Here is a 54,161-nt window from a genome sequence, read left to right as displayed (position 1 = left end):
GGAGCGGTAGCGAGAAAGGCGTCCTGTGCGAGCAGGGCGCCTTTTCTATTTCAGCCCAGCCGACAAGCCGCCAGCCCCGCCTGCAGCACCGCGGCGTCCTGCGCCGCGGCGAAGATCAGCTCCAGCCGCGAATCCCTGCGCCACTCGCTGCTGCGCCAGGCCAGAGCCGCACCGTCCAAGGCATTGCCGCTGTACCAGCCGTCGTCCGCGCAGTGCAACACCAGCTTGGCGCGCCGCCAGGGCAGGGCGGCCAGCCACTGCGCGACCTGCTCGCGGTCGAAGCGCTGGCTCGGGTGCCAGCGCCAGCCGATGCTCCAGCCGCCGTCCTCCTCATGAATCTGACAGATCGGCTGCGCCGGATCGCTCCACAGTGCCGGCAGCTGGCCAGCACCTGTGGGTAACTTTTCCGCCGCGCTGCCTGGTTGCGCCCGTGTGTGGATGCCCGGCAGCTCGGCAAGCGCCAGGCGCCCCTGTTCGGTCCACAACAGCGGCCGCGCCGGCAGCTGGGCGGCGAGCAGGGCACGGGCGGTGGCATCCAGACTCTCGCTCTTGTTGAGCAGCAGCAGCCCGGCATCGCCCAGCGCGGTCTGCTGCGCCGGCGGCAGCGGCCGCCCGGCGGCCAGGGCGGCGGCGTCCAGCACCACCACGCTGGGCTGCACGGCGAGCACCTCGCGCCACGGCTCGTCCTGCAGCTGGCGCAGCAGCTCGGCCGGGTGGCCGAGGCCAGACGGCTCGATTAGCAGGCGGTCCGGGCGCGCCTGGCGCAGCAGGCGGCCAAGACCGACCTGGAAGGGCGCGCCGTTGACGCAGCACAGGCAGCCGCCGGCCACCTCGCCGAGGGCGATGCCGTCTTCACTGGTGGTCAGCAGCGCGGCGTCGAGGCCGATCTGGCCGAACTCGTTGATCAGGATCGCCCAGCGCTCGTCCGCCGGCTTCTGCGCCAGCAGTTCGCGGATCAGCGTGGTCTTGCCGGCGCCCAGCGGGCCGGCGATCAGGTGGGTGGGGATGTGCTTGAGCATGGACTGCCTGTGGATAAGCCTGGGGGTAAGCTGTGCCCTGCTGTGGACAACTGCGCTAAAGTGTCACGGCCACCAGCTTACCGGCAAAGCGCGATGGCCGCCCGCGCCAGACACGGCGGCGCCGGGTAAACTGCGCGCCGGCTCCCGCGCGGAGCCCCGCCCAGCCACCCGGAGCCCGACCATGCGCCAGATTCTGCCCTTCCTCCTCGCCGCCCTGCCGCTGCCGGCGCTGGCCGAAGCCTGCGTGGTGCACAGCCAGGGCCAGGGCGTGGCGGTGCAGCTCTGCCAGCAGAACGTCAGCATCCCCAAGGGGCTGTTCGAGACCGGCTTCTGCCAGCCGAAGCTCAAGGATCAGGAGATCAAGGTCGAGTTCGTCGAGCAGTGCCCGGACGGCGCCCACGGCGTCTGCGCCGGCGCCCAGGCCGGCGGCCCGGCCTATCGCCAGGACATCCACTACTACGGCGAGGCCTCCGATGCCCGCTACCTCAAGCCGTTCTGCGAGGGGCAGAGCGGCGGCAAGTGGCGCACGCCCTGACGTTCAGGCCAGCTCTTCCAGCCACGGATCGAACGGATCGGCCAGCCCCCGCCAGGCGTCCTCGCCCAGCGCCAGCTCCACCTCGTCGAGCAGGCAGGCGTCCAGCTCGGCGTGCAGGCGGGCGAAGTCGATGTGCTGGCCGATGAATACCAGCTCCTGGCGGCAGTCGCCGCTGCGCTTGCACCAGTGGCGGAGGATCTCCTCGAGACGCTCTTCGTCCTGCGGCCACTGGCTTTTCGGCACATGGCGCCACCAGCGCCCGGCGTAGCCGTAGCGCATCAGGCCGCCGGCCTGCGACCAGCTGCCGGCCTCCTGCGGGCGGCTGGCCAGCCAGAAGTAGCCCTTGGAGCGCAGCAGGCGACCGTTGTCCCACTCGCGGTGCAGGAACTCGAAGAAGCGCTGCGGATGGAACGGCTTGCGCGCCCGGTAGGCGGTGGAGGCGATGCCGTACTCCTCGGTTTCCGCCACGTGCTCGCCACGCAGCTCCCTGAGCCAGCCCGGCGCCTGGGCGGCGCGTTCGAAGTCGAAGCGGCCGGTGTCGAGGATCTTCGCCAGCTCCACCTGGCCCATGACCATCGGCAGCACCTCGGCCTGCGGGTTGAGGCGGGCGAGGATCGCCAGCAGCTCCGCGCGCTCGGCCGCAGAGATCAGGTCGATCTTGCTGACCAGCAGCACGTCGGCGAACTCGATCTGGTCGATCAACAGATCGGTGATCGAGCGCTCGTCGTCCTCGCCGAGACTCTCGCCGCGGCTGGAAAGGCTGTCGGCCTCGTGGAAGTCGCGCAGGAAGCTCACCCCGTCGACCACGGTGACCATGGTATCCAGGCGCGCCAGGTCGGCCAGGCTCTGACCCTGCTCGTCGCGGAAGGTGAAGGTCTCGGCCACCGGCAGCGGCTCGGCGATGCCGGTCGACTCGATCAGCAGGTAGTCGAAGCGCCCCTCGCCGGCCAGGCGGGCGACCTCCTCAAGCAGGTCCTCGCGCAGGGTGCAGCAGATGCAGCCGTTGCTCATCTCCACCAGCCTTTCCTCGCCGCGGTTGAGGCTGACGCCCTGCTGCACGGCGCTGGCGTCGATGTTCACCTCGCTCATGTCGTTGACGATCACCGCGACGCGCAGGCCGGCGCGGTTCTTCAGTACGTGGTTGAGCAGGGTGCTCTTGCCGGCGCCCAGGAAGCCGGACAGCACGGTGACGGGGAGACGGGAATCCATCGGTGACCTCGGATTGGCAGACGGCTACGCTTGGTTAACTTTGAGTTATAACATAACATTTTCTACCACCTGCCCATCAAGGGATTGCCGATGAACAGCCTGACCCTGCCCGATATCGCCGCGCAAACCACCACCGCCCGCCTGCCACTGGAGCGGGTCGGCATGGCCGGCATCGCCCAGCCGGTCGTCCTCCTCGGCCAGCGCCTCGCCGCCCGGGTCGCAGCCGGAGTCAGCCTCGACGACGCGGCGGCGCGCGGCATCCACATGTCGCGCCTGTACCTGGCGCTGGCCGCGCTGGAAAGCGAGGAGCTGGCCCCGGCGCTGCTGGCCCGGGTGCTCGGCGAGTTCCTCGCCAGCCACCGCGGGCTGTCGGCGCGCGCCCAGCTGGAGATCCGCGGCGAAGCGCTGCTCCGGCGTCCGGCGCTGGTCAGCCCGCTGGCCGGCTGGAAGGGTTATCCGTTCCTGGTCGATGCCCAGTTGGACGCGGACGGGCTGCGGGTGGAACTGGAGGTGGCGATCGGCTACTCGTCGACCTGCCCGTGCTCGGCGGCGCTGGCCCGCCAGCTGTTCCAGCAGCGCTTCGCCGCCGACTTCGCCGGACAGGCGCTGGAGCCCGGCGCAGTGCTGGAGTGGCTGGGCAGCAGCGCCGGCAGCCTGGCCACCCCTCACAGCCAGCGCTCGACAGCCACGCTGCGCGTCACCCTGGCCCGCGAGGCGACCACGCTACCGCTGCTGGAACTGATCGAGCGCGCCGAGACGGCGCTGGGCACCGCGCTGCAGACCGCGGTCAAGCGCGCCGACGAGCAGGCCTTCGCCCTGGCCAACGGGCAGAACCTGATGTTCTGCGAGGACGCCGCGCGGCGCCTGCATGTCGCGCTGCTGCGCCAGCCGGTGCTGGACGCCTTCAGCGTGCGGGTGGTACACGCCGAGAGCCTGCACGCCCACGACGCGGTGGCGGAGAGCCGCTGGCGCAGCGCTACAGGCGCGACGCCGACAGCTCGATGATCTCCTCGGTGATCTCGTCCTGGCGCACCCGGCGGAATTCGGCGAGCAGCTCGCCGCGGCGCTGCTCGACGTTGCCCTGCGCGGCGACCATCGCCTGCATGCGCGCCTCATTCTCGGCGGCGAAGGACAGCATCAGCGCCTCGCACAGCTCGGCGTACAGGTACTCGTCGGCCAGGCCGGCGATCAGCTGCTGCGGGGCCAGGGTGATGTGCGGTGCCTGCGCACGGCGCGACACGGCAAAGCGCGAGTAGTCGAACGGCAGCAGTGGCCGCGCCAGCACCTCGGTCCGCCCCGGCTGGGCGTGCACCAGGGTCACCCGCTGCGCCGCGCCCGTGCCGAGGCCGGCGTACAGTGCCTCGACGAGGCGCCCGGCCAGCGCTGGTACCTCGTCGAGGTGCACCGCCATCGGCGCCGTCCAGTCCGCCTGCAGGCCGCGCTCCAGGGCGCCCAGCTCGCCGCGCTCGCCGAGCAGCCACAGCTGGGCGGTGCCGCGGCAGGTCTGCGCGGCCTCCAGCACGCGCTCGTTGAACCCGCCGACGAAGCCCTGCTCGGCGCAAAACGCCAGCACCAGGCCGTGGCCATGATCGCCCATGCCGGCCGTCGGCCGTTGCGGCTCGGGCAGCAGCGCCAGCGCCTCGCCGATCGCCGTGCCCAGGGTCTCGGCGTAGGCGCGCACGCCATCAAGGTGCTGGCGGGCCTCCTGCACGCGCGCCGCGGCGATGCCGCGCATGGCGCCGACCACCACGCCGAGCTCACGGGTGGTCGCCAGGTGCTCGCCGACCTCGGCCAGGCGCCCGCTCACGGCGCGCTCCCGGCCAGCTCGCGGCACAGCGTGGCGACCTGCTCGACCAGCAGCGCCAGCGCGGCGGCGTCCAGCTCGCCGCCCTGCTGCGCCGCCTGCACCTGGGCGGCGGCATGGGCGTCCAGCCAGGCCGGCAGGCGCGTGCGCAGGCGCGCGAGCAGCGTCGGCGGGTAGGCGTCGAACACCCCGCCGCCGAGCGCCGCCAGCAGCGCCACCTGGTCAACCAGGCGCAGGGCGGCGAAGCGCGGCTGGGCGAGCAGCGCGCGGCTGCGCTCGCCGCGGGTGATCTGCCCGCGTACCCGGCTGTCGCTGAGGCCGCCGAAGCGGGTGAACATCTCCAGCTCGAGGAACTGCGAGTACTCCAGACGCAGGCGCCCGGCCACCTCGCGCAGCACCCTGGGCTGGGCCTTGCCGCCGACCCGGCTGACCGACAGGCCGACGTCCACCGCCGGCCGCTGATTGGCTGCGGCCAGGTGGCTGTCGAGGATAATCTGCCCGTCGGTGATCGAGATCAGGTTGGTAGGGATGTAGGCGGCCAGGTTGCCGGCCTCGGTCTGGGCGATCGGCAGGGCGGTCAGCGAGCCGCCGCCGAGTTCCGGCGCCAACTTGGCGGCGCGCTCCAGCAGGCGCGCGTGCAGGTAGAAGATGTCGCCGGGATAGGCCTCGCGCCCCGGCGGCTCGTGGGTCAGCAGGGCCAGCTCGCGGTGGGTGGCGGCGTGCTTGCTGAGGTCGTCGATCACCACCAGGGCGTGCTGGCCGCGGTCGCGGAAGTACTCGGCGATGCTGAAGCCGGCGAACGGCGCAGCCCACTGCAGCCCCGGCGCCGCGGCGGCTGAGGCGACCACGAACACGCAGCGCTCGGCGGCGCCATGGCTGCGCACCGCCTCGATGGCCTGCTGCACGGTAGCCGCACGCTGGCCGACGGCGACGTACACGCAGATCAGCTCGGAGTGCTTCTGGTTGATGATGGCGTCCAGCGCCAGCGAGGTCTTGCCGGTGGCGCGGTCGCCGATGATCAGCTCGCGCTGGCCGCGGCCGATGGCGAACAGCGCATCGACGATCAGCACACCGGTCTCCACCGGCTCGTTGACCGCGGCGCGCTCGATGATCGCCGGCGCCGGACGCTCGATCGGCAGACGGGTCTCGGCGAGGATCGGTTCGTCGCGGTCCAGCGGACGGCCCAGCGGATCGACCACCCGGCCGAGCAGGCCGGGGCCGACCGGCACCTGCAGCACCTCGCCGGTGCCGTGCACCTCGCTGCCGGCGGCGATGGCCGCGCTCTCGTCGAGCAGCACCACGGAGATCAGCTCGCTGTCCAGGCTGAGGGCGAAGCCGAGGCTGCCGTCGGCGAAGCGCAGCAGCTCGTCGAGGCGCACCCCGGGCAGACCGCTGACCCGGGCGATGCCGTCGGCCACCTGGACCACCCGGCCGATCTCGCCGGCCTCGGCCTGCAGTGGCGTGCGCGCCAGCGCCGCGCGACTGCGCGCCAGCCAGTCGGCGGACGGCGCGAGATCAGGCGTCGGCGTGGTCATGGCGACTCAACTCCCGCTGCAGGCGCGCCAGATCGGCACGGAAACTGTTGCGTACCACCACGCTGGAGCCCTCCAGCTCGAGGCCGGCGATCAGCGCCGGCTCGACCTCCGGGGTCAGCCGCAGCTCGTCGCCGAGGGCTCCGCGCAGGGCCGCCCGGCAACGCTGCAACTCGTCCTCGGCGAGCGCGCGCGGCGCACGCAGGATCAGCGCCTGACGGTCGTCGACGAGGGACTGGCGGGCGGCCGGGGCGAGCTGCTCGAGTCCCTCGACCAGGCCGTCGAGAAAGGCGGTGACCCGCAGGTTGTCCGGCAGGCGCGCCAGCAGGTGCGCGGCGATGTCCAGCGCCAGCGCACCGGCCTGCTCCTCGGCTTGCAGGCGGGCACTGCTGCGCTGCGCCGCCTGCGCCGCCTCGGCCTGCGCGCGCTGCTGCTCGATCTCGCGCTGCACCTCGGCAAGCAGATGCTCACGGGTGCTCGCCACCTCCTGCTCGACTGCCTTGAGCCCCGCCTCGCGCTCGGCAGCCAGTGCCTGGCGCGCCTCGACGGCCTGCTGCCGTTCGGCCTCGGCCGCCGTCCGCGTCGCGGCCGCCTCGTCGAGCAGGCGCCCGGCCTCCTGCTGGCGCGCGGCGACGATCTGCGCCACCGGCTTGAACAGAAAGTGCGACAGCAGCCAGACGAGAATGACGACGTTGATCGTCTGCAGGCCGAGGGTCCACCAGTCCAGAGTCATCGGTGGTCACTCAGTGCACGAAGGGGTTGGCGAACAGCAGCAACACCGCGACCACCAGACAGTAGATGGCCATGGTCTCGATCATCGCCAGGCCGACGAACAGGGTCCGCGACAGGCTGCCGGCAGCTTCCGGCTGGCGGGCGATGGCGTCCATCGCCGCGGCCACCGCGCGGCCTTCGGCGAGCGCCGGACCGATGGCGCCGAAGCTCACCGCCACGGCGGCGGCGATGATGCTGACGATCTGAATCAGGTTGTCCATGCGTCTACTCCTTGCTTGCGGATGGCGGGCTGGCGGGCCCCTCGACGGCGGCGCCGACGAAGACCATGGCCAGCACGCTGAAGATATAGGCCTGGATCGCCCCGGTGAGCAGGTCCAGGGCCATGAACGGGATCGGCACCAGCAGGCCGGCCAGCGACAGGGCGATGCCGAGCACGAACACGCCGCTCATGATGTTGCCGAACAGGCGCACGACCAGCGAGAAGGTACGGGTCAGCTGCTCGACGATGTTCAGCGGAATCATCACCCAGCTCGGCTCGGCGAAGGTGCGCAGGTAGCCGCGCAGACCCTGGCTGGCGATGCCGAAGCCGATGCTGGCGACCAGCACGATCAGCGCCAGCACGGCGTCGGTCTCCAGGTTGGCGGTGGGCGGTTCCAGCCCTGGGACCAGCCCCGACCAGTTGGCGGCGAGGATGAACAGGAACAGCGTGCCGAACAGTGCGCGGTAGCGCCCAGGCGCCACCTGCATGGTGGCGCGGATCTGTTCGTCGAGGGTAGCGACCAGCAGCTCCAGCAGGACTTGTCCCTTCGACGGGCGCAGGCCCAGCCGGCGGGTCAGCAGCCAGCTGCCGCCGGCCAGCGCCAGCATCAGCAGCCAGGTGACCGCCACCGCCTTGCTGATCGGCAGCGGGCCGAGGCGGAACAGGGTTTCGCTGACCAACGGCGAGGACATCATGGGCGCATCCTCCGCAGCGTCAGTTGCCGCGCCAGCAGCAGACCCAGCGCGCCGGCCAGCAGCACACCCAGGCCGAGGCGGATCAGTGCGGCGAGCAGCGCCACGCTCAGGCCCACGCGCAGCAGCTGCAGGGCCAGTGCCGGCAGCACCCGCCCGGCGCTGAACAGGCGCAGGTTCAGCGCCAGCGAGGCGAAGTGCAGGGTGCCGACCAGCAGACCGACCAGCAGGCCGGCGCCGAGCTGCGCGAACACGGGTAACAGCGGCCAGCCGATCATTGTTTGTGCATCCAGCGCCAGGCCGACCACAGGCCGAGGGCGGCGCCGAGGAACAGCAGCGCGGCGGCGAACAGCACCCCGCTGCCTAGCAGGCGGTCCAGCCAGCGACCGATGAACAGGCCGAGCAGCAGCGGCACCACGATGGCCCAGCCGAGCACGCCGATCTGGCCGATGCGCCGGCCCAGCGACGGCTCCGGATCGTCGCGGGACTGCGCCTCGCGCTGCACCGCGCGGCGCGCGGCCTCGTCCATGCGCTGGTTGGTCTTCTCGTCCGGCTTCATCAGGGCTCTCCCTCGGGATTGAACGGCGTCTCGCCCTCGGCGCGCAGGTAGCGCACCAGCTGGCGTACCGCGCGGGTGTGCAGGCGCAGGTGCTCGACCCGTGCCCGGCGCGCGCTGTCGTGCTGCGCCTCGCGGGCCTCGCGCACGCGTTCTTCCAGCTCGTCGAGACGGCTGCCGACGATGCCCTCGCGGCAGGCCACGCGCAACTCGCGCCCGGCCAGGCTGAGCACGCCGCCGCGCACCGCACAGAAGCCCAGCTCGCCGCCGGCGCGGCGCCAGCGCAGCACGCTGGGCTGCAGAACGGTGAGGTAGTCGACGTGGCCGGGCAGCAGGCCGAAGCAGCCGCTGGCGTCCTCGCCGCGCAGCGCCACCACGTCGGCGCAGTCGACCAGGATGCGCTGCGGGGTGGCGATCAGCAGGTGCAGCGACCGGCTCATGGCTTGCCCTCGCCCTGGCGCACCGCCTGCTCCTTGGCGCGCGCCTCGTCGAGGGTGCCGACCATGTACAGCGAACGCTCCTGCCAGTCGTCGCACTCGCCAGCGAGGATCGCCCGGCAGCCGGCCAGGGTGTCGGCCAGCGCCACCGAGCGACCGGGCATGCCGGTAAAGGCCTCGGTGACGGCGAACGGCTGGGTCAGGAAGCGCTGCAGGCGCCGCGCGCGGCCGACGATGCGGCGGTCCTCGATGCCCAGCTCCTCGATGCCGAGCAGGGCGATGACGTCCTGCAGGCTGCGGTAGTGCTCGATCACCCGGCGCACCTCGGTGGCCACCGCGACGTGCTCCTCGCCGACCACCAAGGCGTCGAGCAGCAGCGAGGAGGACGCGATGGGGTCGATCGCCGGATACATGCCCTGGGCGGCCATCTGCCGCGACAGCACCACCATGCTGTCGACGTGGGCGGCCAGGGCGGTCACCGCCGGGTCGGTGAAGTCGTCGGCGGGCACGTAGACCGCCTCGATGGCGGTCACCGCCACGCCGGCCACCGAGACGATGCGCTCCTGCAGTGCCGCCACCTCGTCGGCCAGGGTCGGCTGGTAGCCGACTCGCGAGGGCAGGCGGCCGAGCAGGCCAGACACCTCGGCGCCGGCCTGGACGAAGCGGAACACGTTGTCCATCAGCAGCAGCACGTTCTGCCGGCGCTCGTCGCGAAAGTATTCGGCGATGCTCAACGCGCTGAACGGCACCCGCCAGCGCGCGCCGGGCGGCTCGTTCATCTGCCCATAGACCAGCACGCTGTGCGCGAGCACCCCCGATTCGCGCATGTCCTGGAGCATCTCGTGGCCCTCGCGGGAGCGCTCGCCGACCCCGGCGAACACCGAGATGCCGCGGTAGCGCTCGACCATGGCGTGGATCAGCTCCATGACCAGCACGGTCTTGCCGACCCCGGCGCCGCCGAACATCGCCGCCTTGCCGCCCTGCACCAGCGGGGTGAGCAGGTCGATGACCTTGATCCCGGTGGAGAACAACTCGCGGGTCACGCTCTGCGCCGCCAGCGGCGGCGGGGCGCGGTGGATCGGCCGGCGCGGCACGTCGGCGGGCAGGGCGCCGCCGTTGTCGCCCGGCACGCCGCCGACGTCGACCAGGCGTCCGAGCAGCGCCTCGCCGACCGGCACCTCGAGCGGCCCGCCGAGGGCGCGCACCGCCACGCCGCGCGGCAGCCCGGCGGTGGCGGCCAGGGCGATGGCGCGCACATGCTGCTCGTCGAGATGCGCCTGCACCTCGGCCAGCAGGTTGCTGCCGTCCTCGCGCAGCACCGCCAGGGCCTCGCCGAGCGCCGGCAACCCCTGGGGGAAACTCACGTCGAGCACCGCGCCGCGCACGGCACTGACCCGCCCGTCGGCTACCGTCGCCATGCCGTTCTCCTTCGCCACGCTCATCCAGACCCGGATAGTGGCCAATCCGCACCGCACGGCGCAAGCCGCGATATCCGGCGGCAGTCCGCGGAGGGCCGGCCGAGGGTCACTCAGCCGACAGGGGCGCACAACTCCACAGCTCCAGCGCCGGCCGCTCCGACGAGGGCGGGCCGAGCCATTCGCTCAGCTCGTGGCAGGCGCCGGCAAAACACAGCTGGTAGTCGCCCGCCTCGGGCGCGCGCCCGACGCGCAGGGGTTGCAACGGCGGCAACTGGCGGCGGTAGTGCCAGCTGCCCTCGTGCAGCACGGCGTCGGCGGGGATCTCCATGCCGGCACCGTTGCCCTTGACCCGCGCCTCGCCGAGCAGCAGCCCGTCCGGCGTGACGCGGTAGTCCTCCTCCCAGCGGACCTTCTCGATGGTATGGGTCCAGGCCAGGGTGAAGGCCGGCACGGGCAGGCTCGCCCACACCGTGCCGGCCAACCCCAGACACAAGGCGATCATGCACAGACCGCCAGACGGCCGGCGCGGGCGCGCCAGAAGTGCAGCACCAACACCAGCACGCCGAGCCCCAGGCCGATCTCGTCGGTCACCGGCATGGCGAGGATCAGGCAGGCACCGGCGACGAAGGCCAGCAGGCGTTCCCACCAGGCCAGCTTGCGCTGCAGGTAGCCGATCGAGGCGACGCCCCACAGGCCGATGGCGAACAGCGCCTTGAAGGCGACGTAGGCGGTCAGCAGCAGGCTGCCGCCCTGCAGCATCAGCGCCGGGCTATAGACCGCCATGTACGGCACGACGAAGCCGGCCACCGCGATGCGTACCGCCCACAGGCTGATCTTCAGCCCCTTCTCGCCGGCGATCGGCGCCGCGGCGAAGGCCGCCAGCGCCACCGGCGGGGTCAGGTCGGCGAGGATGCCGAAGTAGAAGACGAACATGTGCGAGACGATCAGCGGCACGCCGAGGTCGAGCAGCGCGGGCGCGGCGATCGAGCTGGTGATGATGTAGTTGGGAATGGTCGGGATGCCCATGCCCAGCACCATGCAGGTGATCATGGTCAGCACCAGCGAGAGGAGCAGGTTGTCGCGGCCGATGTCGAGGATGTAGCCGGCGAAGGTGGAAGCCACCCCAGTCAGCGACACCACGCCAATGATCACCCCGACCAGCGTACAGGCGATGCCCACCGGCACCGCATGGCGCGCACCCTCGGCCAGCGCATCGACGCACACGCGCAGGGTGTCGCGGCCACCCTTGACGAACCAGCAGGCCACCACCAGCAGGCCGATGACCGCGAAGATCACCCCGATGCCAAGCTGGAAGAAGCCGGCGCAGAGCACGCCGAGGGCGACCCAGAAGGCCATGCGCAGGCCGAACGAGGAGACCTTGAGGATCAGCGCCGAGCCGAGGATGACGATGGCGGTCAGCGCCAGGCCGATGGTCCCGGAGAACATCGGCGTGCGCCCGGAGAACAGCAGGGCGATCAGCACACCCAGCGGAATCAGCAGGAACCAGCGCGCCTTGACCGCCGCCCAGGGATCCGGGCATTCCTCCTTGGGCAGACCCTTGAGGCCGGCGCGCTTGGCTTCCAGATGGACCATCCAGAACACCGAGCCGAAATACAGCAGTGCCGGGATCAGCGCCGCCTTGGCCACCTCGACGAAAGGCACGTTGATGGTCTCGGCCATGATGAAGGCCACCGCACCCATCACCGGCGGCATCAGCTGGCTGCCCATGCTGGCGGTGGCCTCGACGCCGCCGGCGAAGGCCGGCTTGTAGCCAAAGCGCTTCATCAACGGGATGGTGAACTGGCCGGTGGTGACCACGTTGGCCACCCCCGAGCCGGTGATGGTGCCCATCAGCGCCGAGGAGAACACCGAGACCTTGGCCGGGCCACCGAGCTTGTGGCCGAACAGGCCCATGGCGAAGTCGGTGAACAGCTTGATCATCCCGGCCTGCTCGAGGAAGGCACCGAACAGGATGAACAGGAAGATGTAGGTCGCCGAAACGTAGGTCGGCGTACCGTACAGACCCTCGGTGCCAAAGGTCAGTTGGTTGACCACCTGGTCGAAACCGTAGCCGCGGTGCGCCAGGTCGCCCGGCAGGTGCTCGCCGAACAGCGCGTAGGCGAGGAACAGGCCGCAGATCAGCGGCAGGGCAATACCCATCACCCGCCGCGCCGCCTCGAACACCAGGGCGATCAACAGCAGGCCGACGACCATGTCGCTGTCGGTCAGATCGCCGGAACGCTGGATCAGGTCCGCCTCGAATATCCACTGGTAGGCGAAGGTGGCCATGCCGGCCAGTCCCAGCAGCCAGGCCAGCGGCTGGAACGGCCGGCCATTGCCGCGGGCCGGATAGCAGAGAAACACCAGCAGCAACAGGAAGCCGACGTGGCCGGCGCGCAGCACCTGGCTGGAGACCAGCGGAAAGGCGGCGGTGACGATCTGGTAGGTGGAGAACAGCAGCGCCACACCGAACAGCGCCTTCGGCCACTGGCTCGGACTGGCGGAAAGGCCTTGGCTTTCGCTCATCGAAGTAATCCTCACGGCAACGGGGATGCGCTGACGGGCACGCCCGCCGGGAAGGCAGCGTGCACGACGACAGCGACTTGTGCGTTCACTCGGGACGTGCCGGGCGCCCCCGCGGGGAAGGGAGCGCCGGCAACGGGACGCTTACTTGAGGACGCCGACTTCCCGGTAGTAGCGCTCGGCGCCCGGGTGCAGCGGGATCGGCAGGTTCTGCGCGGCGGTTTCCAGCTTGATGTCCTTGGCCGCGGCGTGCGCATTGCCCAGACGCTCGAGGTTGTCGAACAGCAGCTTGGTCATCTGGTAGGCCACCTCGTCGGAGACCTTGTCGTGGCTGACCAGGATGTTGGTGATCGCCACGGTCGGCACGTCGGCGCTCTGGCCGTCATAGGTGCCGGCCGGAATCATCCCCGGCTGATAGGCGGCGTTGCCGATCTTGGTCACCACATCCTGCGGCACCGCGACATAGCTGAGCTTCATGGTCGAGGACAGGTCGCGGATCGCCGCCATGCCCAGGCCCGAGGACTGCAGGGTGGCGTCCAGCTGGCGGTTCTTCATCAGCTCAACCGACTCGGCGAAAGGCAGGAACTCGACCTTGCCCATGTCCTCGTAGGTCAGCCCGGCAGCCTTGAAGATCGCCCGAGCGTTCAGCTCGGTCCCGGACTTCGGCGCGCCCACGGAGATGCGCTTGCCCTTGAGGTCGGCCAGGGTCTTGATGCCGGAGTCCTCGCTGGCGACGATCTGGATGTAGTTGGGGTAGGTGCCAGCGATGGCGCGCAGACGCTTCAGCGGCGCCTTGAAACCGGCCTCCTCGACCCCGGCCCAGGCATCGGCCACCGAGTCGCCCAGCGCGAAGGCCAGTTCGCCGCGGCCGATCTGCAGCAGGTTGAGGTTTTCCACCGAAGCCTTGGTCGCCTGTACCGAAGTCTTCGAGCCGTCGATGCCGGTGCTGTAGACCTGCGACAGGGCCACGCCGACCGGGTAGTAGACGCCGCTGGTGCCGCCGGTGAGGACGTTGATGAAGGTCGGTGCGGCGAGGACCGCGGTGCTGGCAGTGAAAGCCGCCGCTGCAGCGAACAGGCCAAGACGTTTGCTCAGATTCATGTGCTGTATCCATCTTGTTATTGGTATGGGCAGGCAGAGATGCGCGGCCAGGCGGCCGGCACATGCCGGGATAGTGCAGTGCTGAGTATTGCAGGCAGCGTGCCAGAAGCTAGAAGCGCTCTAACATGGGGATCAGTAGGCAAGGGCACGCCGCCAATCGGCGGATTCTTGCCGATATATGGGCAGCAGACGGCAATTTCCTGCCGATCCATGACAGGCCACGAGGCCCGCGGAAACGCCTCGCACGGCGCAAGCATGGCCGGCGGACCTGGCTTGCGATAGTTTGCGCCGGATCAGCCGAACCGGGCGGAGCATCCGTCCAGCGTCTGTGGATCAAATATCGGGATGTCGACTGCGGCCTGTTCGCCAGCCTGACCGAGAGCAGCATCGACAGGATCAATGGAGCGGGGTATTTGCTCGACATGACCAAGGGGCGAGCGGACGAGCTGGCCGGGATTGCGCAGCAAGAATTCCGAGTGGGGCCTGGCTCCGGGCGTTTCGACGAGAAGCGAAGCCGGGGTTGGCTAATGGCCAGGCGCTGCCGGTGGCCAATGGCGGCTTTCGGTTGATAGCAGGTGGTTACGAATGACCGGAGTCGGCCAAGAGCGGACATACAAATAACTCAAAAAATACCTATAAATAAATCCGCCCCCTTTTTCGCTGCTGCTCTGCAGGGAGTCAGGTACGCCTGATATCAGCTCTACTGCGAGGCTTCTTGCTGGCTCAGGGCTTGCGTAATGACCCCGCCGGTCACATCCAGCACCTGATTGGCCTTGTTGTAGGCGATACTGGGTTCGTTGGTAATGATGAGGGCCAGGTCGTTTTTGACTGCGTAGGTGGCAACCGCTTGCCGTATCGTCTCATCCATGATTTTCTGAACCTTGATGTCGTGCTCCCTCCGCCGCTGCTCTAGTTCAGTGAATGTCTTCGCTTTGGCTTTCAGGTCAAGGATCAGTTGATCGGTTTCGATGCTCTTGATGCACGCATGTAACTCCGGACTGGCGACCGAGGTGATAGCTTGTGGAACGCTGCCTTCGAATCTCCTGGCACCAGCGCCATTCTGTTGGCCCATGCAGCGTTGCATGCTGCTTCGCTTGAGCTCGGAGATCTGTTCGTTGATTCGCGAGTACTCCTGCTGTTTGGCCTGATATTTGTCGTCGATATCCGCAGGATACGGATTCTGCTCCTTGACGACTTCGCGGACGGCGGCCTGGATTTTTGACGTGTTGATCAGTGCCCAATCCGGTGTGCTATCGCCCAGGAAGACATCCTTGCAACCGCCAAGGGTCAGGGTAGCAACCGCGACGATCAGTGGTCTGGTAAGTCTGATAAACATGGAAACTCCTTTTTCACATTGCCTGGAATGGGTTGATCACTACAAATGGCTGCAGGCTCTGCAATCACTCGCGGCTTTCGAAAGACATCCTGAAGTGGAGGTTGTGCCCGCGATTCTGCGTCTGCCAGGCGAAGCCAGTCATGTGCTCCCTGCGACCGTCGGGGTTCGCCTCCCTGAAGAAGGCGCTGCGGCCCTCGGCATAGTCAAAGCGTGGCTTGGCACCGGAGCCTGGTGGGCCTGAGTAGCTAGGTCCCATGTTGTGAATGGCTATTCTGGTTCCGGCAGGGTTCCCCAGCTCGGAGAGCGTGACCCAGGCAATGTATTCCTTACTGGGATCCAGCCGAATGTGCGGAATGTCGAAATCTTGCCAGCTACTCAGGGAGCTCTGACTGATGCTTGGTAACAGGCGGGGTTCCGATGCCCATATTTCCATGGGCGCCGGCCGATCCATCAGCCATTCGGAAAGTATCAGCTGGAAATTGGCCTCCGGCTCTAGGCCGTTGTGATTGTGCTGGGCCATGAGGAAGCCGACCTTGAACAGAATCGGGGTTTGCGGGTTGGGCGAGAAAATCTGGCCTGCGGCTGTTGTCCCTTCGCGCGTGGTTGTGCTGTGGATCACCCAGCTCGAAGATTCCGTGCCGCGGGGAGGCTGGATTGGCAGTGTCGATTCGATGCGCTCTACCGTTGCGACCACCTCGTCCTTCAACTTCTCTGGCTGAGACTGGTACCAATACAGACCGGCCACCAGTAACAGGCCCGGTACAAAAAATTTGTTCATGCGCATCCTGCGAGGAAACGGGACATGGGGTCTTCGAGTGGCAAGCGTCCGGCCAACCCGTCTCAAGACTGTCAATTCAATCAGAATGCACCTTGGCCAGGGTCGGCAACAACCTTCTGGCAGATGGAGGTGCCCAGAAATCTGTCCTGTTTCACAAGTAAGAAAGAGGGCAGATTTATTTTTCCATGAAGTGACCGTCCGTTTATGGCCGATACCAGCCAATCACTCATCCCCGCCCTGCAGGAACTCGCCCCGACTGATCCCATAGCGCTGCATCTTCTCGTTCAGCGTCCGCCGCGGCAGTTGCAGCAGGGTCATCGCCTCGGCGATGTTGCCGCGACACTGCTGCAGGGCATGGCGCAGGCACTGTTCCTCGAAGGCATCGAGCTGGGCGGCCAGCGACTGGCTGGGGCTGGCCACCGCCGCGCCGCGGCCGAGGCCGAGGACGTGGCGCTCGGCGGCGTTGGCCAGCTCGCGCACGTTGCCCGGCCAGTCGTGGGCGAGCAGGCGCGCCAGCTCGACCGGCGCCAGCGGGCGGGCCTCGCGGCCGTGGCGGGCGGCGGCCTCCTGGGCGAAGTGCTCGAACAGCAGGGGGATGTCCTCGCGCCGCGCGCGCAGCGGCGGGATGTGCAGCTCGGCGACATTGAGGCGGTAGAAGAGATCCTCGCGGAAGCGCCCGGCGCGCACCTCGGCGGCGAGGTCGGGCTTGACCGCGCTGATCACCCGCAGGTCGACGGCGATGCTGCGGTTGGAGCCGAGGCGCTCCAGGCTCTTCTCCTGCAGCACGCGCAGCAACTTGGCCTGCTGGGCCAGCGGCAGGCTTTCCACCTCGTCGAGGAACAGGCTGCCACCGTCGGCGTGCTCGATGCGGCCGATGCGCTTGCCCTGGGCGCCGGTGAAGGCGCCGCTCTCGTGGCCGAACAGCTCGCTCTCGAACAGCTGCTCGGGGATCGCCGCGCAGTTGAGGGCGACGAAGGCCTTGCCGGCGCGCCGACTGAAGTCGTGCAGACAGCGCGCCACACGCTCCTTGCCGCTGCCGGTCTCGCCGCGGATCAGCACATTGACCGAGGTGGTGGCCAGCTCGAGGATCTGCCGGCGCAGCTCGACCATCGCCGGCGACACGCCGAGCAGTTGCCCCTCGATGCGCCCCTGCTGGCTCACCTGGCGGCGCAGGGCGCGGTTCTCGCAGACCAGCCGGCGCTTGTCGAGCGCCCGTTGCAGGCTGCCGAGCAGGCGCTCGGGGGTGAAGGGTTTCTCGATGAAGTCGTAGGCGCCCTGCTGCAGGGCGGCCACCGCCATGGGCACGTCGCCGTGGCCGGTGACCATGATCACCGGCAGCTCGGCATCCAGCGCCTGCAGGCGTTCGAGCAGCGCCAAGCCGTCCATGCCCGGCATGCGCACGTCGCTGACCACCACCCCGGCAAAGTCCGGGGTCAGCAGCGCCAGCGCCTCCTCGGCACGCGCGCAGGTGCGCACGCTGATGTCGGAGAGTTCCAGCCACTGCTGCACCGCCTCGCGGATCGGCGCCTCGTCGTCGATGAAGATGATCTGCTGCATGTTCACTCCTGCGCTCCGGCGCGCAGTGTAACCGGCGCTGCGGCGGCCGGCAGGCGAATGCGGAACACCGCGCCGTCGCGGTCGTTGTGCACCTCGAGCAGGCCGCCCAGCTCGCGGACGATGCCGTAGGACACGGCCAGGCCAAGGCCCAGACCCTCGCCTACCGGCTTGGTGGTGAAGAACGGCTCGAAGACCCGCGGCAGATCCTCGGCGGCGATGCCGCCGCCACTGTCGCCGACCTCGAGCAACCAGTCGTCGCCCGCGCGCTGCAGATCGATGCGCAGCTCGCGCACGTCCTTGCCAAGCATGGCGTCGAGGGCGTTGTGCAGCAGGTTGACCAGCACCTGTTCGAGGCGGATGGCATCGCCCTCGACCCAGGCGTCGGCAGCGCGGCGGCGCAGCACCAGCACGTCATCCTGGCGGATGCGCGGCTCGAGCAGCAGCAGGGCGTGGTCGACCACGCTGTCCGGCTGCAGGCGCTCGCGCAGGCCACCGGGGCTGTTGCGGGCGAAGGTCTTCAGGTGTCCGGTAAGCGCGGCCATGCGGGTGAGCAGACCGTCGAGGCGCGCCAGGCAGGTCTGCACCGCCGCGCCGTCACCCTTGGCCAGCAGCAGACCGAGGCTGCCCAATTGCATGCGCATGGCGGTCAACGGCTGGTTGATCTCGTGGGCCAGCGCGGCGGACATCTGTCCCAGCGCGGCCATCTTGGCAGCCTGCACCAGTTCGTCCTGGGCCTGGCGCAGTTCGGCGGTGCGCTCGTCGACCAGGCGCTCCAGCTCGACGCGCGAACGCTGGAGCAGGCGCCGGTTCTTCTCGCGCTGGGCGAGGAACAGCAGCAGGAAGACCAGCGCCAGCCAGGCGCCGGCGGCCGCCAGACGGTAGCTGCGCGAGGTGCCGTCCGGCGCACGGGCTTCGTGCAGCAGTTGCAGGGTCCAGCCATCCTCGACCAGCGGCTGGCGCAGGCTCAGGTAGTCGTGGCGACCATCCGGGCCGGCGATGCGCAGCAGGTCGCCGCCCTCCAGCGTCTCGAGCACCTGCACGTCGAGCGGCTGCAGGGTCTGTTCGGCGTACTTGCGCGCACTGAGCAGTTCGGCGCGCAGCTGCGGGCCGAGCGGCTGCAGATAGCGAAAGCGCCAGGCCGGCCGGCTGGCGAGCTGGACGATGCCGTAGCGGTCGGTGACCAGCAGGATGCCCGGCTGGCCGGCCCAGTCGCGCTGCAGTTCCTCCATCTCCAGCTTGAGTACCACCACGCCGAGCGGACTGCCGTCGAGATCGCGCACCACCTGGGCGAGGAAGTAGCCGGGCACGCCGGTGGTCACGCCGACCGCGAAGTAGCGACCGCCGCCGGTGCGCATGGCGTCGCGAAAGTACGGGCGGAAGGCATAGTTGCGGCCGATGAAACTGGTCGGCTCGTCCCAGTTGCTCGAAGCGATGGCGGTCCCCTCGCTATCCAGCACGTAGACCATCGCCGCGCCGGCCTCGAGGCTGAGGCGCTGCAGGCGATGATTGAGCTGCTGGCGCCGCAAGAGGTCGGGGCCGGCACGCAGCACCGCCTGGACCTCGCCGTCCAGGGCGATGATCGCCGGGATGGAGCGGTAGCGCTCGACCAGGATGCGCAGCGACTGCGCATACAGCTCCAGCTGGCCACGCGCCTCGACCGTGCGCTCGGCCCATTGGCGCCGCTCGGCGGCACGGCCGGCCAGCCAGACGCTGGCCAGCAGACCGGCGAGGATCAGCAGGACGACCAGGATGACCCGGGTGCGCGCGGACTGCAGGGAGATGGGCCGCTCGGCGGTCGACGGCGACTGAAGGTTCATTGCAGGCCGGCCTCGTTGCGGAACAGTCGCGCCTCTTCGGCCAGCCAGTCGCGGAAGGCGCGCAGCGCCGCCAGCTCCAGCTTGCGCTCGGGGATGACCAGGTAATAGGCCTTGTCGCTCAGCTGCAGGGCGTGCTGCAGCGGCACGACCAGGCGGCCCTCGGCCAGCTCGCGCTGGATCATCAGCGGCGGGATCAGCGCCACGCCCATGCCGTGCATGGCGGCCTGGGCGAGCATGGAGAACAGCTCGTAGCGCGGCCCGCGCAGGTCACCCTCGACCTGCAGGCCGAGCGAGCCGAACCACTGCCGCCAGGCGTAGGGCCGGGTGCTCTGCTGCAGTAGCGGCAGAGCGGCGATCTGTCGGGCCGCGATCGGTCGGGCGTCGAGCTGGACGTGCGGGGCGATCAGCTCCGGGCTGCACACCGGCAGCGGGTTCTCGCGCATCAGGAAGCTGGCGCGGGTGCCCGGCCAGTCGGCATCGCCGAAGTACAGCGCGGCGTCGAACTCGGTGTCGGCGAACAGGAACGGGCGGGTGCGGTTGGTCAGGTTGACGGTGACCTCGGGGTGCAGGCGCTGGAAATCCTTGAGGCGCGGCAGCAGCCACTGGGTGGCGAAGGTCGGCACCACCGCCAGCTCCAGGCTGGTGCCGCCCTGCTGGCCCATCACCGCCAGGGTGTCGCGCTCCACCGCGTCGAGCTGGGCGGCGATGCGCCGGCTGTAGGACAGGCCATCCTCGGTGAGCATGACGCCGCGGCGGGTGCGGCGGAACAGCTCGATGCCGAGGAACGCCTCAAGACTGGCGATCTGCCGGCACACCGCGCTCTGGGTCAGCGCCAGCTCCTCGGCGGCCTTGGTGAAGCTCTGGTGGCGCGCTGCCGACTCGAAGGCGACCAACGCGGCGGTGCTGGGGATCTTGCGGCGCATGTGCGGCAATCTCACTGAATAAGCGGCCAATGGCAGTCTATAGCAGTTTCGGAGTGATAAATCAGCACAATGGCGTGCGAAATCCTCGTTTGCTGCCAGACTTGCTGGCACCCTAGGATCACGACATCGAACCTTCGCCAACAACAACACTTCGAGGATTTCGCCCATGGCCGGAAAAGTCAGCTTCAACTGGGAAGACCCGCTGCTGCTCGATCAGCAACTGACCGACGAAGAGCGCATGGTGCGCGACAGCGCGCAGAAGTTCGCCGCCGACAAGCTGGCGCCGCGGGTGCTGGAAGCCTTCCGTCACGAGCACACCGACCCGGCGATCTTCCGCGAAATGGGCGAAACCGGCCTGCTCGGCGCGACCATTCCCGCCGAGTACGGCGGCAGCGGCCTCAACTACGTGTGCTATGGGCTGATCGCCCGCGAGGTCGAACGCATCGACTCCGGCTACCGCTCGATGATGAGCGTGCAGTCTTCCCTGGTGATGGTGCCGATCTACGAGTTCGGCAACGAAGCCACCCGACAGAAATACCTGCCCAAGCTGGCCAGCGGCGAATGGATCGGCTGCTTCGGCCTGACCGAGCCCAACCATGGCTCCGACCCGGGCTCGATGATCACCCGCGCGCGCAAGGTCGACGGCGGCTACCGCCTGACCGGCAGCAAGATGTGGATCACCAACAGCCCGATCGCCGACGTGTTCGTGGTCTGGGCCAAGGACGACGCCGGCGAGATCCGCGGTTTCGTGCTGGAGAAGGGCTGGCAGGGCCTGAGCACTCCGGCGATCCACGGCAAGGTCGGCCTGCGCGCCTCGATCACCGGCGAAATCGTCATGGACAACGTGTTCGTTCCGGAAGAAAACGCCTTCCCCGAAGTGCGCGGTCTCAAGGGTCCGTTCACCTGCCTGAACTCGGCGCGCTACGGCATCGCTTGGGGCGCGCTGGGCGCCGCCGAAGATTGCTGGCACACCGCGCGCCAGTACGTGCTGGACCGTCAGCAGTTCGGCCGCCCGCTGGCCGCCAACCAGCTGATCCAGAAGAAGCTGGCCGACATGCAGACCGAAATCACCATGGCCCTGCAAGGCTGCCTGCGCCTGGGGCGGATGAAGGACGAAGGCACCGCGGCGGTGGAAATCACCTCGATGATGAAGCGCAACAGCTGCGGCAAGGCGCTGGACGTGGCGCGCCTGGCCCGCGACATGCTCGGCGGCAACGGCATCAGCGACGAGTTCGGCGTGGCCCGCCATCTGGTCAACCTGGAAGTCGTGAACACCTACGAGGGCACCCACGACATCCACGCGCTGATCCTCGGCCGCGCACAGACCGGCATTCAGGCGTTCTTCTGAGTCGCGAGGTGGATGGCCGGAGCGCCATCCACCCCACGCCCCTTCGCCCAGCCGTAGAGTTGGAAAGCGCACCCGCGCTTTCCTCCTTGCCTCGTCACCGGTGGAAAAGACCTGCGGTCGTTTTCCGCCCTACGAAGGAAGTTCCGCCATGTCCGGCGCCCTGTCGCATATCCGCGTCCTCGACCTGTCCCGCGTGCTGGCCGGCCCCTGGGCCGGGCAGATCCTCGCCGATCTCGGCGCCGAGGTGCTCAAGGTCGAGCGCCCAGGCGCAGGCGACGACACCCGTCACTGGGGGCCGCCGTTCCTGCGCGACGCCCAGGGCGAGAACACCGCGGAAGCGGCCTATTACCTGAGCGCCAACCGCAACAAGAAGTCGCTGACCGTCGACTTCACCCGCGAGGAGGGCCAGCGCATCATCCGCGAGCTGGCGCTGCAGTCGGACATCCTGCTGGAGAACTTCAAGGTCGGCGGCCTGGCCGCCTACGGCCTCGACTACGCCAGTCTGAAAGAGATCAACCCGCGGCTGATCTACTGCTCGATCACCGGCTTCGGCCAGGACGGCCCCTACGCCCAGCGCGCCGGCTACGACTTCATGATCCAGGGCCTCGGCGGGCTGATGAGCCTGACCGGGCGCGCCGAAGGCGAGGAGGGCGCCGGGCCGGTGAAGGTCGGCGTGGCGCTGACCGACATCCTCACCGGCCTGTACGCCAGCACCGCGGTGCTCGGCGCGCTGGCGCACCGCGAGCAGTCCGGCCACGGCCAGCACATCGACATGGCCCTGCTCGACGTGCAGGTGGCCTGCCTGGCCAACCAGGCGATGAACTACCTGACCACCGGCGTGGCACCGCGCCGCCTCGGCAACGCGCACCCGAACATCGTGCCGTACCAGGACTTTCCCACCGCCGACGGCGATTTCATTCTCACCGTCGGCAACGACGGCCAGTTCCGCAAGTTCTGCGAGGTCGCCGGGCATCCCGAATGGGCCGAGGACCCGCGCTTCGCCAGCAACCGCGAGCGGGTCGCGCATCGCGCCGAACTGATTCCGCTGATCCGTCAGGCCACCGTGTTCCGCAGCACCGCCGAGTGGATCGCCGCCCTGGAGCCGGCCGGCGTACCGTGCGGGCCGATCAACGACCTGGCCCAGGTGTTCGCCGATCCGCAGGTGATCGCCCGCGGCCTGCGCCTGGAGCTGCCGCACCCGCTGGCCGGCGTAGTACCGCAGGTGGCCAGCCCGATCCGCCTGTCGGCCACCCCGGTGGAGTACCGTAATGCGCCGCCGCTGCTCGGCGAGCACACCGACGTCGTGCTCGGCGAGCTGCTCGGCCTGGATGCCGCCGCCCTCGCCGAACTGCGCGCGCGGCAAGTGATTTGAGCGTGGTTCCCACCCTCGGGAATCTTGACCGGGCCTCGCGCCCGGTTTTTTTATGGCGACGGAAACCTCAGAGGTCGTAGACCACCGAGGTCTCCGGCAGCACCGACAGATCCAGCGGGCGCACGCTGCCCAGCCAGATCGCGCGGTCGCGGTGGTCGATCAGGTCCTCGCCGGTGATCGGATGGACGAACACGGTCAGGCCCTGACGGTTGAGCGCCAGCCACGGCAGCACGGCGGCGAACAGCTCGGCGCGCAAGGCCAGCTGGCAGCTCCAGTCCGGATGCGGGCCGACCGGCTTCTCGTGCACGCGACCCATCTTCAGGCCGGGAAAGCGCGCGGCAGCCGCCTCGCACAGGGTGCGTGCCTGCTCGAGGGTCTGCGCGTCGAAGTAGACGTGGGCGTGCCAGCCGCGGATGACGGCGGGGTTCAGCTCGTTCATGGTCGGTGCCTGCTCTGGGCTGCAAGGGCGAACCCCATGATAGCCCCGGCGACACGCAGCGCGCCCATCCCGGCGCCAATCCGCTACCCTGTGCCCATTCCAGTCTGCACGCCGCGAGGTCCCATGCCCCATCGCTACAGCCTGCTGCCGTTCCTGCGCTGGCTGCCGCAGGTCACTGCGCGCAGCCTCGGCCGCGATGCCCTGGTCGGCCTGACCGGGGCGATCCTCGCCCTGCCGCAGTCGATCGCCTACGCGCTGATCGCCGGCCTGCCGGCTGAGTACGGCCTGTACGCCGCGGTGGTGCCGGTGATCGTCGCCTGCCTGTGGGGCTCCTCCATGCACCTGATCGGCGGGCCGACCGCGGCCATCTCGGTGGTGATCTTCGCCAGTGTCAGCCCGCTGGCCGCACCGGCCAGTCCGGACTACATCGCTCTGGTGTTGCTGCTGAGCTTCCTCGCCGGGCTGTTCCAGTGGCTGCTCGGCCTGCTGCGCTTCGGCAGTCTGGTCAATTTCATCTCGCAGTCGGTGCTGCTCGGCTTCACCCTCGGCGCGGCCCTGGTCATCGCCCTCGGCCAGGTACCCAACCTGCTCGGCCTCGACCTGCCCGGCCAGGCCACCGCGCTCAAGGGGTCGCTGGCGCTGGGCGAGCATCTGAGCGAGGCGCACTGGCCGTCAGTGGCGGTGGCCGCGCTGACCCTCGGCGTGGCGCTGGGAGTGCGCCACCTGTGGCCGCGCCTGCCGGCGCTGCTGCTGGCCATCCTCGCCGGCAGCCTGCTGGTCTGGCTGCTGCCCGGCGTGTTCGCCGCGGTGCCGCAGGTCGAGGCCTTCGCCGGCAGCCTGCCGCCGATGGCCGCGCTGCGCTTCGATCTCGACAGCGTGCTGACCCTGCTGCCGGCGGCGGTGGCCCTCGGCCTGCTCGGCCTGGTCACCAGCCTGTCGATCGCCCGCGCGCTGGCCCAGCAGTCGCAGCAGATCCTCGAGGTGGATACCGAGGTGCGCGGCCAGGGCCTGGCCAACCTGGTCGGCCCGTGGTTCTCCGCCTACCTGTCGGCCGGCTCGTTCACCCGCTCGGCGCTCAACCAGCAGTCCGGCGCGCTGTCGCCGCTGGCCGGGGTGTTCTCGGCGTTGTGGGTGGCGCTGTTCACTCTGTTCGGCGCGGCGCTGCTAGCGCACGTTCCGCTGCCGGCGATGGCCGCGGTGATCCTGCTGATCTGCCGGGGACTGGTGGACGTGCCCGGCCTGCGCGCGCTGTGGCGGGTGAGCCGGGCGGAGTTCGCGGTGATGGCGCTGACCTGCGCCGCCACCCTGCTGCTGGAGCTGCAGACGGCGATCTACGCCGGGGTGCTGGCCTCGCTGCTGTTCTACCTCAAGCGTACCTCGCAGCCGCGCCTGCAGCGCTGGTACGAGGGCAGCGACGAGGTGCTGGGCATCGAGGGCTCGATCTTCTTCGGCGCCTGCGCCTATCTGCAGCGGCACATCCAGGCCAGCCAGGCACCGGCGGTGATCGTCGACGCCCACTACGTCAACTTCATCGACTACGCCGGGGTGGTGATGCTGCACCAGGAGGCACGCCGCCTGGGCCTGCAGCAGCGCAGTCTGGTGCTGCGCCGGGTGCGTCCGCGGGTGCGCGAGGAGCTGCTCAAGCTGGAAGGCGCCGAGCAGTGCCCGCTGCAGTTCAAGGACTGAGCGGGCGGGCGGCGGAGACCCTGCATGACCGGCGCACGGCCGGTCATGCAGCGGCGCTCAGCCCAGCAGGCGGCGCAGCTCGGCGAGCACCGGCGCGCTGTCCGGGCGCACGCCGCGCCAGACGAAGAACGCCTCGGCGGCCTGCTCGACCAGCATGCCCAAGCCGTCCAGGGTGCGCGCCGCGCCGTGCTCGGCCGCCCAGCGATTGAAGGCGGTCGGCTCCTTGGCGTACATCATGTCGTAGCACACCGTGTGCCCCGGCTGGATCAGGCTCGGCGAGATCGGCGGCAGCTCGCCGGCCAGGCTGGCCGAGGTGCCGTTGACGATCAGGTCGACCGGCGCGTCGATCCAGTCGAAGCCGCTGGCCAGCACCGGGCCGAGGTCGGAGAACAGCCGCGCCAGCTCTTCTGCCTTGGCCACGGTGCGGTTGGCGATCACCAGCTCGGCCGGCTTTTCCGCCAGCAGCGGCTCGAGCACGCCACGCACCGCACCGCCGGCTCCGAGCAGCAGGATACGCTTGCCGGCCAGCTCGAGGCCGGCGTTGACGGTGAGGTCGCGCACCAGCCCGGCGCCGTCGGTGTTGTCGCCGAGCAGGCGGCCATCGGCCAGCTTTTTCAGGGTGTTCACCGCCCCGGCGCGGGCGGCGCGCTGGCTGAGCTCGTCGGCGAGGCGGAAGGCCTCTTCCTTGAACGGCACGGTGACGTTGGCGCCCAGGCCCTCGGCGAAGAAGGCGCGGGCGAAACCGACGAAGTCGTCCAGCGGCGCCAGCAGCGCCTCGTAGCTGAGCTGCTCGCCGGTCTGCGCGGCGAACAGGCGGTGGATCAGCGGCGACTTGCTGTGGCCGATGGGGTTGCCGAACACGCAATAGCGGTCCATCACGCCCCTGCCTCGCCCAGCCAATCGCGATCCTGCAGGAAGTACTCGGTCAGCCGCGCCTCTTCGCTGCCAGGCTCCGGCTTCCAGTCGTAGCCCCAGCGCACGATCGGCGGCAGCGACATGAGGATCGACTCGGTGCGCCCGCCCGACTGCAGGCCGAACAGGGTGCCGCGGTCGAACACCAGGTTGAACTCGACGTAGCGGCCGCGGCGATAGGCCTGGAATTCACGCTGCTGCTCGGTGAACGGGGTGGCCTTGCGCTTGCGCACGATCGGCAGGTAGGCCTCGATGTAGGCGTCGCCCACCGCGCGGATGAAGGCGAAGCAGGTGTCGAAGTCCCACTCGTTGAGGTCGTCGAAGAACAGGCCGCCGATGCCGCGCGGCTCGCCGCGGTGCTTGAGGTGGAAGTAGCGGTCGCACCATTCCTTGTAGCGCGGGTAGACGTCGGCGCCGAACGGTTCGCAGGCCGCGCGCGCCACGCGGTGCCACTCGATGCAGTCTTCCTCGTGGGCGTAGTAGGGGGTCAGGTCGAAGCCGCCGCCGAACCACCACACCGGCTGCTCGCCTTCCTTCTCGGCGCAGAACAGCCGCACGTTGGCGTGCGAGGTCGGCACGTGGGGGTTTTCCGGGTGGATCACCAGGGACACGCCGAGGGCCTGGAAGCTGCGCCCGGCCAGCTCCGGGCGGTGGGCGCTGGCCGACGGCGGCAGGCCGTCGCCGAACACATGGGAGAAGTTGACTCCGCCCTTCTCGATCAGCGCGCCGTTCTCCAGCACGCGGGTGCGGCCACCGCCGCCGCCCGGACGCTCCCAGGCTTCCTCGCGAAAGCGTGTGCCGCCGTCCTCGGCCTCGAGGGCGGCGCAGATACGGTCTTGCAGGTCGAGCAGGTAGGCCTTCACGGCCGCGATACGGTCAGTCACAAGTCACCTCGGATCCGGGTCTGGCCGCACGGACAGGCCGGCGGCGCGCAACAGGCGGCAAGCATACCACCGCGTTTTGCACCCCGGGCTTGACGCAGGCCATGGCGCAAGCTTGGATGGGCGCCTTGCCATCTGCAACGAGGATTCCCGGCCATGGCCAAACGCATCCAGCTCAGCCGCCACGGCGGCCCCGAGGTGCTCGAGTACGTCGACTTCACTCCCGCCGCCCCCGGCCCGCGCGAGGTGCGCGTGCGCAACCAGGCCATCGGCCTGAACTTCATCGACATCTACTACCGCAACGGCCTGTATCCGCTGAGCCTGCCCTCGGGGCTGGGCAGCGAGGGCGCCGGAGTGGTCGAGGCGGTCGGCAGCGCGGTCAGCGAGTTCCAGGTCGGCGACCGGGTGGCCTACTGCACCGGACCGCAGGGCTCCTACGCCGAGCTGAGCGTGCTGCCGGCCGACGTACTGGTGCCGCTGCCCGCCGGGGTGAGCTGCGAGCAGGCCGCCGCGGCGACCCTCAAGGGCCTGACCGTGCAGTACCTGCTGCGCCAGATCGGCAAGCTGCAGGGCGGCGAAACCATCCTGTTCCACGCCGCCGCCGGCGGTGTCGGCAGCCTGGCCTGCCAGTGGGCCAGGGCGCTCGGCGTCAGGCTGATCGGCACGGTCGGCTCGGCCGAGAAGGCCGAGCGCGCGCAGGCGCTGGGCGCCTGGGCGACCATCGACTACAGCCGCGAGGACGTGCGCGCGCGGGTGCTGGAGCTGACCGATGGGGAGAAGTGCCCGGTGGTCTACGACTCGGTGGGCAAGGACACCTGGGAAATCTCCCTGGACTGCGTGGCCAGACGCGGCCTGCTGGTCAGCTTCGGCAACGCCTCCGGCCCGGTCACCGGGGTCAACCTCGGCATCCTGGCGCAGAAGGGCTCGCTGTTCGTCACCCGGCCGACCCTGGCCGGCTACGCCGACACCCCCGAGCGCCTGCGCGCCATGGCTGCGGAGCTGTATGCGCTGGTCGCCAATGGCACCCTGCAGGTGGAGATCGGCCAGCGCCACGCCCTGGCCGACGCCGGAGCGGCCCAGGCCGCCCAGGCAGGGCGGAAGACCACCGGCTCGACCATCCTGCTGCCCTGACAGCTGCGCATGGAAACCCTGAAATTCCGGGTTGCCATGGACTTCAGGACGGGCGGATCACCTGGCCGGTGCGCAGGTCGCGGATCAGGCTGGGGTTGCGCCGGCCGCCCAGCGCGCCGCCGAGCACCGCGTCGAGCTGGCCGCCGAAGTACTGCTCGACGCGCAGACGGGTACGCGCCGCCGGGCGGCCGGCGGGATTGGCCGAGGTCGACACCAGCGGCCCGGTGTGGGCGCACAGCGCGCGCACCAGCGGGTGGTCGCTGACCCGCAGAGCCACGCTGTCGTGCATCCCGCTGATCCACTCGGGCAGGCGGTCCTGATGCGGCACCAGCCAGGTGTTCGCCCCCGGCCAGCTGAGCTGCAGCTGCGCGCGCCAGGCCTGCGGCAGATCGTGGATGAGGAAGTCGAACTGGGCTATGTCGGCGGCCACCAGGATCAGGCCCTTCTCCACCGGGCGCGCCTTGAGCGCCAGCAGGCGGAACACCGCCTCGGCATCCCACGGGTCGCAGCCCAGCCCCCACACCGCCTCGGTGGGGTAGGCGATCACGCCGCCCTGGCGCACCACCTGCGCCACCTGCTGCACCTGCCACTGCCCGACCATCACCACCTCCGCGCGCTGGAAAACTGCTGCGCAGTGTATCCGCTCGGGCCAGCGATGGCAGTGCATGTCGATGGGCAGGGCTCAGCCGCAGCAGACCCAGCAGCCGTTGTCGCAGCCGATGCGCCCGTCCAGCTCCAGTTCGGTGAGCTGGGCGAGCAGTTCGGGCAAGGGCAGGCCGCTGCTCACGGCCAGAGCCTCGCTGCTCTGCGGTGCGGCACGCAGCAGGGCCAGCAACGGGTGTGGCTCCTCGCCCAGATCGATGGCCTGCTGGCGCGGCGCGGCCCTGGTCGGCACGCGCTGCCAGCCGCGCAGCGCCTCGAGAATATCCTCGACCTTCTCCACCAGCTGGGCGCCCTCGCGGATCAGCTGGTGGCAGCCGCGCGCGCCGGGATGGTGGATCGAGCCGGGAATGGCGAACACCTCGCGGCCCTGCTCGGCGGCCAGCCGCGCGGTGATCAGCGAGCCGCTGGACGGGCTGGCCTCGACCACCAGCACGCCGAGCGACAGGCCGCTGATGATGCGGTTGCGCCGCGGGAAGTTGCCGGCCTGCGGCGGTGCGTCGAGTGGCAGCTCGGAAACCAGCGCGCCGCCCTCGGCGACGATGCGCCGGGCCAGCCCGGCGTGGCGTTTCGGATACAGGCACTCGAGGCCGGTGCCGAGCACCGCCACGGTGACGCCGCCAACCTCCAGGGCGCCGAGATGGGCGGCGCCGTCGATGCCCAGCGCCAGCCCGCTGGTGACCACGAAGCCGCCGCCGGCCAGGCTGCGGGCGAAGGCCGCGGCGGTGTCCAGTCCCGGCCGGCTGGCCTGACGGCTGCCGACCATGGCCAGTTGCGGGCGCTCGAGCAGCCGGGGGTCGCCGGCGACCCACAGCAGCGGCGGCGCGTCGTTCAGCTCGGCGAGCAACGCGGGGTAGTACGGATCGTCGAAGCACAGCAGGTACTGTCCGGGCTGCTCCAGCCAGGCCAGGGCGTGTGCCGCCTGGTCGCGCACCCTGGCGCTGCGCCGTGCCAGGGCGGCAGCCTGTGGCAGGCCGAGGGACTGCCAGGCGAAAGCCGGCGCGCTGAGGGCGGCACTGGCCGAGCCGAACACCTCGAGCAGGCGGCGAAAGCGCCGCGGACCGATCTCTGGCAGGCCATGCAGGCGAAGGCGGGCTTCCAGTTCGGCCGGCGACGGGGCGGTGGGATGGGGCATGGCGATCGTCCTTGATCGGGAGAGGAGGGCGGAACGGCAGGGCCGCTGGTCGGCGCAGCTCCTTGCGCCCGGCCAGAAACACGAAGCCCCCGCAGGGCGGGGGCTTCGTTCACCGCACTTACGGGTTGCGGACCTTGTCGTTCACCGCCAGCGAGCGGCTGGCGTTGAGCACCAGGCCGTAGCTGAGCTTGTCGTAGGTGCGGAACACCATCAGCAGGCCGGAACGCTCGTCGGGGATCTTCACGCTCTCGCCGGTGATGCGGTCGCGCACGGTCTCGCCGGTTTTGTAGATGGCCAGCACGTTGCCTTCTTCGAGGCCATCGCGACGGCCCTTGTTGAGGGTGACCACGTCGAGCTGGCCGACCTGGGTCACACCGCGCGGCACGTCGAGGATCAGGCCGTCGATCTCGCTGCTCGGCGAGCTGGGCATGAAGGTGGAGCTGATCGCGCGCTCCTCGGTGGGCAGCAGGCGGTCGCCCATGCGCACTTCCTGGGTGGTGCGGCTGAGCACCAGGGTGGCGATGTCGCCTTCCTCGGCTACCACTTCGCCGCTGCCGATATCGTCGGCGTTGATGCCGAGGACTTCCCCGGTCTGCGGGTCGGTGTAGGTCTTGCCCTGACGGAACAGGCCATAGACCGGCTGGCCGTCGGCGAAGCTGCCGCGGGCATAGATGCGGTCGCCGGCACCGCTGACCACGCGCTCGGCGTTGCCGGCGACGATGTACGGTGCCTGGGAGAATTCGCTGGCGCTGTCGACGATGCGGTTGCTGAGCAGGAAGCTGTTGATCTTCTCCAGCGGGATGGCCGGGATCGCCTCGGCCATCGGCGTGCTGCGCACGTGCGGTGACAGCTTGATGGTGCCGCGCGAGGCGCCGCGGCCGAGCACCAGGCGCGGCTGGCCGTCGATGTAGACCAGGCTGAGCTCATCGCCCGGATAGATCAGGTTGGGATTCTGCACCTGCGGGTTGGCGTGCCAGATTTCCGGCCACTTCCACGGCTGGCGGAGGAACTTGCCGGAGATGTCCCACAGGGTGTCGCCGCGCACCACGGTGTAGCTCTGCGGATGGCCGTCCCGGAGCTGGACTTCGGCCTGGGCCAGGCTGCCAGCCGCCATCAGCAGCAGGGCGACTAATGATTTCCTCATGAGGTGAATCCCTTTATCATGTGCCGACACACAAAACGTGCGCTGGCCGGCGAAATACGCGGCCTCAAGCCGTTTTTCGAGCTGCCGGGCATCTTATCAGCCGGTTTTCGATTTATTCCACAAGTGCATCACAAACGCATATGGCGATCCTGAACATTCTCGAATTCCCCGATCCCCGCCTGCGCACCCACGCCAAGCCGGTGGACGTGGTGGACGACGCGCTGCGCCAGCTGATCGACGACATGTTCGAAACCATGTACGCGGCGCCCGGCATCGGCCTGGCCGCGACCCAGGTCAACGTGCACAAGCGCCTGGTGGTGATGGACCTGTCGGAGGACAAGAGCGATCCGCGGGTGTTCATCAACCCCGAGTTCGAGCCGCTCACCGAGCAGATGGACCAGTACCAGGAAGGCTGCCTGTCGGTGCCCGGCTTCTACGAGAACGTCGACCGCCCGCAGAAAGTCAGGATCAAGGCGCTGGACCGCGACGGCCAGCCCTTCGAGCTGATCGCCGAGGGCCTGCTGGCGGTGTGCATCCAGCACGAGTGCGACCACCTCAACGGCAAGCTGTTCGTCGACTACCTGTCCAGCCTCAAGCGCGACCGGATCAAGAAGAAGCTGGAAAAACAGCATCGCCTGCAACACTCCTGATTCACCAGAAGGCTTGCCCGCGGCAAGCCTTTTTTCTTGAGCGAGCCCCATGAGCCAGCCCCTGCGCATCGTCTTCGCCGGTACTCCGGAATTTGCCGCCCGCCACCTGCAGGCCCTGCTCGACAGCGGCCTCAACCCGGTGGCGGTGTACACCCAGCCCGACCGCCCGGCCGGTCGCGGCCAGAAGCTGATGGCCAGCCCGGTCAAGCAGCTCGCCGTCGCCCACGAGATTCCCGTGCTGCAGCCGGCGACCCTGCGCGATCCGGCAGCCCAGGCCGAACTGGCCGCGCTGGCGCCCGACCTGCTGGTGGTGGTGGCCTACGGCCTGATCCTGCCGCAGGTGGTGCTGGACATCCCGCGCCTGGGCTGCATCAACAGCCACGCCTCGCTGCTGCCGCGCTGGCGCGGCGCCGCGCCGATCCAGCGTGCGGTGCAGGCCGGCGATGCCGAATCCGGGGTCACCGTGATGCAGATGGAAGCAGGCCTGGACACCGGGCCGATGCTGCTCAAGGTCGTCACCCCGATTGCTGCCTCCGACACCGGCGGCAGCCTGCACGACCGCCTGGCCGAGCTGGGCGCCGCGGCGGTGGTTGCGGCCATCCCGCAACTGGCCGCCGGCGAACTCAAGGGCGAGGTGCAGGACGATGCCCTGGCCACCTACGCCCACAAGCTGAACAAGGACGAGGCGCGCCTTGACTGGAGTCGTCCGGCCGTGGAGCTTGCGCGTCTGGTGCGCGCCTTCAATCCCTGGCCGATCTGCCATACCACGCTGGCCGAAGCGCCGCTCAAGGTGCTGGCTGCCCAGCTCGTCGCAGAAGGCCAGGGCGAAGGGCAGGGCGCACCGGGTGAAATCCTCGACGCCAGCCGCGACGGCCTCGTCGTGGCCTGCGGCACCGGCGCCCTGCGCCTGACCCGCCTGCAGCTGGCTGGCGGCAAGCCGCTGAATTTTGCCGACCTGTACAACAGCCGCCGCGAGCAGTTCGCCACCGGCCAGGTGCTGGTCTGATGAGTATCAATCCGCGGCTGGCCGCCGCCCGCGCCCTCGGCGCCGTGCTCGCCGGCAAGGCCTCGCTGGGCAGCGCGCTGCCGGCGCAGCTGGACAAGGTCGAGGCCCGCGACCGCGGTCTGACCCAGGAGCTGGCCTTCGGCACCGCACGCTGGCAGCCACGCCTGGCCCTGCTGGCGGACAAGCTACTGCAGAAGCCGTTCAAGGCGGGCGATCAGGACCTCGAGGCGCTGCTGTTGATCGGCCTGTATCAGCTGCTCTACACACGCATCCCCGCCCACGCGGCGATCGGCGAAACGGTCGGCTGCGTCGACAAGCTGAAGAAGTCCTCGGCCAAGGGCCTGATCAATGCCGTGCTGCGCCGTGCCCAGCGCGAGGGCGAGGCGCTGCTCGCCGCGCTGGAGAAGGACCCCGCCGCGCGCACCGCCCACCCGCGCTGGCTGCAGAAGGCACTGAAGGCGCACTGGCCGGCGGACTGGGAAACCGTCTGCGCGGCCAACAACAGCCATCCGCCGCTGACTCTGCGGGTCAACCGCCGCCATGGCTCGCGCGACGCCTACCTCACCGAGCTGGCCGCCGCCGGCATCGAGGCGCGCGCCTGCCCGTTCAGCACGGATGGCGTGCAGCTGGCCTCCCCCTGCGACGTCACCACCCTGCCGGGCTTCGCCGCCGGGCGGGTCAGCGTGCAGGACGAGGCCGCCCAGCTGGCCGCCGACCTGCTCGAGCTCAAGCCCGGCCAGCACGTGCTGGACGCCTGCTGCGCCCCGGGCGGCAAGACCTGCCACCTGCTGGAGGCCGAGCCGACGCTGGCCGTCACCGCCGTCGACCTGGAAGAGAGCCGCCTGGTGCGCGTGCGCGAGAACCTCGCCCGTCTGCAGCTGGATGCCCACCTGATCGCCGCCGATGCACGCGCGGTCGGGCAGTGGTGGGACGGTCAAGCGTTCCAGCGCATCCTCCTCGATGCGCCTTGTTCGGCCACCGGGGTGATCCGTCGCCATCCGGACATCAAGCTGACCCGCCAGGCCGACGACATCGCCGCCCTGGCCGCCCTGCAGGGCGAGCTGCTGGATGCCCTGTGGCCGACCCTGGAAGTAGGTGGCGTGCTGCTCTACGCCACCTGCTCGAGCCTGCCGACCGAGAACACCGAGGTGATCGGTGCCTTCCTCGCCCGCACCCCCGGCGCGCGCGAGCTGGACATTCCCGGTCCGTTCGGCCTCAAGCAGCCGCACGGTCGCCAGTTGCTGGCCCAGGTCGACGGCCACGACGGCTTCTACTATGCCAAGCTGATCAAGATTGCCGCCGCGCCGCGGGGCTGACGGCGCTCGCCCAACAAGAATGCGGCGGGCCAGGACCCGCCCCACAGGAGTAGTCGGATGAAGATCATCATTCTCGGCGCGGGGCAGGTCGGCGGCAGCCTGGCCGAGCACCTGGCCAGCGAGGCCAACGACATCACCGTGGTCGACACCGACGGCGACCGCCTGCGCGACCTCGGCGACCGTCTGGACATTCGCACCATCCAGGGCAAGGGTTCCTACCCGACCGTGCTGCGCCAGGCCGGCGCCGACGACGCCGACATGCTGGTGGCGGTGACCAACAGCGACGAAACCAACATGATCGCCTGTCAGGTCGCCTACACCCTGTTCAACACGCCGACCAAGATCGCCCGCGTGCGCGAGGCGGCCTACCTGACCCGCGCCGGCCTGTTCTGCAACGAGGCGATCCCGGTCGACGTGCTGATCAGCCCGGAACAGGTGGTGACCAACTACATCAAGCGCCTGATCGAATACCCCGGCGCCCTGCAGGTGCTCGACTTCGCCGACGGCAAGGCCCAGCTGGTCGGCGTGCGCGCCTACTACGGCGGTCCCCTGGTTGGTCAGCAGCTCAGGCAGATCCGCGAGCACATGCCGACCATCGACGCCCGGGTGGCGGCCATCTACCGCCGCGACCGGGCGATCCTGCCGCAGGGCGACACGGTGATCGAGGCCGACGACGAGGTGTTCTTCATCGCCGCGCGCAGCCATATCCGTGCGGTGATGAGCGAGCTGCGCCGGGTCGAGGACAGCTACCGCCGGGTGGTGATCGCCGGCGGCGGGCATATCGGCGAACGCCTGGCCGAGGCCATCGAGACCCGCTACCAGGTGAAGATCATCGAGATGAACCCGGCGCGCTGCCGCTACCTGTCCGACACCCTGGAAAGCACCATCGTCCTGCAGGGCAGCGCCTCCGACCGCGACCTGCTGGTCGAGGAGAACATCAACGAAGCCGACATCTTCCTGGCCCTGACCAACGACGACGAGGCCAACATCATGTCCTCGCTGCTGGCCAAGCGCCTCGGCGCGCGCAAGGTGATGAGCTTGATCAGCAACCCGGCCTACGTCGACCTGATCCAGGGCGGCGAGATCGACATCGCTATCAGCCCGCAGCAAGCCACCATCGGCACCCTGCTGACCCACGTGCGCCGCGGCGACATCGTCAGCGTGCACTCGCTGCGCCGCGGCGCCGCCGAGGCGATCGAGGCCATCGCCCACGGCGACGCCAAGTCGAGCAAGGTGGTCGGTCGCCGGGTCGCCGACGTCCCGCTGCCGCCGGGGAGCACCATCGGGGCGATCATCCGCGACGAGGAAGTGCTGATCGCTCACGGCGAGACGCGCATCGAGTCGGGCGATCACATCATCCTGTTCCTGGTCGACAAGAAGCACATCCGCGACGTGGAACGCCTGTTCCAGGCGGGCCTGACCTTCTTCTGACCCCCGCCGGGCAGCGGAGCGATCGCCCCGCTGCCATGCCCACGCCCTTGCGCCGGTAACCTCCGTACATGCATTACGCCGTCATTTCCCGCATCCTCGGCATTCTGCTGATGCTGTTCAGCATCACCCACCTGCCGCCCATGCTGCTCGGCGTGCACGACGGCGACGACACCTGGCACAGCTTCGTCTGGTCGTTCGCCATCACCCTGGTGACCGGCGCACTGATCTGGCTCCCGACCCGCGAGGCGCGTGGCGAGCTGCGGGTACGCGACGGCTACCTGATCACCGCACTGTTCTGGTTCGTCCTCGGCCTGTTCGGCGCCATCCCCTTCCTGCTCAGCGAGCGGCCGGCGATGGACGCCACCGACGCGCTGTTCGAAGCCTTCTCCGGCCTGAGCACCACCGGCGCCACCGTGCTCACCGGTCTCGACGAGCTGCCACGCTCGATCCTCTACTACCGCCAGCAACTGCAGTGGCTGGGCGGCATGGGTATCGTGGTGCTGGCGGTAGCGGTGATGCCGATGCTCGGCATCGGCGGCATGCAGCTGTACCGCGCCGAGATGCCGGGACCGCTGAAGGAGAACAAGCTGTCGGCCCGCATCGCCGACACCGCCAAGACCCTCTGGCTGATCTACTGCGGTCTCACCGCGCTCTGTGCGTTGGCCTACTGGATCGCCGGCATGAGCCTGTTCGATGCCATCGGCCACAGCTTCGCCACCATCGCCATCGGCGGTTTCTCCACCCACGACGCCAGCATCGGCTACTTCGACAGCGCGCTGATCGAGGCCATCTGCATCTTCTTCATGGCCGCCTCGGGGATGAACTTCGCCCTGCACTTCCTCGCCCTGCGCAGCCGCTCGCTGAAGGCCTACCTGCGCGACGCCGAGTGCATGGCCTACCTCAAGCTGCTGGCGGCGGTATTCGTTATCACCACGCTGATCCTGCTGGTCTACAGCCACCACGAACATCCGCTCGACTCGGTGCGCTACGCCGCCTTCCAGGTGGTCTCGGTGTTCACCACCACCGGCTTCGGCGTCGACGACTTCAGCCTGTGGCCGAGCTTCCTGCCTTTCCTGCTGCTGTACACCGCCTTCATCGGCGCCTGCGCCGGCTCCACCGGCGGCGGCATGAAGGTGATGCGCGCCATGCTGGTGGTGCGTCAGGGCCAGCGCGAGATCCAGCGCCTGTTGCACCCCAACGGCGTGTTCGGGGTGAAGATGGGCCGGCGCAAGGTGCCGGATCGGGTGGTCGAATCGGTGTGGGGCTTCTGCGCCATGTACATGGTGACCTTCTTCGGCCTGATGCTGCTGCTGCTCGGTAGCGGCCTCGACCCGATCACCGCCTTCTCCAGCCTGGCCTCGTGCATGAACAACCTCGGCCCGGCGCTGGGCGACGCCACCGCGCACTATGCCAGCCTGCCGGACAGCGCCAAGCTGCTGCTCAGCGTGGCGATGATCCTCGGCCGCCTCGAGGTGTTCTCGCTGATCGTGCTGCTGTCGCCGAGCTTCTGGCGCTACTGAGGCGCACTCCGGTAGGGTGGACAAGCGCGCAGCGTTGCCCACCAGCGGCCGCTGCGGAATCGTCCTTCCACTACAAAGGAACGCCCATGACCACCGTCGCCGCACTGGAAAAACTTCTGGCCGCCGGCCACGACAACGCCCTGCTGCGCTTCGGCCTGGGCAACGCCCACCTCGACGCTGGCGACGCCGCCCAAGCGCTGCCCCACCTGCAACGCTGCGTGGAGTTCGACCCCAACTACTCGGCGGCCTGGAAGCTGCTGGGCAAGGCCCAGGCCATGCTCGGTGACAACGATGCCGCGCGCACCGCCTGGCAGCAGGGCCTTGACGCAGCCCGCCGCCACGGCGACAAGCAGGCGGAGAAGGAAATGACGGTGTTTCTCAGAAAGCTGGACAAGCCGCGTCCCTGAGCGGCTGCGCTGCGGCGTCAGTCGTCGGCGTAGGTCAGCGCCACGCCGCCGCTCTCGCAACGCACCACGCGCATCCGCACCAGCGGAGCCTCCCCCGGCAGGCCCTGGATCTGGCCGCTGACCAGCTCGCCACCCCGCAGGAGGCGGTGGGCATCCTCGATCACCACGAACACGCCGCCGTCGGAGATGTCGCGGGTGGCGGCCATCAGCCCGCCGTGCAGCGGGTGGTCGATGCGCAGGGGAACCTTGATGGGTGTGCGCACGTGCTCACGTCTGTTTTCCATGCTCGAGATAGTCCTTTTTCTGGAGAGGTGGGCAAGACAGTATTGGCTATCCCCCTGCGGGGCAAGCCCCCTCGCCACCCGCGCGCACCGAATGCTCAGTACCAGCGCTGCTCGCCTTGCGGACGCTTCTTGAAGCGCTTCATGCTCCACATGTACTGGCTCGGCCAGCGCCGCACGTAGCTCTCGAGCACCCGGCTCATCGCTGCCACGCCGACTTCCGGGTCCTTGCTGTACATCTCCTCCGGCGCCGCCTCGAGGATCACCTTGAAGCCGCTGCCGTCGTCGAGGCGGATGGCATGCAGGAACACGCCGACCGCCTTGTGCCCGGCGAGCATGCCCGGCACGAACTTGCTGGTCAGTGCCTGCACGCCGAGGAAGGGCACGAACAGACCGCTGCCCTCGCTCGGCTCCGGGTCGGCGGGGATGCCCACCGCGCCACCGCGACGCACTTCCTTGATCACGCTGAGGATGCCTTCCTTGGTCGACGGCGCTACCCGGTTGCCCATCTGCACCCGCTGCTGCTGCAGCAGCTCATCCACCGCCTTCTGCTTGGGCGGGCGGTAGAAGATGATCGGCTTGCACTGGTTGCAGTAGAAGTGGTTGAGCACCTCCCAGTTGCCCAGATGGCTGGTGATACCGACCACACCCTTGCCACTGGCCAGCGCCGCCTCGAGCACCTCGAGGCCCTCGACCTCCTTGACCAGCGCCAGCGACTTCTCAGCCGGCCATATCCACGCACAGGCGCTCTCGGTGAAGGTCTTGCCGATGTCCTTCAGGGTGCGGCCGAGCAACGCCTCGCGCTCGGCCGCGCCCAGTTCGGGAAAGCACTTGGACTGGTTGATGCGCACCACCTCGCGCGAACTGTTCGGCAGCTTCCACATCAGCCAGCCGATGGCCGCGCCGAGACCCTGCACCCACGACCAGGGCAGAGCGGCAACCAGCCGCAACGCACCCACCACCAGGGCGCCTTTGATCTTCTCCACAGGACTCTCCCGCGATTGCTCAGGGTGGGCATTGTACCTGCGCGACGTGCAGCGGGTCAGGCCGGCGGACCGGGCGCACACGCCGCATGCGTGCCCCCTGCGGCGCGCGCCGCGCTTCGGTTATACTCGGCGGCTTTACGCAAGCCTCAGAACAGGTGATTTCGTGAGCCAGACTACGCCTGCCGTGCGCACCTTCCAGGACCTGATCCTCGCCCTGCAAAGCTACTGGGCGGAGCAGGGCTGCGTGGTATTGCAGCCCTACGACATGGAAATGGGCGCCGGCACCTTCCACACCGCCACCTTCCTGCGCGCCATCGGTCCCGAGACCTGGAACGCCGCCTACGTGCAGCCCTCGCGCCGCCCGGCCGACGGCCGCTACGGCGAGAACCCCAACCGCCTGCAGCACTACTACCAGTTCCAGGTGGTGTTGAAGCCGAACCCGGACAACATCCAGGATCTGTACCTCGGCTCGCTGCGCGCCATCGGTATCGACCCGCTGGTCCACGACATCCGCTTCGTCGAGGACAACTGGGAATCGCCGACCCTCGGCGCCTGGGGCCTGGGCTGGGAAGTCTGGCTCAACGGCATGGAAGTCACCCAGTTCACCTACTTCCAGCAGGTCGGCGGCGTCGAGTGCTACCCGGTGACCGGCGAGATCACCTACGGCCTCGAGCGCCTGGCCATGTACCTGCAGGGCGTCGACTCGGTGTACGACCTGGTCTACTCCGACGGCCCGTTCGGCAAGGTCACCTACGGCGACGTGTTCCACCAGAACGAGGTGGAGCAGTCCACCTACAACTTCGAGCACGCCAACGTCGACAAGCTGTTCGAGCTGTTCGACTTCTACGAGGCCGAGGCCAACCGCCTGATGGCCCTCGAGCTGCCGCTGCCGACCTACGAGATGGTGGTCAAGGCCTCGCACACCTTCAACCTGCTCGACGCCCGCCGCGCCATCTCGGTGACCGCGCGCCAGCAGTACATCCTGCGCGTGCGCACCCTGGCCCGCGCCGTGGCGCAGAGCTACCTGCAGGCGCGCGCCAAGCTCGGCTTCCCGATGGCCACCGCCGAACTGCGTGACGAAGTACTGGCCAAGCTGAAGGAGGCCGCAGAATGAGTACCCAAGATTTCCTGGTCGAACTGGGCACCGAAGAGCTGCCACCCAAGGCGCTGAAGACCCTCGCCGAGGCGTTCCTCGCCGGCATCGAGAAGGGCCTCAAGGCCGCGGGCCTGGCTTACGAAGGCGCGCGCTACTACGCCGCGCCGCGCCGCCTGGCCGTGCTGGTTTCGGCGCTGGCCACCCAGCAGCCGGACCGCAGCGTCAACCTCGACGGCCCGCCGGTGCAGGCGGCCTTCGACAAGGACGGCCAGCCGACCCAGGCGGCGCTGGGCTTCGCCCGCAAGTGCGGCGTCGATCTCGAGCAGATCGACCGCAGCGGCGCGAAACTCAAGTTCGTGCAGAGCATCCCCGGCCAGCCGGCCGCCAGCCTGCTGCCGGGTATCGTCGAGAACTCGCTGAACGAGCTGCCGATCCCCAAGCGCATGCGCTGGGCGGCCCGTCGCGAGGAGTTCGTGCGGCCGACCCAGTGGCTGGTGATGCTGTTCGGTGAGCAGGTGATCGACTGCACCATCCTCACCCAGCAGGCCGGTCGCGTGTCCCGCGGCCACCGCTTCCACGCCAACCACGACGTGCGCATCAGCAACCCGGCCAGCTACGCCGAGGACCTGCGCAGCGCCTACGTGCTCGCCGACTTCGCCGAGCGCCGCGCGCTGATCGACGCCCGCGTCGCCGAACTGGCCAGCGAGCAGAACGGCAAGGCCATCGTGCCGCCGGCGCTGCTCGACGAGGTGACCGCGCTGGTCGAGTGGCCGGTGCCGCTGGTCTGCTCGTTCGAGGAGCGCTTCCTCGAGGTGCCGCAGGAAGCGCTGATCACCACCATGCAGGACAACCAGAAGTACTTCTGCCTGGTCGACGGCAACGGCAAGCTGCTGCCGCGCTTCATCACCGTGGCCAACATCGAGTCGAAGGACCCGGCGCAGATCGTTGCCGGCAACGAGAAGGTGGTGCGCCCGCGTCTGACCGACGCCGAGTTCTTCTTCAAGCAGGACAAGAAGCACCCGCTGGAGCAGAACAACCAGCGCCTGGCCAACGTGGTGTTCCAGGCCCAGCTGGGTAGCGTGTTCAACAAGGCCGAGCGCGTCTCCGCCCTGGCCGGCTTCATCGCCGCGCGCATCGGCGGCGATGCCGAGCGCGCTGCGCGTGCCGGCATCCTCTCCAAGTGCGACCTGGCCAGCGAGATGGTCGGCGAGTTCCCGGAGATGCAGGGCATCGCCGGCTACTACTACGCATTGCACGATGGCGAGCCGGCCGATGTCGCCCTGGCGCTCAACGAGCAGTACATGCCGCGCGGCGCCGGCGCCGAACTGCCGTCCACCCTGACCGGTGCCGCCGTGGCGGTGGCCGACAAGCTCGACACCCTGGTCGGCATCTTCGGCATCGGTATGCTGCCCACCGGCTCCAAGGACCCCTACGCGCTGCGCCGTGCGGCGCTCGGCGTGCTGCGCATCCTGATCGAGAAGCAGCTGGATCTCGACCTGGTGCAGGCGGTGGCCTTCGCCATCGAGCAGTACGGCGACAAGGTCAAGGCCGACGGCCTGGCCGTCCAGGTGCTCGACTTCATCTTCGACCGCCTGCGCGCCCGCTACGAGGACGAAGGCGTCGAGGTGGCGGTGTACCAGGCCGTGCGTGCCCTGGCGCCGACCTCGCCGCTGGACTTCGACCAGCGCGTGCAGGCCGTGCAGGCGTTCCGTCAGCTAGCCGAGGCCGCCACCCTGGCCGCCGCCAACAAGCGGGTGTCCAACATCCTCGCCAAGGCCGAAGGCGAAGTGCCGGCGCTGGTCAGCAGCACCCTGCTGGTCGAGCCGGCCGAGCAGGCGCTGGCCACCGCCGTGGCCGCCGCCGCCGAAGCGGTCGCCCCGCTGGCCGCCGCGCGCAACTACCGCGCCGCGCTGGAGCGTCTGGCCAGCCTGCGCACGCCGGTGGATGCGTTCTTCGACAGCGTGCTGGTCAATGCCGACGATGCCGCCGTGCGCGCCAACCGCTACGCGCTGCTGGCCCAGCTGCGCGGGCTGTTCCTCGGCGTGGCGGACATCTCGCTGCTCGGCTGAACGGTGGGCAAGCCGGATGGCTTGCCCACCTACGCCCCCTTTCTGCGTAGGGCGGGCAACTCGCATAGCGATTGTCCGCCGAAGCATGAACTGGCGGACACGGCTGCACGGTTGCTCTCCCACCCCGACTGTTAGGAGGCGCGCCCTCGCGGCGATACGGGCCGCAGGCCCGCAGGAGCGCAAGAGCATCGTCCCGAGGGCGGGCCTCCCACAACAGCCCGACGTTTGACCGAAATACCGTATCCACACCTGCCGCCCTACAGGGCCCGACCATGAAACTGCTGATTCTCGACCGCGACGGGGTCATCAACGAGGACTCCGACGCCTACATCAAGTCCGTCGCCGAATGGATCCCGATCCCCGGCTCGATCGAGGCCATCGCCCGCCTGAACCAGGCCGGCTGGACCGTGGCGGTGGCCACCAACCAGTCGGGCCTGGCCCGCGGCTACTACGACGAGGCCACCCTCGAGGCCATGCACACGCACCTGCGCCAGCTGGTGGCGGAGCAGGGCGGCGAGCTCGGCCTGATCGTCCACTGCCCGCACGGCCCGGACGAGGGCTGCGACTGCCGCAAGCCGCTGCCCGGCCTATTGCAGCAGATCGCCGCGCATTACCGCGTCGAGCTGGCCGGCCTCTGGTTCGTCGGCGACAGCCCCGGCGACATTGCCGCCGCCCGGGCGGTCGGCTGCCAGCCGGTGCTGGTGCTCAGCGGCAAGGGCGAGCGCACCCAGGCCACGGGCCTGCCGCAAGGCGTTCTGGTGTTCGACGATCTGGCGGCGGTAGCCGCCCACCTGCTGGCCGTGGAGGCCGACCGATGACCCTGCGTACCGCCCTGTTCTACCTGCTGCTCGGCCTGAGCACCGTCATCTGGTGCCTGCTCAGCCTGCTGATCGCCCCCTGGCTGCCGCAGAAGGCCCGCTACATCTTCATCGCCCGCACCTGGTGCCGCTTCGCCGTGTGGCTGAGCCGGGTCATGCTCGGCATCGACTACCGCCTCGAAGGGCTGGAGAACATCCCCCAGCAGCCGTGCGTGATTCTCGCCAAGCACCAGAGCGCCTGGGAAACCTTCTTCCTCACCGCGCATTTTGCGCCGCTGACCCAGGTGCTCAAGCAGGAGCTGCTGCGCATCCCGTTCTACGGCTGGGCGTTCAAGCTGCTCAAGCCGATCGGCATCGACCGCAGCAACCCCAAGCAGGCGCTCAAGCAGGTGGCCCACCTCGGCCTGGAACGCCTGCAGCAGGGCAACTGGCTGCTGATCTTCCCGGAAGGCACGCGCATTCCGGCCGGCGAGATGGGCAAGTTCTCGCGCAGCGGCGCCTCGGTGGCCGTGGCCGCAGGCGTACCGGTGCTGCCGGTGGCCCACAACGCTGGCGAGCTCTGGCCGCGTGACGGCTGGCAGCGCCATCCGGGCACGGTCAGCGTGGTGTTCGGCCCGGCCATGCACGCCGAGGGCGAAGGCCCGCGCGCGGTGGCCGAGCTCAACCAGCGCGCCGAAACCTGGATCACCGAGACCATGCAGAAAATCAACGGCACCGCGCCGGCAAACAAGGCAGACTGACGACCTGCAGCCCTTCCCGCGCCGGAAGGGGATCGCGCCACTCGGCCGGCCTCGCGCCGGCAGCAGCGCCAGCACTCATCCCGGTTCACGGAGGCAAGCGGCATGGATGTGTTTCGTTACCTGCACCTGATGGTCGAGCAGGGCGGTTCCGACCTGTTCTTCAGCGTCGGTGCACCCGCGCAGCTCAAGCGCGAGGGCCAGAGCCTGCCGGTCGGCAAGGTGCCACTGGCGCCGGGATCGGTGCAGCAGCTGGCCTACCAGATGATGAACCAGAAGCAGATCGCCGAGTTCGAGCGCGACCTGGAGATGAACCTGGCCATCGGCCTCGACGGCGCCGGGCGCTTCCGGGTCAACGTCTACTACCAGCGCGGCGACGTGGCCATGGTGGTGCGCCACATCAAGAGCAAGATCCCCGGCATCGGCGAACTCGGCCTGCCGGCCAAGCTGGAAGAGCTGGTGATGCTCGACCGCGGCCTGATCCTGGTGGTCGGCGCCGCCGGCAGCGGCAAGTCGACCACCCTGGCGTCGATGCTCGACCTGCGCAACCGCTCGCGCGGCGGCCATATCGTGTGCATCGAGGACCCGATCGAGTTCATCCACAGCCACCAGCGCGCGATCATCGACCAGCGCGAGGTGGGCCTGGATACGCGCAGCTTCGAGCAGGCGCTGCTCAACGTGCTGCGCGAGTCGCCGGACGTGATCATGATCGGCGAGATCCGCGACCTGGCCACCATGCAGCACGCCCTGCACTACAGCGAGACCGGCCACCTGTGCCTGGCCACCCTGCACGCCACCAACACCACCCAGGCCATCGAGCGCATCTGCAACTTCTTCCCCAAGGAAGCGCGAGCGCAGGTGCTCGGCGACCTGGCGCTCAACCTGCAGGGCATCGTCGGCCAGCGCCTGGTGCCGGGGCGCGAGGAAAAGCGCGTGGCCGCCGTCGAGCTGCTGCTGAAGACCCCGTACATCGCCGACCTGATCCAGCGCGACCAGCTCGACGACATCAAGACCGCCCTCGGCCGCAGCCAGGAGCTCGGCCTGCAGACCTTCGACCAGCACCTCTACAGCCTGGTCCAGGCCGGGCGCATCAGCCTCGACGAGGCCCTGCGCCACGCCGACTCGCGCACCGACCTGACCCTGCGCGCCAAGCTGGCCCGCGGCTTCCACGCTGAGGACGCCGAGCTCAAGGTGATGCGCGACTCCGAGCTGAACATCACCCTGTAACGCCGCCACCCATGCTGCCTTGCGGGCTAGCGGCCGGACCTGTCACCGGCCGGTAGTCGCGTGCGCGGAACATGAACGAAAGCACGCTGGCGCGCGCCCGCCACCCGCGGCATTTGGTTACCATGCCAGCTGCTCCTCCTTGCGCAACCAGGGTATCGCGGATGAAAGACCAGCCAGACCTCGAGTGGAAAGACCTCCCAGCGGCATCCCCCGGCGCGACCACCGACCGCTTCCTGCACCCGGACGCCGGCGGCAGCTGGGACGACCTGCCGATGCCCCAGGTGCAACTGGCCGACCTCGATCCCCAGGCGCTGGCCGACTTCCGCCAGCGCGCCGCGGCCAGCCAGCGGCTCAGCTGCGCCGCCGTGGAGGAGGGCGATGCCGCCCTGGTCGAACAGCTGCAGCTGTTCCATCTCAAGCGCGCGGCCGCGCTGCTGTTCCACGCCGAGCCGGAAAAGCTGGTCAGCGGCGCCTACATCCGCATCGGCCACTTCCGCCGCGATAACGGCCTGGTCGAGCAGCATGCCATCGGTGGCAACCTGTTCGTCCAGCTCGAGCGCAGCCTGGCGCTGCTCGAGGAGCACCTGCAGCGTGATCCAGACGGCGGCGAAGCCCGCGCACCGGCGGCCTACCCGCTGCCCATCGCGGCGCTGCGCGAGGCGCTGATCAATGCCATCGTGCACAAGGACTACGCCAGCGGCATCCCGATCCAGATCCGCCTGCACGACGACCGCATCAGCCTGTGGAATCCGGCACGCCTGCCGGAAGGCTGGAGCATCGCCAGCCTGCGCACCCGCCACCTGTCGCGCCCCGGCAACCCGGACATCGCCAACGCCTTCTACCGCGCCGGGCTGATCGAGGCCTGGGGCCTGGGCATCGACAAGCTCATCGCCGCCTGCCGCGCCCACGGCATCGTCGAACCCCTGCTGCGCCACGAGCAGGATGGCCTGTGGCTGGAGTTTGCCTTTACCCGCGCGCTGCCCCGTCACTTCGCTGCAGGCCCCGCCAGCCGTGGCGCAGGCCGCGCGACAGGTGAAGCAAAAAGTGAAGCCACAGGTGAAGCAGCAGGTCATGCTGCAGGTGAAGATGCAGGCGAAGTTGCAGGTCATGTCGCGGGCAGGAGTACAAGTCATGTTGCAGGCCATGTCACAGGTGAAGTTCGCCGTCTGGTCCAGGCCTGCGACGGCGTGATGAGCCGCAAGGCGCTGCAGGACGCGCTGGGCCTGCGCAGCGACGCCAACTTCCGCACCCTGTACCTGGTGCCGGCGCTGGAGGCCGGACTGCTCGAGATGACCATCCCCGACAAGCCCAAGAGCAGCCGCCAGCAGTACCGGTTGTCGGCGACAGGCGCCGCACTGCGCCAGCGCGCACCGGCCTGACCGGCAGGGCAGAGGGGCGACCTGTGGGTAACTCTTATCCACAAGAGACGATTGCCTGGCTGTGGCCCTTCTGTGGATAATCGACCGGCCAACTTGTCCACAGGGCCGGTTGCCGGCCCTTCCACAGGAGTTCAGGATGAACACCAACCTCAGTTTCCGTCCGGTCCGCGACGATGACCTTCCCGCCATCTGCACCTTCGCCCACACGCCCGAAGAGCTGTATTTCCTCGCCCCGCGCGCCCGCTTCCCGCTCGACGTCGATCAGCTGGCAACCAGCATCGCCCAGCGCAGCGACTCCAGCGTGGTCTGCCGCGGCGACCAGGTGCTGGCCTTCGCCAACATCTACAAGCGCGAGCAGGGCGCCTGCTACGTGGGCAACGTCGCGGTGGCACCCCAGGCGCGGCGCCAGGGCGTGGCGCGCTTTCTCATGCAGCAGATGGCGCGGCTGGCCAGCGAGCACCACGCGGCCAGCGAGATGCGGGTGTCCTGCTTCAACAGCAATGCCGCCGGCCTGCTGCTGTACTCGCGGCTCGGCTACACACCCTTCGCCCTCGAGGAGCGACTCGACCAGAGGCAGCAGCCGATCGTGCTGATCCACCTGCGCCTGCCGTTGGCCGACTGAAGCGCAGACACACGCTGCTGTCGTCAGCCAGACAAGCCCTGCCGATCCTGCGCAGTGGGGCTAGCCTTCTAGTGGTCCGCCGGGCGCTGTAACAAATGCGCCGCCGGCGCATCGGAAATACGAACCGGTCGGTATGCTCCGCAATTCCGCCCGGTCCGTTCCCATCCGCAATGGAGACTGACCACCATGAAAGCCAGCATCCCCGCCGTCTCGGCCGCCAGCCTTGCCCTCGCCCTGGGCGCCGCACTTTCTCTCGCCAGCGCCCCGCTGACTGCCCAGGCGGCGGACAACGAGAAGTGCTTCGGCGTCGCCCTCAAGGGCAAGAACGACTGCGCCGCCGGGCCGGGCACTACCTGCGCCGGTACCGCCAAGGTCGACTACCAGGGCAACGCCTGGAAGTTCGTGCCCACCGGTACCTGCGAGAAGACCGCCTCACCCACCTCGCCGACCGGCTTCGGCCAGTTGCAGGCCTTCGAGGAAACCAAGCAGGCCTCGTGAGCGACCGGCAGGAGCGCCAACCATGAGCAGACTCTTCGAGCGTGCCGTCGCTGACGGCGCTCCTGCGCCCCGCGACGGCCTGCCGGCGCGGGCCGGCCTCGGACTCAAGCCGCAGCATTTCCGGGAGATCCTCGCGACCCGTCCCGATATCGGCTTCTTCGAAGTCCATGCCGAGAACTATCTGGTCGACGGCGGCCCCTTCCACCACTTCCTGGGCCAGATCCGCGAGCGCTACCCGCTGTCCATCCATGGCGTCGGGCTGTCGATCGGCGCCGAACAAGCGCTCGACGAGCAGCACCTCGCCCGCCTGGCCGACCTGCTCGAGCGCTACCAGCCGCAGGCCTTCTCCGAGCACCTGGCCTGGTCCAGCCACGGCGACGTCTTCCTCAACGACCTGCTGCCGCTGCCCTACGACACGGCGACCCTGGCGCGGGTCTGTGCGCACGTCGACCGGGTGCAGGAGCGCCTCAAGCGCCGCATGCTGCTGGAGAATCCGGCGACCTACGTCGAGTTCGCCGCCTCGACGCTGGACGAGGCGGAATTCATTGCCGAGGTGGTCCGCCGCACCGGCTGCGGGCTGCTGCTCGACGTCAACAACGCCTACGTGTCCTGCATCAACCATGGCCGCGACCCCGCCGCCTACCTCGATGCTCTGCCGCTCGACGCGGTCGGCGAGATCCACCTGGCCGGCTTCGCCGAGGACCGCGACGGCGCCGGCGCGCGTCTGCTGATCGACAGCCACGGCGCGCCGGTCGACAACGCCGTGTGGGCGCTCTATGCGCGCACACTGCAACGCACGGGAGCGCTGCCGACCCTGCTCGAGCGCGACAACGACGTCCCGCCGCTGGCGCTGCTGCTGAGCGAGGCCGCACAGGCAGAAACGCTGCTCGCCGGCCAGTCCCGCCGGGCGCAGGAGGTACCGGCATGAGCCAGCAGGCCGAATTCGCCGCCGCGCTGCTCGATCCGACGCGGCCCTGCCCGGGCGGGCTGAAGACCTGGAACGGTTCCGACCCGGCCGCGCGCCTGGCGGTCTACCGCAACAACGTCGTCGTCTCGCTGGTCGACGCCCTGGGCGACACCTTTCCGGTGGTGCAGGCGCTGGTCGGCGAGGAATTCTTCCGCGCCATGGCGCGCCTGCATGTACGCGCCGCGCCGCCGCGCACGCGCATCCTGGCCCACTACGGGGCGGATTTTCCCGCCTTCGTCGCAGACTTCGCCCCGGCTGCCGGCCTGCCCTATCTGGCCGACGTGGCGCGCCTGGAATGGCTGCGCGTACGTGCCTGCCATGCGGCGGATGCCCCGGTTGCCGACAGTGCGGCGCTCGCCGCCCTGCTCGGCGATCCCGAGCGCCTGTCCGGGCTGCGTCTGGTCCTGCAGCCCGCACTGGCGCTGCTGCGCTCGCCCTTCGCCGTCGTCTCGCTGTGGGCGGCCCACCAGGGCGCGCTGGACATCGCCCAGATCGACCCCGGCCGCGCGGAAAACGCCCTGGTGCTGCGCCACGGACTGGAAGTCGAGGTGATCGGCCTCATGCCGGGCGAGGTGCTGTTCGTCGCCCGCCTGCAGGAGGGCGTCAGCCTCGGGCAGGCGGCAGGGGAGGCCGCGTCCCGGCATCCCGATCTGGACATTGCGGCGCCGCTGGCGCAACTGCTCCGCGCCGGGGCCATCAGCCAGTTCAGCCTCGACCACGGAGGACCCTGCGCATGAACCGCTCGCTGCCCGTGCGCCTGATCGCCGGCGCCGTCGAACGCTGCCAACGCCTGCCCTATGACCTGATCGCCCTGCTGGCCCGCTTCTCCATCGCCGCGGTGTTCTGGAGGTCCGGGCAGACCAAGGTCGAGGGTCTGGCCATCGACCTGGTGACCGGCACCTTCCAGCTCGGCCTGCCGCGGCTGGCCGCCTCGACCGTGCCGCTGTTCGCCGAGGAATACCAGGTGCCGTTGCTGCCGCCGGAGCTGGCCGCCCTGATGGCGACCGTGGCCGAACATGTGTTTCCCGTCCTGCTGCTGCTCGGCCTGGCGACGCGCTTTTCCGCCCTGGCCCTGCTCGGCATGACCGTGGTGATCCAGATCTTCGTCTATCCCGGCGCCTATCCGACCCACGGCGTATGGGCCACCTGCCTTTTGCTGCTGATCGCCCGCGGAGCGGGTGTCCTCTCGCTCGACCGGCTGATCGCGCGACGCTATGGTGGCCGCCGAGCAGCCGCCAGTTGACCACCGCGACGAACAGCCGCTGATCCAGGACAGGGTTGGCCGGCCAGCCGCGGGCGTCCGTGAAGCCGTCCGCCGACGTCCGGGCGGGCGGGCGGCACAACGGAGTGAGACAGTTCACTCCGTCAAGCCGGATGGACCTGCTAGAGTGCCCGCCCGCTTTCGACAAACGGACTTGTCCATGCGCAACCTCATCCTCCTGCTCGCCCTGTGTGGCGGCGGCTACCAGGCCTGGCAGCACTTCTCCCGCGTCCCCCAAGAGAGCAACGCGCCGCTGCACGCCGAGCCCTATCTGGCCGTCTACGGCCGCGACAGCTGCGGTTACACCCAGGCCACCCTGCGTCAGCTCCAGCAGGCCGGCATCCGCTACCAGTACCACTCGGTGGACGAGCCGGCGGTGGCCGACCTGCTGCACCGACGCATGCAGAATGCCGGCCTCGAGGTCAGGCGCTACACCCTGCCGGTGGTCGACCTCAACAACGCCATCACGGTGCATCCGGACAACGACCAGTTGCTGGCGCAGGCGCGCCAGCTGCTGCGCTAGAGCAGACAGTCCCGCTACGCATCGAGCTCGACAGCCCGCTCCGACCATCCACCCACCAAGGCAATGGAAGCCTCCAGATGAACAAGCTGTTCCACAACACCCTCTACCTCCGCCTGCAGCCTGACCAGCTGCACGCCCTGCATGTGGAGTCCGGCCGGACCTTCGCCGAAGCGCCGCTGCTGGCCCTGCGCCACGACAAGGGCAGGCGGGTGCCGCTGGCGGCCGGCAGCGAGGCCCTGGCCCTGCGCGGGCAGGAGGGGATCGAGCTGGCCAACGGCTTCGAGCATCCGCGCACCCTGCTGGCGGACTTCGGCGTGGCGGAGAAGACCCTGCAGCTGCTGCTCAGGAAGATCCTGCCAGCCTCGCTGCTGCAGCGGGCGCCGACGGTGATCCTGCATCCGCAGGCGCTGCTCGAGGGCGGCCTGACCCAGCTGGAGATCCGCGGCTTTGCCGAGCTGCTGCGCGGCGCCGGCGCGCGCCAGGTGTTCATCTGGAGCGGGGCGGAGCTGAGCCGGACCGATCTGCAGACCCAGCGCTTTCCCGCCGAACGTGGCACATTGCTCTATCCCGAACCCCACTGAGCCGGCGCAGAGCCGCAAGGATCGCGCAGATGAGCGACGAGCAGTACCGCCACGAATCCCTCAACGTGCTGCGCGAGATCCGCGACACCCAGCGCGAGATCCTCGCCCAGCTGGCCGCCCAGCGTACGCTGGCGGAGCAGCAGGTCGCCCGCTCGCGGGACAAGGTGGAGGAATCCATCGGCCTGCAGAGACTGGCCCTGCAGCGCCAGCGCACGATCACCCTGATCGCGGTACCGGGCATCCTCGTCTGCATCGTCGCCATTGGCTATCTGGTACTGCGCTACTTCTAGGGCACAGGTGTTCCACGTGGAACACTCCCGCCAGAAACACGAAAGCCCGGCAAGCCGGGCTTTCGTGTCATGCTGCGGTCGGGGCTGCTGTCGCTACTTCCTGACCTTGCTGGCCGGCTCGCCGCCGATGCCCCAGTGGTCCTTCGGCAGCTCGGTGATCAGCACCCGCACGCGGTCGAGCGGCGAGTCGAGGGTGCGCGCCAGCGCCTCGCTGACCTCGCGGATCATCGCTTCCTTCTGCTCGTCGCTGCGGCCTTCCATGATGTGGACATGGGCAATCGGCATGTGCAGGTTCCTCGCTAAAAAGGCCCCGGCCGATGGCCGGGGCAAAAGGGGTGACTCAGACGAAGCGGGCCGACACGCTGCCCAGGCCCTGGTAGCGCACGGTGACGTTGTCGCCCGGCGCCACCGACACAGCGGCGGTGATGCCACCGGTCATGATGAAGGTGCCGGCCGGGATGTGCTCGCCGCGCTCGGCCAGCAGGTTGGCCAGCATGGCCACGCTGGACAGCGGGTGACCGAGCACCGCGGCGCCGGCGCCGACTTCCACCACTTCGCCGTTCTTTTCCATCACCACGCCGAGGGTGCGCAGGTCGACGTCCTCGAGGTTGGCCATCTGGCCGCCGGTGATGTAGCGGGTCGAGGAGGCGTTGTCGGCCACCACGCTGATCAGGTCGAACTTGAAGTTCTCGTAGCGCGAGTCGATCACCTCGACGGTGGGGATCACGTAGTCGATCGCCGCGATCACGTCGCCGATGTGGCAGCCCGGGCCGTGCAGCGGGGCCTTGGTGACCACCGAGATTTCCGCCTCGATCTTCGGGTGGATCAGCTTGGAGCAGTCCACCACGCCGCCGTCCGGCACGCTGAAGTAGTCGGCGAGGAAGCCGTAGATCGGCGTCTCCACGCCCATCTGCGCCATCTTCGCCCAGGAGGTCAGGCCCATCTTCAGGCCGACGGTCTTGTTGCCGCGGGCCTCCTTGCGGCGACGGATTTCCCACTGGATGTCGTAGGCGTCGGCGAAGGTCATCGCCGGGTAGTCGTTGGTGATCTTCGGAATGTCGTGGACATTCAGCTCGGCGCCTTCGACGTGCTCGGCCAGGGCCAGCACCTGTTCGCGGGTCAGGGTACGTTTCATGCAGTCACCTTCAGGTTCTGGCGAGCCTTGGCCATGTCGAGGGCCAGGTCTTCGATCATGTCTTCCTGGCCACCGACGGTACCGCGGCGGCCAAGCTCTACGAGGATGTCACGGGCCGGAACGCCGTACTTCTTCTCGGCGCGCTGGGCGAACAGCAGGAACGAGCTGTACACGCCGGCGTAGCCTAGGGTCAGGGCATCGCGGTCGACGCGGATCGGCTGGTCCATCAGCGGCACCACCAGGTCCTCGGCGACGTCCATGATCTTGTACAGGTCGATGCCGGTCTCGGCGCCCATGCGCGCGAGCACCGCGCAGAGCACTTCCAGCGGGGTGTTGCCTGCACCGGCACCGAGGCCCGCTACCGAGCCGTCGATACGCACTGCACCGGCCTCGATGGCGGCCAGCGAGTTGGCGATGGCCATGCCCATGTTGTGGTGGCCGTGGAAGCCGACCTGGGTGGCCGGGTTCAGCTCGGCGCGCAGCAGGCCGATCTTCTCGTTGACCTCGTCGGGCAGCATGAAGCCGGCCGAGTCGGTGCAGTAGATGCAGTTGGCGCCGTAGCTTTCCATCAGGCGGGCCTGCTCCAGCACCTTCTCCGGGCTGGCCATGTGGGCCATCATCAGGAAGCCGACGGTGTCGACGCCCATCTTGGCGGCCATGCCGATGTGCTGCTCGGAGACGTCGGCCTCGGTGCAGTGGGTGGCCACGCGGATGGTCGACACGCCGCAGTCCACCGCCATGCGCAGGTGGTCGACCGTGCCGATGCCCGGCAGCAGCAGGGCGGACACCTTGGCCTGCTTGAGCTGCGGGATCACCGTGCTCAGGTACTCCTCGTCGCTGTGCGCCGGGAAGCCGTAGTTGATCGAGCGCCCGCCCAGGCCGTCGCCGTGGGTGATCTCGATCAGTGGCATGCCGGCGGCGTCCAGGCCCTTGGCCACGGCGACCATCTGCTCGAGGCTGATCTGGTGGCGCTTGGCGTGCATGCCGTCGCGCAGGCTCATGTCGTGCAGGGTGACTTGCTTGCCTTGCAGATTCATCGTGCTATTCCCCTCAGGCCAGTGCAGCTTCGCGGCTCGGCAGTTGGATGGTGCCGGCGGCGATTTCCTCGGCGAACATCTCGGCGGTGCGCAGGCCGGCGGCGGTCATGATGTCCAGGTTGCCGGCGTACTTGGGCAGGTAGTCGCCCAGCCCCTCGACCTCCATGAAGATCGACACGCGGTTGCCATCGAACACCGGACCGTTCTTCAGGCGGTAGCCCGGCACGTACTTCTGCACCTCGGCGAGCATGGCGTGCACCGACGCGGTGATGGCGTCGCGGTCTGGCTCGCTCTCGGTCAGGCAGTGGATGGTGTCGCGCATCATCAGCGGCGGCTCGGCCGGGTTGATGATGATGATCGCCTTGCCTTCCTTAGCCCCGCCGACCTTCTCGATGGCGCCGGCGGTGGTGCGGGTGAACTCGTCGATGTTCTTGCGGGTGCCCGGGCCGACCGAACGCGAGGACACGGTGGCGACGATCTCGCCGTAGGCCACCGGCTGCACGCGGGACACCGCGGCGACCATCGGGATGGTCGCCTGGCCGCCGCAGGTGACCATGTTGACGTTCATCTCCAGCTTGCCGACGTGCTCCTTGAGGTTCACCGGCGGCACGCAGAACGGGCCGATGGCGGCCGGGGTCAGGTCGATCATCAGCACGCCCAGCTCGTTGAGCTTGCGGCTGTTCTCGGCGTGGGCGTAGGCGCTGGTGGCGTCGAAGGCGACGCGGATGTCGTCGGCGATGACGTGCGGCAGCAGGCCGTCGACGCCCTCGCAGGTGGTCTTCAGGCCGAACTCGCGGGCGCGCTTGAGGCCGTCGGACTCGGGGTCGATGCCGACCATCCACACCGGCTCGATCCACTCGGAGCGCAGCATCTTCATCACGAGGTCGGTGCCGATATTGCCCGGACCAATGATCGCGGCTTTCAGTTTCTTGCTCATGTTCAGGCTCCCGATCAGACGAAGCGCACGCTGGCGCTGCCGATGCCGCCGATGTCGACGCGCATGAAGTCGCCGGCCTTGACCGGCTCCAGCGGTACCAGCGAGCCGGAGAGGATCACTTCGCCGGCCTTCAGGCCGATGCCGAAGTGGCCGAGGGTGTTGGCCAGCCAGGCCACGCAGTTGACCGGCGAGCCCAGCGCGGCGGCGCCGGCGCCGGTGCTGATCTGCTGGCCGTTCTTCTCCACCACCATGCCGCAGGTGACCAGGTCGACCTGGCGCGGGGACACGGCCTGGTCGCCGAGGATGAACAGGCCGCAGGAGGCGTTGTCGGCGACGGTATCCTGGATCTTGATCTTCCAGTCCTGGATGCGCGAGTCGACCACCTCGAAGCAGGGGATCACGCACTCGGTGGCGGCCAGCACGTCGGCGTTGGTGATGCCCGGGCCCATCA

58 protein-coding genes and 1 pseudogene are annotated in these 54,161 nt (G+C 69.1%); 27 read left to right on the top strand and 32 right to left on the bottom strand.

All coding sequences use genetic code 11. The features are described from left to right. Window positions 1–50: 50 nt before the first annotated feature. Complete coding sequence (locus BMZ19_RS15105) at window positions 51–1,019, bottom strand: CobW family GTP-binding protein (protein ID WP_090312316.1); 969 nt, start codon at window positions 1,017–1,019, stop codon at window positions 51–53. 181 nt (window positions 1,020–1,200) lie between these two features. Between BMZ19_RS15105 and BMZ19_RS15100 the strand changes: the two genes are divergently transcribed. Then, window positions 1,201–1,554 (top strand): NADH:ubiquinone oxidoreductase, encoded by a 354-nt coding sequence (locus BMZ19_RS15100; RefSeq protein WP_090312314.1) that lies wholly within the window; start codon window positions 1,201–1,203, stop codon window positions 1,552–1,554. 3 nt (window positions 1,555–1,557) lie between these two features. On the opposite strand, the gene zigA is transcribed toward BMZ19_RS15100, so the two are convergent. After that, window positions 1,558–2,763 (bottom strand): zinc metallochaperone GTPase ZigA, encoded by a 1,206-nt coding sequence (zigA, locus tag BMZ19_RS15095; protein ID WP_090312312.1) that lies wholly within the window; start codon window positions 2,761–2,763, stop codon window positions 1,558–1,560. A gap of 90 nt (window positions 2,764–2,853) precedes the next feature. On the opposite strand from zigA, the gene folE2 reads away from it, so the two are divergent. Beyond that, window positions 2,854–3,768, top strand: a complete 915-nt coding sequence (folE2, locus tag BMZ19_RS15090) for a GTP cyclohydrolase FolE2 (RefSeq protein WP_090312311.1) — start codon at window positions 2,854–2,856, stop codon at window positions 3,766–3,768. On the opposite strand, the gene BMZ19_RS15085 is transcribed toward folE2, so the two are convergent. The 12 genes from BMZ19_RS15085 to BMZ19_RS15030 form a co-directional block, all read right to left on the bottom strand. Beyond that, entirely contained in the window at window positions 3,740–4,570 is an 831-nt protein-coding gene (locus BMZ19_RS15085) for a F0F1 ATP synthase subunit gamma (protein WP_090312309.1), read from the bottom strand. The genes folE2 and BMZ19_RS15085 overlap by 29 nt on opposite strands. Further along, window positions 4,567–6,102, bottom strand: a complete 1,536-nt coding sequence (locus BMZ19_RS15080) for a F0F1 ATP synthase subunit alpha (protein ID WP_090312308.1) — start codon at window positions 6,100–6,102, stop codon at window positions 4,567–4,569. The genes BMZ19_RS15085 and BMZ19_RS15080 overlap by 4 nt, the downstream gene beginning before the upstream one ends. Beyond that, window positions 6,083–6,832: a F0F1 ATP synthase subunit delta gene (locus BMZ19_RS15075; protein WP_090312306.1), complete on the bottom strand. Its 750-nt coding sequence runs from the start codon at window positions 6,830–6,832 to the stop codon at window positions 6,083–6,085. Before BMZ19_RS15075 ends, BMZ19_RS15080 begins: the two co-directional genes overlap by 20 nt. Window positions 6,833–6,842: 10 nt before the next feature. Then, window positions 6,843–7,091, bottom strand: a complete 249-nt coding sequence (locus BMZ19_RS15070) for a F0F1 ATP synthase subunit C (RefSeq protein WP_090312305.1) — start codon at window positions 7,089–7,091, stop codon at window positions 6,843–6,845. A 4-nt stretch (window positions 7,092–7,095) separates the two neighbouring features. Continuing rightward, the gene (locus BMZ19_RS15065; RefSeq protein WP_244517250.1) at window positions 7,096–7,785 is read right to left on the bottom strand and encodes a F0F1 ATP synthase subunit A; all 690 of its coding nucleotides are present in this window, start codon (window positions 7,783–7,785) and stop codon (window positions 7,096–7,098) included. Next, complete coding sequence (locus BMZ19_RS15060) at window positions 7,782–8,060, bottom strand: N-ATPase subunit AtpR (RefSeq protein WP_090312302.1); 279 nt, start codon at window positions 8,058–8,060, stop codon at window positions 7,782–7,784. Before BMZ19_RS15060 ends, BMZ19_RS15065 begins: the two co-directional genes overlap by 4 nt. Next, window positions 8,057–8,341, bottom strand: a complete 285-nt coding sequence (locus BMZ19_RS15055; protein ID WP_090312300.1) for an AtpZ/AtpI family protein — start codon at window positions 8,339–8,341, stop codon at window positions 8,057–8,059. Before BMZ19_RS15055 ends, BMZ19_RS15060 begins: the two co-directional genes overlap by 4 nt. After that, window positions 8,341–8,778 (bottom strand): F0F1 ATP synthase subunit epsilon, encoded by a 438-nt coding sequence (locus tag BMZ19_RS15050; RefSeq protein ID WP_090312299.1) that lies wholly within the window; start codon window positions 8,776–8,778, stop codon window positions 8,341–8,343. The genes BMZ19_RS15055 and BMZ19_RS15050 overlap by 1 nt, the downstream gene beginning before the upstream one ends. Continuing rightward, window positions 8,775–10,193, bottom strand: a complete 1,419-nt coding sequence (gene atpD, locus BMZ19_RS15045; protein ID WP_090312297.1) for a F0F1 ATP synthase subunit beta — start codon at window positions 10,191–10,193, stop codon at window positions 8,775–8,777. The genes BMZ19_RS15050 and atpD overlap by 4 nt, the downstream gene beginning before the upstream one ends. A 106-nt stretch (window positions 10,194–10,299) precedes the next feature. After that, window positions 10,300–10,695: a DUF1850 domain-containing protein gene (locus BMZ19_RS15040; RefSeq protein ID WP_090312295.1), complete on the bottom strand. Its 396-nt coding sequence runs from the start codon at window positions 10,693–10,695 to the stop codon at window positions 10,300–10,302. Further along, the gene (locus BMZ19_RS15035) at window positions 10,692–12,719 is read right to left on the bottom strand and encodes a TRAP transporter permease (protein ID WP_090312293.1); all 2,028 of its coding nucleotides are present in this window, start codon (window positions 12,717–12,719) and stop codon (window positions 10,692–10,694) included. The genes BMZ19_RS15040 and BMZ19_RS15035 overlap by 4 nt, the downstream gene beginning before the upstream one ends. A gap of 141 nt (window positions 12,720–12,860) precedes the next feature. Beyond that, complete coding sequence (locus BMZ19_RS15030; RefSeq protein WP_090312291.1) at window positions 12,861–13,817, bottom strand: TAXI family TRAP transporter solute-binding subunit; 957 nt, start codon at window positions 13,815–13,817, stop codon at window positions 12,861–12,863. 125 nt (window positions 13,818–13,942) lie between these two features. Here BMZ19_RS15030 and BMZ19_RS22870 point away from each other — a divergent pair, with 125 nt between their 5' ends. Then, window positions 13,943–14,386, top strand: a complete 444-nt coding sequence (locus BMZ19_RS22870) for a lysozyme inhibitor LprI family protein (RefSeq protein WP_090312289.1) — start codon at window positions 13,943–13,945, stop codon at window positions 14,384–14,386. A gap of 131 nt (window positions 14,387–14,517) precedes the next feature. Here the strand turns inward: BMZ19_RS22870 and BMZ19_RS15020 are convergent, their stop codons facing one another. The 5 genes from BMZ19_RS15020 to BMZ19_RS15000 all read right to left on the bottom strand — a co-directional run bounded on the left by BMZ19_RS15020 (window position 14,518) and on the right by BMZ19_RS15000 (window position 20,228). After that, a complete protein-coding gene (locus tag BMZ19_RS15020) occupies window positions 14,518–15,153 on the bottom strand; it encodes an OmpH family outer membrane protein (RefSeq protein ID WP_090312287.1) in 636 nt (211 codons plus the stop codon). A gap of 64 nt (window positions 15,154–15,217) precedes the next feature. After that, window positions 15,218–15,931: a hypothetical protein gene (locus tag BMZ19_RS15015; RefSeq protein WP_090312285.1), complete on the bottom strand. Its 714-nt coding sequence runs from the start codon at window positions 15,929–15,931 to the stop codon at window positions 15,218–15,220. Between the two features lie 222 nt (window positions 15,932–16,153). Further along, a complete protein-coding gene (locus BMZ19_RS15010) occupies window positions 16,154–17,488 on the bottom strand; it encodes a sigma-54-dependent transcriptional regulator (RefSeq protein ID WP_090312283.1) in 1,335 nt (444 codons plus the stop codon). Between the two features lie 2 nt (window positions 17,489–17,490). Further along, on the bottom strand, window positions 17,491–19,305 hold the full coding sequence (locus tag BMZ19_RS15005) for a sensor histidine kinase (protein ID WP_170847786.1): 1,815 nt from the start codon (window positions 19,303–19,305) through the stop codon (window positions 17,491–17,493). After that, window positions 19,302–20,228 (bottom strand): LysR substrate-binding domain-containing protein, encoded by a 927-nt coding sequence (locus tag BMZ19_RS15000; protein ID WP_090312281.1) that lies wholly within the window; start codon window positions 20,226–20,228, stop codon window positions 19,302–19,304. The genes BMZ19_RS15005 and BMZ19_RS15000 overlap by 4 nt, the downstream gene beginning before the upstream one ends. Before the next feature lie 166 nt (window positions 20,229–20,394). Between BMZ19_RS15000 and BMZ19_RS14995 the strand changes: the two genes are divergently transcribed. Further along, complete coding sequence (locus tag BMZ19_RS14995) at window positions 20,395–21,576, top strand: acyl-CoA dehydrogenase (protein WP_090312279.1); 1,182 nt, start codon at window positions 20,395–20,397, stop codon at window positions 21,574–21,576. Window positions 21,577–21,724: 148 nt separating this feature from the next. Then, window positions 21,725–22,948 (top strand): CaiB/BaiF CoA transferase family protein, encoded by a 1,224-nt coding sequence (locus BMZ19_RS14990; RefSeq protein WP_090312277.1) that lies wholly within the window; start codon window positions 21,725–21,727, stop codon window positions 22,946–22,948. A 67-nt stretch (window positions 22,949–23,015) separates the two neighbouring features. On the opposite strand, the gene BMZ19_RS14985 is transcribed toward BMZ19_RS14990, so the two are convergent. After that, on the bottom strand, window positions 23,016–23,387 hold the full coding sequence (locus tag BMZ19_RS14985) for a DOPA 4,5-dioxygenase family protein (protein WP_090312275.1): 372 nt from the start codon (window positions 23,385–23,387) through the stop codon (window positions 23,016–23,018). A gap of 123 nt (window positions 23,388–23,510) precedes the next feature. Here BMZ19_RS14985 and BMZ19_RS14980 point away from each other — a divergent pair, with 123 nt between their 5' ends. Then, window positions 23,511–25,073 carry a SulP family inorganic anion transporter gene (locus BMZ19_RS14980; protein ID WP_090312273.1) on the top strand — a complete coding sequence of 521 codons (1,563 nt, stop codon included), beginning with the start codon at window positions 23,511–23,513 and terminating at the stop codon, window positions 25,071–25,073. 57 nt (window positions 25,074–25,130) lie between these two features. Here BMZ19_RS14980 and aroE read toward each other — a convergent pair whose 3' ends face one another. After that, a complete protein-coding gene (gene aroE / locus BMZ19_RS14975) occupies window positions 25,131–25,949 on the bottom strand; it encodes a shikimate dehydrogenase (RefSeq protein WP_090312271.1) in 819 nt (272 codons plus the stop codon). Then, window positions 25,949–26,869, bottom strand: coding sequence for an oxygen-dependent coproporphyrinogen oxidase (gene hemF, locus BMZ19_RS14970; RefSeq protein ID WP_090312269.1), 921 nt, complete (start codon window positions 26,867–26,869; stop codon window positions 25,949–25,951). Before hemF ends, aroE begins: the two co-directional genes overlap by 1 nt. Before the next feature lie 153 nt (window positions 26,870–27,022). Between hemF and BMZ19_RS14965 the strand changes: the two genes are divergently transcribed. After that, complete coding sequence (locus BMZ19_RS14965; protein WP_090312268.1) at window positions 27,023–27,997, top strand: quinone oxidoreductase family protein; 975 nt, start codon at window positions 27,023–27,025, stop codon at window positions 27,995–27,997. A 43-nt stretch (window positions 27,998–28,040) separates the two neighbouring features. Here BMZ19_RS14965 and tsaC read toward each other — a convergent pair whose 3' ends face one another. The 3 genes from tsaC to BMZ19_RS14950 form a co-directional block, all read right to left on the bottom strand. Then, window positions 28,041–28,598, bottom strand: a complete 558-nt coding sequence (tsaC, locus tag BMZ19_RS14960) for an L-threonylcarbamoyladenylate synthase type 1 TsaC (RefSeq protein ID WP_090312266.1) — start codon at window positions 28,596–28,598, stop codon at window positions 28,041–28,043. 81 nt (window positions 28,599–28,679) lie between these two features. After that, entirely contained in the window at window positions 28,680–29,792 is a 1,113-nt protein-coding gene (gene dprA, locus BMZ19_RS14955) for a DNA-processing protein DprA (protein ID WP_090312265.1), read from the bottom strand. Between the two features lie 118 nt (window positions 29,793–29,910). Continuing rightward, window positions 29,911–30,936, bottom strand: coding sequence for a LysM peptidoglycan-binding domain-containing protein (locus tag BMZ19_RS14950; RefSeq protein WP_090312263.1), 1,026 nt, complete (start codon window positions 30,934–30,936; stop codon window positions 29,911–29,913). 140 nt (window positions 30,937–31,076) lie between these two features. Between BMZ19_RS14950 and def the strand changes: the two genes are divergently transcribed. The 6 genes from def to BMZ19_RS14920 all read left to right on the top strand — a co-directional run bounded on the left by def (window position 31,077) and on the right by BMZ19_RS14920 (window position 37,266). After that, window positions 31,077–31,586 carry a peptide deformylase gene (gene def, locus BMZ19_RS14945; protein ID WP_090312260.1) on the top strand — a complete coding sequence of 170 codons (510 nt, stop codon included), beginning with the start codon at window positions 31,077–31,079 and terminating at the stop codon, window positions 31,584–31,586. Window positions 31,587–31,635: 49 nt separating this feature from the next. Beyond that, entirely contained in the window at window positions 31,636–32,592 is a 957-nt protein-coding gene (gene fmt / locus BMZ19_RS14940; RefSeq protein ID WP_090312258.1) for a methionyl-tRNA formyltransferase, read from the top strand. A gap of 5 nt (window positions 32,593–32,597) precedes the next feature. After that, window positions 32,598–33,908, top strand: coding sequence for a 16S rRNA (cytosine(967)-C(5))-methyltransferase RsmB (rsmB, locus tag BMZ19_RS14935; protein ID WP_090312472.1), 1,311 nt, complete (start codon window positions 32,598–32,600; stop codon window positions 33,906–33,908). A 57-nt stretch (window positions 33,909–33,965) separates the two neighbouring features. Then, a complete protein-coding gene (gene trkA / locus BMZ19_RS14930; protein ID WP_090312256.1) occupies window positions 33,966–35,339 on the top strand; it encodes a Trk system potassium transporter TrkA in 1,374 nt (457 codons plus the stop codon). Between the two features lie 68 nt (window positions 35,340–35,407). Continuing rightward, a complete protein-coding gene (locus tag BMZ19_RS14925; protein ID WP_090312254.1) occupies window positions 35,408–36,859 on the top strand; it encodes a TrkH family potassium uptake protein in 1,452 nt (483 codons plus the stop codon). An 86-nt stretch (window positions 36,860–36,945) separates the two neighbouring features. Continuing rightward, window positions 36,946–37,266, top strand: a complete 321-nt coding sequence (locus BMZ19_RS14920) for a tetratricopeptide repeat protein (RefSeq protein WP_090312252.1) — start codon at window positions 36,946–36,948, stop codon at window positions 37,264–37,266. A 17-nt stretch (window positions 37,267–37,283) separates the two neighbouring features. Here BMZ19_RS14920 and BMZ19_RS14915 read toward each other — a convergent pair whose 3' ends face one another. Then, window positions 37,284–37,550 (bottom strand): PilZ domain-containing protein, encoded by a 267-nt coding sequence (locus BMZ19_RS14915; RefSeq protein ID WP_090312250.1) that lies wholly within the window; start codon window positions 37,548–37,550, stop codon window positions 37,284–37,286. A 95-nt stretch (window positions 37,551–37,645) separates the two neighbouring features. Continuing rightward, window positions 37,646–38,533, bottom strand: coding sequence for a lysophospholipid acyltransferase (locus BMZ19_RS14910; protein WP_090312248.1), 888 nt, complete (start codon window positions 38,531–38,533; stop codon window positions 37,646–37,648). Between the two features lie 163 nt (window positions 38,534–38,696). Here BMZ19_RS14910 and glyQ point away from each other — a divergent pair, with 163 nt between their 5' ends. The 14 genes from glyQ to BMZ19_RS14840 all read left to right on the top strand — a co-directional run bounded on the left by glyQ (window position 38,697) and on the right by BMZ19_RS14840 (window position 50,601). Beyond that, window positions 38,697–39,647 carry a glycine--tRNA ligase subunit alpha gene (gene glyQ / locus BMZ19_RS14905; RefSeq protein WP_090312247.1) on the top strand — a complete coding sequence of 317 codons (951 nt, stop codon included), beginning with the start codon at window positions 38,697–38,699 and terminating at the stop codon, window positions 39,645–39,647. Further along, a complete protein-coding gene (gene glyS, locus BMZ19_RS14900) occupies window positions 39,644–41,698 on the top strand; it encodes a glycine--tRNA ligase subunit beta (protein ID WP_090312245.1) in 2,055 nt (684 codons plus the stop codon). The genes glyQ and glyS overlap by 4 nt, the downstream gene beginning before the upstream one ends. A gap of 128 nt (window positions 41,699–41,826) precedes the next feature. Beyond that, window positions 41,827–42,516, top strand: coding sequence for a D-glycero-beta-D-manno-heptose 1,7-bisphosphate 7-phosphatase (gene gmhB / locus BMZ19_RS14895; RefSeq protein ID WP_342028253.1), 690 nt, complete (start codon window positions 41,827–41,829; stop codon window positions 42,514–42,516). Next, the gene (locus BMZ19_RS14890; protein WP_090312240.1) at window positions 42,513–43,256 is read left to right on the top strand and encodes a lysophospholipid acyltransferase family protein; all 744 of its coding nucleotides are present in this window, start codon (window positions 42,513–42,515) and stop codon (window positions 43,254–43,256) included. Before gmhB ends, BMZ19_RS14890 begins: the two co-directional genes overlap by 4 nt. A gap of 102 nt (window positions 43,257–43,358) precedes the next feature. Further along, window positions 43,359–44,480, top strand: coding sequence for a PilT/PilU family type 4a pilus ATPase (locus BMZ19_RS14885; protein ID WP_090312238.1), 1,122 nt, complete (start codon window positions 43,359–43,361; stop codon window positions 44,478–44,480). 161 nt (window positions 44,481–44,641) lie between these two features. Then, the gene (locus BMZ19_RS14880; protein ID WP_170847785.1) at window positions 44,642–45,859 is read left to right on the top strand and encodes a Fic family protein; all 1,218 of its coding nucleotides are present in this window, start codon (window positions 44,642–44,644) and stop codon (window positions 45,857–45,859) included. 136 nt (window positions 45,860–45,995) lie between these two features. Continuing rightward, the gene (locus BMZ19_RS14875) at window positions 45,996–46,481 is read left to right on the top strand and encodes a GNAT family N-acetyltransferase (RefSeq protein ID WP_090312234.1); all 486 of its coding nucleotides are present in this window, start codon (window positions 45,996–45,998) and stop codon (window positions 46,479–46,481) included. A gap of 186 nt (window positions 46,482–46,667) precedes the next feature. Further along, window positions 46,668–46,979 (top strand): BufA1 family periplasmic bufferin-type metallophore, encoded by a 312-nt coding sequence (locus BMZ19_RS14870; protein WP_090312233.1) that lies wholly within the window; start codon window positions 46,668–46,670, stop codon window positions 46,977–46,979. 22 nt (window positions 46,980–47,001) lie between these two features. Then, window positions 47,002–47,907: an MNIO family bufferin maturase gene (gene bufB, locus BMZ19_RS14865; RefSeq protein ID WP_090312231.1), complete on the top strand. Its 906-nt coding sequence runs from the start codon at window positions 47,002–47,004 to the stop codon at window positions 47,905–47,907. Then, window positions 47,904–48,683 (top strand): HvfC/BufC N-terminal domain-containing protein, encoded by a 780-nt coding sequence (locus BMZ19_RS14860; RefSeq protein ID WP_090312229.1) that lies wholly within the window; start codon window positions 47,904–47,906, stop codon window positions 48,681–48,683. Before bufB ends, BMZ19_RS14860 begins: the two co-directional genes overlap by 4 nt. Further along, window positions 48,680–49,189: a DoxX family protein gene (locus BMZ19_RS14855; RefSeq protein ID WP_090312227.1), complete on the top strand. Its 510-nt coding sequence runs from the start codon at window positions 48,680–48,682 to the stop codon at window positions 49,187–49,189. The genes BMZ19_RS14860 and BMZ19_RS14855 overlap by 4 nt, the downstream gene beginning before the upstream one ends. A gap of 178 nt (window positions 49,190–49,367) precedes the next feature. After that, on the top strand, window positions 49,368–49,730 hold the full coding sequence (locus BMZ19_RS22465; protein ID WP_090312225.1) for a glutaredoxin family protein: 363 nt from the start codon (window positions 49,368–49,370) through the stop codon (window positions 49,728–49,730). A 77-nt stretch (window positions 49,731–49,807) separates the two neighbouring features. After that, on the top strand, window positions 49,808–50,311 hold the full coding sequence (locus BMZ19_RS14845) for a hypothetical protein (RefSeq protein ID WP_090312222.1): 504 nt from the start codon (window positions 49,808–49,810) through the stop codon (window positions 50,309–50,311). Between the two features lie 29 nt (window positions 50,312–50,340). Then, a complete protein-coding gene (locus BMZ19_RS14840) occupies window positions 50,341–50,601 on the top strand; it encodes a hypothetical protein (RefSeq protein ID WP_090312220.1) in 261 nt (86 codons plus the stop codon). A 93-nt stretch (window positions 50,602–50,694) separates the two neighbouring features. Here the strand turns inward: BMZ19_RS14840 and BMZ19_RS14835 are convergent, their stop codons facing one another. The 5 genes and pseudogenes from BMZ19_RS14835 to xylJ form a co-directional block, all read right to left on the bottom strand. Then, window positions 50,695–50,931 carry a 4-oxalocrotonate tautomerase gene (locus BMZ19_RS14835; protein ID WP_483153915.1) on the bottom strand — a complete coding sequence of 79 codons (237 nt, stop codon included), beginning with the start codon at window positions 50,929–50,931 and terminating at the stop codon, window positions 50,695–50,697. A 10-nt stretch (window positions 50,932–50,941) separates the two neighbouring features. Beyond that, window positions 50,942–51,736, bottom strand: a complete 795-nt coding sequence (dmpH, locus tag BMZ19_RS14830; protein ID WP_090312215.1) for a 2-oxo-3-hexenedioate decarboxylase — start codon at window positions 51,734–51,736, stop codon at window positions 50,942–50,944. Next, entirely contained in the window at window positions 51,733–52,773 is a 1,041-nt protein-coding gene (gene dmpG, locus BMZ19_RS14825) for a 4-hydroxy-2-oxovalerate aldolase (RefSeq protein WP_090312214.1), read from the bottom strand. The genes dmpH and dmpG overlap by 4 nt, the downstream gene beginning before the upstream one ends. A 13-nt stretch (window positions 52,774–52,786) precedes the next feature. After that, window positions 52,787–53,710, bottom strand: a complete 924-nt coding sequence (locus tag BMZ19_RS14820; protein ID WP_090312213.1) for an acetaldehyde dehydrogenase (acetylating) — start codon at window positions 53,708–53,710, stop codon at window positions 52,787–52,789. A 14-nt stretch (window positions 53,711–53,724) separates the two neighbouring features. Further along, window positions 53,725–54,161: pseudogene (gene xylJ, locus BMZ19_RS14815) on the bottom strand (2-hydroxypent-2,4-dienoate hydratase); the annotation flags it as partial.

The sequence above is a fragment of the Pseudomonas linyingensis genome (assembly GCF_900109175.1).
Classification (GTDB): Bacteria; Pseudomonadota; Gammaproteobacteria; order Pseudomonadales; family Pseudomonadaceae; genus Geopseudomonas; species Geopseudomonas linyingensis.
The sequence above is the reverse complement of the archived record's forward strand: the minus strand, read 5'-3'. Positions and strand labels throughout refer to the sequence as shown.

Bases quoted from the DNA above. Each gene is read 5' to 3' on its own strand.
- BMZ19_RS15105 (WP_090312316.1), bottom strand. From the start codon at position 1,019: ATGCTCAAGCACATCCCCACCCACCTGATCGCCGGCCCGCTGGGCGCC.
- BMZ19_RS15100 (WP_090312314.1), top strand. From the start codon at position 1,201: ATGCGCCAGATTCTGCCCTTCCTCCTCGCCGCCCTGCCGCTGCCGGCG.
- zigA (WP_090312312.1), bottom strand. From the start codon at position 2,763: ATGGATTCCCGTCTCCCCGTCACCGTGCTGTCCGGCTTCCTGGGCGCC.
- folE2 (WP_090312311.1), top strand. From the start codon at position 2,854: ATGAACAGCCTGACCCTGCCCGATATCGCCGCGCAAACCACCACCGCC.
- BMZ19_RS15080 (WP_090312308.1), bottom strand. From the start codon at position 6,102: ATGACCACGCCGACGCCTGATCTCGCGCCGTCCGCCGACTGGCTGGCG.
- BMZ19_RS15075 (WP_090312306.1), bottom strand. From the start codon at position 6,832: ATGACTCTGGACTGGTGGACCCTCGGCCTGCAGACGATCAACGTCGTC.
- BMZ19_RS15070 (WP_090312305.1), bottom strand. From the start codon at position 7,091: ATGGACAACCTGATTCAGATCGTCAGCATCATCGCCGCCGCCGTGGCG.
- BMZ19_RS15065 (WP_244517250.1), bottom strand. From the start codon at position 7,785: ATGATGTCCTCGCCGTTGGTCAGCGAAACCCTGTTCCGCCTCGGCCCG.
- BMZ19_RS15060 (WP_090312302.1), bottom strand. From the start codon at position 8,060: ATGATCGGCTGGCCGCTGTTACCCGTGTTCGCGCAGCTCGGCGCCGGC.
- BMZ19_RS15055 (WP_090312300.1), bottom strand. From the start codon at position 8,341: ATGAAGCCGGACGAGAAGACCAACCAGCGCATGGACGAGGCCGCGCGC.
- BMZ19_RS15050 (WP_090312299.1), bottom strand. From the start codon at position 8,778: ATGAGCCGGTCGCTGCACCTGCTGATCGCCACCCCGCAGCGCATCCTG.
- atpD (WP_090312297.1), bottom strand. From the start codon at position 10,193: ATGGCGACGGTAGCCGACGGGCGGGTCAGTGCCGTGCGCGGCGCGGTG.
- BMZ19_RS15040 (WP_090312295.1), bottom strand. From the start codon at position 10,695: ATGATCGCCTTGTGTCTGGGGTTGGCCGGCACGGTGTGGGCGAGCCTG.
- BMZ19_RS15035 (WP_090312293.1), bottom strand. From the start codon at position 12,719: ATGAGCGAAAGCCAAGGCCTTTCCGCCAGTCCGAGCCAGTGGCCGAAG.
- BMZ19_RS15030 (WP_090312291.1), bottom strand. From the start codon at position 13,817: ATGAATCTGAGCAAACGTCTTGGCCTGTTCGCTGCAGCGGCGGCTTTC.
- BMZ19_RS22870 (WP_090312289.1), top strand. From the start codon at position 13,943: ATGGGGATCAGTAGGCAAGGGCACGCCGCCAATCGGCGGATTCTTGCC.
- BMZ19_RS15020 (WP_090312287.1), bottom strand. From the start codon at position 15,153: ATGTTTATCAGACTTACCAGACCACTGATCGTCGCGGTTGCTACCCTG.
- BMZ19_RS15015 (WP_090312285.1), bottom strand. From the start codon at position 15,931: ATGAACAAATTTTTTGTACCGGGCCTGTTACTGGTGGCCGGTCTGTAT.
- BMZ19_RS15010 (WP_090312283.1), bottom strand. From the start codon at position 17,488: ATGCAGCAGATCATCTTCATCGACGACGAGGCGCCGATCCGCGAGGCG.
- BMZ19_RS15005 (WP_170847786.1), bottom strand. From the start codon at position 19,305: ATGAACCTTCAGTCGCCGTCGACCGCCGAGCGGCCCATCTCCCTGCAG.
- BMZ19_RS15000 (WP_090312281.1), bottom strand. From the start codon at position 20,228: ATGCGCCGCAAGATCCCCAGCACCGCCGCGTTGGTCGCCTTCGAGTCG.
- BMZ19_RS14995 (WP_090312279.1), top strand. From the start codon at position 20,395: ATGGCCGGAAAAGTCAGCTTCAACTGGGAAGACCCGCTGCTGCTCGAT.
- BMZ19_RS14990 (WP_090312277.1), top strand. From the start codon at position 21,725: ATGTCCGGCGCCCTGTCGCATATCCGCGTCCTCGACCTGTCCCGCGTG.
- BMZ19_RS14985 (WP_090312275.1), bottom strand. From the start codon at position 23,387: ATGAACGAGCTGAACCCCGCCGTCATCCGCGGCTGGCACGCCCACGTC.
- BMZ19_RS14980 (WP_090312273.1), top strand. From the start codon at position 23,511: ATGCCCCATCGCTACAGCCTGCTGCCGTTCCTGCGCTGGCTGCCGCAG.
- aroE (WP_090312271.1), bottom strand. From the start codon at position 25,949: ATGGACCGCTATTGCGTGTTCGGCAACCCCATCGGCCACAGCAAGTCG.
- BMZ19_RS14965 (WP_090312268.1), top strand. From the start codon at position 27,023: ATGGCCAAACGCATCCAGCTCAGCCGCCACGGCGGCCCCGAGGTGCTC.
- tsaC (WP_090312266.1), bottom strand. From the start codon at position 28,598: ATGGTCGGGCAGTGGCAGGTGCAGCAGGTGGCGCAGGTGGTGCGCCAG.
- dprA (WP_090312265.1), bottom strand. From the start codon at position 29,792: ATGCCCCATCCCACCGCCCCGTCGCCGGCCGAACTGGAAGCCCGCCTT.
- BMZ19_RS14950 (WP_090312263.1), bottom strand. From the start codon at position 30,936: ATGAGGAAATCATTAGTCGCCCTGCTGCTGATGGCGGCTGGCAGCCTG.
- def (WP_090312260.1), top strand. From the start codon at position 31,077: ATGGCGATCCTGAACATTCTCGAATTCCCCGATCCCCGCCTGCGCACC.
- fmt (WP_090312258.1), top strand. From the start codon at position 31,636: ATGAGCCAGCCCCTGCGCATCGTCTTCGCCGGTACTCCGGAATTTGCC.
- trkA (WP_090312256.1), top strand. From the start codon at position 33,966: ATGAAGATCATCATTCTCGGCGCGGGGCAGGTCGGCGGCAGCCTGGCC.
- BMZ19_RS14925 (WP_090312254.1), top strand. From the start codon at position 35,408: ATGCATTACGCCGTCATTTCCCGCATCCTCGGCATTCTGCTGATGCTG.
- BMZ19_RS14920 (WP_090312252.1), top strand. From the start codon at position 36,946: ATGACCACCGTCGCCGCACTGGAAAAACTTCTGGCCGCCGGCCACGAC.
- BMZ19_RS14915 (WP_090312250.1), bottom strand. From the start codon at position 37,550: ATGGAAAACAGACGTGAGCACGTGCGCACACCCATCAAGGTTCCCCTG.
- glyS (WP_090312245.1), top strand. From the start codon at position 39,644: ATGAGTACCCAAGATTTCCTGGTCGAACTGGGCACCGAAGAGCTGCCA.
- BMZ19_RS14890 (WP_090312240.1), top strand. From the start codon at position 42,513: ATGACCCTGCGTACCGCCCTGTTCTACCTGCTGCTCGGCCTGAGCACC.
- BMZ19_RS14885 (WP_090312238.1), top strand. From the start codon at position 43,359: ATGGATGTGTTTCGTTACCTGCACCTGATGGTCGAGCAGGGCGGTTCC.
- BMZ19_RS14880 (WP_170847785.1), top strand. From the start codon at position 44,642: ATGAAAGACCAGCCAGACCTCGAGTGGAAAGACCTCCCAGCGGCATCC.
- BMZ19_RS14875 (WP_090312234.1), top strand. From the start codon at position 45,996: ATGAACACCAACCTCAGTTTCCGTCCGGTCCGCGACGATGACCTTCCC.
- BMZ19_RS14870 (WP_090312233.1), top strand. From the start codon at position 46,668: ATGAAAGCCAGCATCCCCGCCGTCTCGGCCGCCAGCCTTGCCCTCGCC.
- bufB (WP_090312231.1), top strand. From the start codon at position 47,002: ATGAGCAGACTCTTCGAGCGTGCCGTCGCTGACGGCGCTCCTGCGCCC.
- BMZ19_RS14860 (WP_090312229.1), top strand. From the start codon at position 47,904: ATGAGCCAGCAGGCCGAATTCGCCGCCGCGCTGCTCGATCCGACGCGG.
- BMZ19_RS14855 (WP_090312227.1), top strand. From the start codon at position 48,680: ATGAACCGCTCGCTGCCCGTGCGCCTGATCGCCGGCGCCGTCGAACGC.
- BMZ19_RS22465 (WP_090312225.1), top strand. From the start codon at position 49,368: ATGCGCAACCTCATCCTCCTGCTCGCCCTGTGTGGCGGCGGCTACCAG.
- BMZ19_RS14845 (WP_090312222.1), top strand. From the start codon at position 49,808: ATGAACAAGCTGTTCCACAACACCCTCTACCTCCGCCTGCAGCCTGAC.
- BMZ19_RS14840 (WP_090312220.1), top strand. From the start codon at position 50,341: ATGAGCGACGAGCAGTACCGCCACGAATCCCTCAACGTGCTGCGCGAG.
- dmpH (WP_090312215.1), bottom strand. From the start codon at position 51,736: ATGAAACGTACCCTGACCCGCGAACAGGTGCTGGCCCTGGCCGAGCAC.
- dmpG (WP_090312214.1), bottom strand. From the start codon at position 52,773: ATGAATCTGCAAGGCAAGCAAGTCACCCTGCACGACATGAGCCTGCGC.
- BMZ19_RS14820 (WP_090312213.1), bottom strand. From the start codon at position 53,710: ATGAGCAAGAAACTGAAAGCCGCGATCATTGGTCCGGGCAATATCGGC.